This window comes from Pseudomonas sp. P129 (assembly GCF_020312195.1).
Taxonomy (GTDB): domain Bacteria; phylum Pseudomonadota; class Gammaproteobacteria; order Pseudomonadales; family Pseudomonadaceae; genus Aquipseudomonas; species Aquipseudomonas fragariae.
This window is the reverse complement of sequence record NZ_JAGPYS010000005.1, coordinates 173015-230685: the sequence shown is the minus strand read 5'-3', so window position 1 is coordinate 230685 and position 57671 is coordinate 173015. Positions and strand designations below refer to the sequence as shown.

General features: G+C 61.0%; 46 protein-coding genes, 1 pseudogene and 1 riboswitch (2 of these 48 running past the window's edge). Of the genes and pseudogenes, 15 read left to right on the top strand and 32 right to left on the bottom strand.

The features are described 5' to 3' along the window. The 4 genes in view from mutL to KBY02_RS14775 are tightly spaced (at most 2 nt apart) and all read right to left on the bottom strand, a layout consistent with a single transcriptional unit that may run on beyond the window. Positions 1-432, bottom strand: the 5' portion of a protein-coding gene (gene mutL / locus KBY02_RS14790) for a DNA mismatch repair endonuclease MutL (RefSeq protein ID WP_011266495.1). It extends 1515 nt beyond the left edge of the window; only the first 432 of its 1947 coding nucleotides appear in the window; the start codon lies at positions 430-432; the stop codon falls past the left edge of the window. After that, positions 432-1859 (bottom strand): N-acetylmuramoyl-L-alanine amidase, encoded by a 1428-nt coding sequence (locus tag KBY02_RS14785; protein ID WP_197709718.1) that lies wholly within the window; start codon positions 1857-1859, stop codon positions 432-434. The genes mutL and KBY02_RS14785 overlap by 1 nt, the downstream gene beginning before the upstream one ends. 2 nt (positions 1860-1861) lie before the next feature. Next, positions 1862-2332, bottom strand: a complete 471-nt coding sequence (gene tsaE / locus KBY02_RS14780) for a tRNA (adenosine(37)-N6)-threonylcarbamoyltransferase complex ATPase subunit type 1 TsaE (protein WP_181007073.1) — start codon at positions 2330-2332, stop codon at positions 1862-1864. Continuing rightward, positions 2320-3810 (bottom strand): NAD(P)H-hydrate dehydratase, encoded by a 1491-nt coding sequence (locus tag KBY02_RS14775; RefSeq protein WP_225650586.1) that lies wholly within the window; start codon positions 3808-3810, stop codon positions 2320-2322. Before KBY02_RS14775 ends, tsaE begins: the two co-directional genes overlap by 13 nt. 63 nt (positions 3811-3873) lie before the next feature. Between KBY02_RS14775 and queG the strand changes: the two genes are divergently transcribed. Further along, the gene (queG, locus tag KBY02_RS14770; RefSeq protein ID WP_011266491.1) at positions 3874-4962 is read left to right on the top strand and encodes a tRNA epoxyqueuosine(34) reductase QueG; all 1089 of its coding nucleotides are present in this window, start codon (positions 3874-3876) and stop codon (positions 4960-4962) included. 377 nt (positions 4963-5339) lie between these two features. Here queG and KBY02_RS14765 read toward each other — a convergent pair whose 3' ends face one another. Together KBY02_RS14765 and orn are read right to left on the bottom strand one after the other, a co-directional pair. Next, on the bottom strand, positions 5340-5951 hold the full coding sequence (locus KBY02_RS14765) for a trimeric intracellular cation channel family protein (protein ID WP_003393544.1): 612 nt from the start codon (positions 5949-5951) through the stop codon (positions 5340-5342). Between the two features lie 96 nt (positions 5952-6047). Continuing rightward, positions 6048-6584 carry an oligoribonuclease gene (orn, locus tag KBY02_RS14760; protein ID WP_003402903.1) on the bottom strand — a complete coding sequence of 179 codons (537 nt, stop codon included), beginning with the start codon at positions 6582-6584 and terminating at the stop codon, positions 6048-6050. 108 nt (positions 6585-6692) lie between these two features. On the opposite strand from orn, the gene rsgA reads away from it, so the two are divergent. After that, positions 6693-7724, top strand: coding sequence for a small ribosomal subunit biogenesis GTPase RsgA (gene rsgA / locus KBY02_RS14755; RefSeq protein WP_003366295.1), 1032 nt, complete (start codon positions 6693-6695; stop codon positions 7722-7724). A 61-nt stretch (positions 7725-7785) separates the two neighbouring features. Here the strand turns inward: rsgA and motB are convergent, their stop codons facing one another. Continuing rightward, positions 7786-8835, bottom strand: coding sequence for a flagellar motor protein MotB (gene motB / locus KBY02_RS14750; protein ID WP_225650585.1), 1050 nt, complete (start codon positions 8833-8835; stop codon positions 7786-7788). Positions 8836-8838: 3 nt separating this feature from the next. After that, a complete protein-coding gene (motA, locus tag KBY02_RS14745) occupies positions 8839-9690 on the bottom strand; it encodes a flagellar motor stator protein MotA (protein WP_003402900.1) in 852 nt (283 codons plus the stop codon). 207 nt (positions 9691-9897) lie between these two features. Here motA and KBY02_RS14740 point away from each other — a divergent pair, with 207 nt between their 5' ends. The 4 genes and pseudogenes from KBY02_RS14740 to KBY02_RS14725 all read left to right on the top strand — a co-directional run bounded on the left by KBY02_RS14740 (position 9898) and on the right by KBY02_RS14725 (position 15342). Continuing rightward, on the top strand, positions 9898-11433 hold the full coding sequence (locus tag KBY02_RS14740; RefSeq protein ID WP_024660842.1) for an HDOD domain-containing protein: 1536 nt from the start codon (positions 9898-9900) through the stop codon (positions 11431-11433). Positions 11434-11478: 45 nt separating this feature from the next. Beyond that, positions 11479-12291, top strand: a pseudogene (locus KBY02_RS14735) (rhodanese-like domain-containing protein); the annotation flags it as partial. Between the two features lie 147 nt (positions 12292-12438). Next, positions 12439-13302, top strand: coding sequence for an archaetidylserine decarboxylase (asd, locus tag KBY02_RS14730; RefSeq protein WP_024640312.1), 864 nt, complete (start codon positions 12439-12441; stop codon positions 13300-13302). Positions 13303-13557: 255 nt separating this feature from the next. Next, on the top strand, positions 13558-15342 hold the full coding sequence (locus KBY02_RS14725; protein ID WP_024660841.1) for a hypothetical protein: 1785 nt from the start codon (positions 13558-13560) through the stop codon (positions 15340-15342). A gap of 65 nt (positions 15343-15407) precedes the next feature. On the opposite strand, the gene serB is transcribed toward KBY02_RS14725, so the two are convergent. Further along, positions 15408-16622, bottom strand: a complete 1215-nt coding sequence (serB, locus tag KBY02_RS14720) for a phosphoserine phosphatase SerB (RefSeq protein ID WP_003402884.1) — start codon at positions 16620-16622, stop codon at positions 15408-15410. A gap of 130 nt (positions 16623-16752) precedes the next feature. On the opposite strand from serB, the gene KBY02_RS14715 reads away from it, so the two are divergent. Next, positions 16753-18294 carry a HAMP domain-containing protein gene (locus tag KBY02_RS14715; protein WP_003402883.1) on the top strand — a complete coding sequence of 514 codons (1542 nt, stop codon included), beginning with the start codon at positions 16753-16755 and terminating at the stop codon, positions 18292-18294. A gap of 474 nt (positions 18295-18768) precedes the next feature. Here KBY02_RS14715 and KBY02_RS14710 read toward each other — a convergent pair whose 3' ends face one another. The 11 genes from KBY02_RS14710 to KBY02_RS14660 all read right to left on the bottom strand — a co-directional run bounded on the left by KBY02_RS14710 (position 18769) and on the right by KBY02_RS14660 (position 29013). After that, complete coding sequence (locus KBY02_RS14710) at positions 18769-19464, bottom strand: membrane integrity-associated transporter subunit PqiC (RefSeq protein ID WP_024641182.1); 696 nt, start codon at positions 19462-19464, stop codon at positions 18769-18771. Positions 19465-19647: 183 nt separating this feature from the next. Next, positions 19648-21903, bottom strand: coding sequence for a DNA topoisomerase IV subunit A (gene parC, locus KBY02_RS14705; RefSeq protein ID WP_011266486.1), 2256 nt, complete (start codon positions 21901-21903; stop codon positions 19648-19650). Between the two features lie 10 nt (positions 21904-21913). After that, positions 21914-22393: a TIGR02281 family clan AA aspartic protease gene (locus tag KBY02_RS14700; RefSeq protein ID WP_161633373.1), complete on the bottom strand. Its 480-nt coding sequence runs from the start codon at positions 22391-22393 to the stop codon at positions 21914-21916. A 38-nt stretch (positions 22394-22431) separates the two neighbouring features. Next, positions 22432-23409, bottom strand: a complete 978-nt coding sequence (locus tag KBY02_RS14695; protein ID WP_003402876.1) for an esterase-like activity of phytase family protein — start codon at positions 23407-23409, stop codon at positions 22432-22434. Continuing rightward, positions 23406-25310: a DNA topoisomerase IV subunit B gene (gene parE / locus KBY02_RS14690; RefSeq protein WP_003431952.1), complete on the bottom strand. Its 1905-nt coding sequence runs from the start codon at positions 25308-25310 to the stop codon at positions 23406-23408. The genes KBY02_RS14695 and parE overlap by 4 nt, the downstream gene beginning before the upstream one ends. 76 nt (positions 25311-25386) lie before the next feature. Then, positions 25387-26004 (bottom strand): YqiA/YcfP family alpha/beta fold hydrolase, encoded by a 618-nt coding sequence (locus KBY02_RS14685; RefSeq protein WP_024641181.1) that lies wholly within the window; start codon positions 26002-26004, stop codon positions 25387-25389. 88 nt (positions 26005-26092) lie between these two features. Further along, complete coding sequence (cpdA, locus tag KBY02_RS14680) at positions 26093-26899, bottom strand: 3',5'-cyclic-AMP phosphodiesterase (protein WP_032625612.1); 807 nt, start codon at positions 26897-26899, stop codon at positions 26093-26095. A gap of 87 nt (positions 26900-26986) precedes the next feature. Then, on the bottom strand, positions 26987-27352 hold the full coding sequence (locus KBY02_RS14675; protein ID WP_096127110.1) for a hypothetical protein: 366 nt from the start codon (positions 27350-27352) through the stop codon (positions 26987-26989). Next, on the bottom strand, positions 27349-27756 hold the full coding sequence (locus KBY02_RS14670) for a hypothetical protein (protein ID WP_016567051.1): 408 nt from the start codon (positions 27754-27756) through the stop codon (positions 27349-27351). Before KBY02_RS14670 ends, KBY02_RS14675 begins: the two co-directional genes overlap by 4 nt. A 196-nt stretch (positions 27757-27952) precedes the next feature. Beyond that, the gene (locus KBY02_RS14665) at positions 27953-28405 is read right to left on the bottom strand and encodes a DUF1249 domain-containing protein (protein ID WP_024652407.1); all 453 of its coding nucleotides are present in this window, start codon (positions 28403-28405) and stop codon (positions 27953-27955) included. Next, the gene (locus KBY02_RS14660; RefSeq protein ID WP_024660513.1) at positions 28396-29013 is read right to left on the bottom strand and encodes an NUDIX domain-containing protein; all 618 of its coding nucleotides are present in this window, start codon (positions 29011-29013) and stop codon (positions 28396-28398) included. Before KBY02_RS14660 ends, KBY02_RS14665 begins: the two co-directional genes overlap by 10 nt. A gap of 207 nt (positions 29014-29220) precedes the next feature. On the opposite strand from KBY02_RS14660, the gene KBY02_RS14655 reads away from it, so the two are divergent. Then, a complete protein-coding gene (locus KBY02_RS14655) occupies positions 29221-29967 on the top strand; it encodes an RsiV family protein (RefSeq protein ID WP_003402864.1) in 747 nt (248 codons plus the stop codon). On the opposite strand, the gene cytX is transcribed toward KBY02_RS14655, so the two are convergent. Together cytX and thiC are read right to left on the bottom strand one after the other, a co-directional pair. After that, complete coding sequence (gene cytX / locus KBY02_RS14650; RefSeq protein ID WP_024660514.1) at positions 29936-31225, bottom strand: putative hydroxymethylpyrimidine transporter CytX; 1290 nt, start codon at positions 31223-31225, stop codon at positions 29936-29938. The genes KBY02_RS14655 and cytX overlap by 32 nt on opposite strands. A gap of 431 nt (positions 31226-31656) precedes the next feature. After that, the gene (gene thiC, locus KBY02_RS14645; RefSeq protein WP_024660515.1) at positions 31657-33546 is read right to left on the bottom strand and encodes a phosphomethylpyrimidine synthase ThiC; all 1890 of its coding nucleotides are present in this window, start codon (positions 33544-33546) and stop codon (positions 31657-31659) included. Positions 33547-33700: 154 nt separating this feature from the next. Further along, a riboswitch (TPP riboswitch) is annotated at positions 33701-33805 on the bottom strand. A 167-nt stretch (positions 33806-33972) separates the two neighbouring features. Between thiC and KBY02_RS14640 the strand changes: the two genes are divergently transcribed. Continuing rightward, on the top strand, positions 33973-35412 hold the full coding sequence (locus KBY02_RS14640; protein ID WP_011266478.1) for a TolC family outer membrane protein: 1440 nt from the start codon (positions 33973-33975) through the stop codon (positions 35410-35412). A gap of 226 nt (positions 35413-35638) precedes the next feature. On the opposite strand, the gene waaA is transcribed toward KBY02_RS14640, so the two are convergent. Beyond that, positions 35639-36919 (bottom strand): lipid IV(A) 3-deoxy-D-manno-octulosonic acid transferase, encoded by a 1281-nt coding sequence (gene waaA / locus KBY02_RS14635; protein WP_024660275.1) that lies wholly within the window; start codon positions 36917-36919, stop codon positions 35639-35641. A 69-nt stretch (positions 36920-36988) separates the two neighbouring features. Between waaA and KBY02_RS14630 the strand changes: the two genes are divergently transcribed. The 4 genes from KBY02_RS14630 to KBY02_RS14615 are packed head-to-tail and all read left to right on the top strand — an operon-like array spanning position 36989 to position 40350. Beyond that, entirely contained in the window at positions 36989-37321 is a 333-nt protein-coding gene (locus KBY02_RS14630) for an SMR family transporter (protein ID WP_003346798.1), read from the top strand. Positions 37322-37369: 48 nt separating this feature from the next. After that, a complete protein-coding gene (locus KBY02_RS14625; protein ID WP_003414437.1) occupies positions 37370-38545 on the top strand; it encodes an NAD(P)/FAD-dependent oxidoreductase in 1176 nt (391 codons plus the stop codon). Then, positions 38542-39357: an aldo/keto reductase gene (locus KBY02_RS14620; RefSeq protein WP_032657147.1), complete on the top strand. Its 816-nt coding sequence runs from the start codon at positions 38542-38544 to the stop codon at positions 39355-39357. Before KBY02_RS14625 ends, KBY02_RS14620 begins: the two co-directional genes overlap by 4 nt. Before the next feature lie 36 nt (positions 39358-39393). Continuing rightward, positions 39394-40350: a hypothetical protein gene (locus KBY02_RS14615; protein ID WP_003404692.1), complete on the top strand. Its 957-nt coding sequence runs from the start codon at positions 39394-39396 to the stop codon at positions 40348-40350. 113 nt (positions 40351-40463) lie between these two features. Here the strand turns inward: KBY02_RS14615 and hldE are convergent, their stop codons facing one another. Both hldE and msbA read right to left on the bottom strand, forming a co-directional pair. Next, entirely contained in the window at positions 40464-41888 is a 1425-nt protein-coding gene (gene hldE, locus KBY02_RS14610; protein WP_003404685.1) for a bifunctional D-glycero-beta-D-manno-heptose-7-phosphate kinase/D-glycero-beta-D-manno-heptose 1-phosphate adenylyltransferase HldE, read from the bottom strand. A gap of 128 nt (positions 41889-42016) precedes the next feature. Next, positions 42017-43819, bottom strand: a complete 1803-nt coding sequence (gene msbA / locus KBY02_RS14605) for a lipid A export permease/ATP-binding protein MsbA (protein ID WP_003404683.1) — start codon at positions 43817-43819, stop codon at positions 42017-42019. A 115-nt stretch (positions 43820-43934) separates the two neighbouring features. Here msbA and KBY02_RS14600 point away from each other — a divergent pair, with 115 nt between their 5' ends. Then, positions 43935-44573 (top strand): toluene tolerance protein, encoded by a 639-nt coding sequence (locus tag KBY02_RS14600; protein ID WP_024651302.1) that lies wholly within the window; start codon positions 43935-43937, stop codon positions 44571-44573. Positions 44574-44621: 48 nt separating this feature from the next. Here the strand turns inward: KBY02_RS14600 and KBY02_RS14595 are convergent, their stop codons facing one another. The 7 genes from KBY02_RS14595 to KBY02_RS14565 are packed head-to-tail and all read right to left on the bottom strand — an operon-like array spanning position 44622 to position 52746. After that, a complete protein-coding gene (locus KBY02_RS14595) occupies positions 44622-45791 on the bottom strand; it encodes a membrane protein (RefSeq protein WP_024659473.1) in 1170 nt (389 codons plus the stop codon). Then, positions 45781-46554: a glycosyltransferase family 2 protein gene (locus KBY02_RS14590; protein ID WP_024659472.1), complete on the bottom strand. Its 774-nt coding sequence runs from the start codon at positions 46552-46554 to the stop codon at positions 45781-45783. The genes KBY02_RS14595 and KBY02_RS14590 overlap by 11 nt, the downstream gene beginning before the upstream one ends. 31 nt (positions 46555-46585) lie before the next feature. Continuing rightward, positions 46586-47542 carry a glycosyltransferase gene (locus KBY02_RS14585; protein ID WP_024643004.1) on the bottom strand — a complete coding sequence of 319 codons (957 nt, stop codon included), beginning with the start codon at positions 47540-47542 and terminating at the stop codon, positions 46586-46588. A 30-nt stretch (positions 47543-47572) separates the two neighbouring features. Beyond that, positions 47573-48982, bottom strand: coding sequence for a PIG-L family deacetylase (locus KBY02_RS14580; RefSeq protein WP_103378176.1), 1410 nt, complete (start codon positions 48980-48982; stop codon positions 47573-47575). Beyond that, positions 48979-49875 (bottom strand): antimicrobial resistance protein Mig-14, encoded by an 897-nt coding sequence (locus KBY02_RS14575; RefSeq protein WP_024651305.1) that lies wholly within the window; start codon positions 49873-49875, stop codon positions 48979-48981. The genes KBY02_RS14580 and KBY02_RS14575 overlap by 4 nt, the downstream gene beginning before the upstream one ends. Next, positions 49875-51005 (bottom strand): glycosyltransferase, encoded by a 1131-nt coding sequence (locus KBY02_RS14570; RefSeq protein WP_003404662.1) that lies wholly within the window; start codon positions 51003-51005, stop codon positions 49875-49877. The genes KBY02_RS14575 and KBY02_RS14570 overlap by 1 nt, the downstream gene beginning before the upstream one ends. Beyond that, positions 50989-52746, bottom strand: coding sequence for a carbamoyltransferase (locus KBY02_RS14565; RefSeq protein WP_024651307.1), 1758 nt, complete (start codon positions 52744-52746; stop codon positions 50989-50991). Before KBY02_RS14565 ends, KBY02_RS14570 begins: the two co-directional genes overlap by 17 nt. 300 nt (positions 52747-53046) lie before the next feature. On the opposite strand from KBY02_RS14565, the gene KBY02_RS14560 reads away from it, so the two are divergent. Continuing rightward, positions 53047-57671: the 5' portion of a membrane-targeted effector domain-containing toxin gene (locus tag KBY02_RS14560; RefSeq protein ID WP_225650584.1), read on the top strand. Its footprint extends 1513 nt past the window's final position; 4625 of the gene's 6138 nt are visible here — the first part of the coding sequence; the start codon lies at positions 53047-53049; its stop codon lies beyond the right edge, outside the window.

Genomic DNA, 57671 nt, shown 5'->3' with positions numbered 1-57671 from the left:
TTCGACCTGCCATGCCTGATCGGCGTCGCGGGTGCGCGAGGTCAGGGTCAGGCGTGCCACGGAGCTGATCGAAGCCAGCGCTTCGCCGCGAAACCCCAGGCTCATGACCCGCTCGAGGTCTTCCAGGTCGCGAATCTTGCTGGTAGCGTGGCGTGCCAGCGCCAACGGCAGATCGTCCGAAGAGATGCCGCTGCCATCGTCACGCACTTTCAACAATTTGATGCCGGCCTGCTCGACGTCGACATCGATGCGCCGCGCGCCGGAATCGAGGCTGTTTTCCAGCAACTCCTTGATCACCGAAGCCGGACGCTCGACAACTTCGCCCGCCGCAATCTGGTTGGCCAGACGCGGACTGAGCAGTTCGATGCGTGCTGCGTTCAGGGCAGTCTGAGCGTTATCGGCTTCGGCGCCGTCGAGCAGGAGATCGGTCATTACTGAGTCGCCACCTCGGAACTTGGAATACGCAGATCCTGGCCGATCTTCAATTCATCGGACTTCAGATTGTTGGCGCTGCGCAAAGTGGCGATGTTCATGTCATAGCGTGCAGCAAGCATGGCCAGGGTTTCGCCGGAACGAACGACGTGGGTTCGCGGCCCCTGAGCCAGCTTGCCATTGTCACGCAGCCAGGCAATGTAGGTGCCCTGCGGCGGGTTCTGCTGGAAGAACTGCTTGACACCCGACGTGATCGAACGCGCCAGCGCCTGCTGATGCGACGCAGAACCGAGCTTGTTGGCCTCATTGGCGTTGGAGATAAAGCCGGTTTCCACCAGAATCGACGGGATATCCGGCGACTTGAGCACCATGAAGCCCGCCTGCTCGACGCGTGCCTTGTGCAGCGAGGTCACGCGGCCAATATTGCTCAATACCTTCTGGCCAACGTTCAGGCTCGAAGACAGCGAGGCGGTCATGGACAAGTCCAGCAACACCCCCGCGAGCATGCGGTCCTTGTCATCGAGGCTGACTGCGCCGGCCCCACCGATCAGGTCAGAACGGTTTTCACTGTCCGCCAGCCAGCGGGCGGTTTCGGAAGTGGCGCCACGATCAGACAGGGCGAACACCGATGCGCCGAACGCAGCGGAAGACGGCGCGGCGTCGGCGTGGATCGACACAAACAGGTCAGCGCCCTTGGAGCGGGCGATCTCGGTACGTTTGCGCAGCGGAATAAAGTAGTCGCCGGTCCGCGTCAGTTCGGCACGGTAGCCTTTCTCGGCATTCACCTGGCGCTGCAACTCCTTGGCAATCGACAGCACCACGTTTTTCTCTTTCTGACCGGCGCCGCCCGAGGCACCAGGGTCTTCCCCGCCGTGCCCGGCATCGATTACCACAACGATATCGCGCTTGCCATTCGGCACCGGAGTCAGCTTGATTTCAGGCTTGGCCGGGCTGACCGGAACTGCGGGTGCGGTGTTGGCAGCGGTGTCGGGAATCACCGGCGTGGGGTTGGCATCGGCGGCGTTGTCGTACAGGTCGACCACCAGACGGTTGCCGTATTGCTGGTTGGGCGCCAGCGTGAAGCTCTTCGGGGTCACACCCTTTTTCAGGTCGATGACCACGCGCAGGTCGGTAGGTGTGCGCTGCGCAGAACGCATGCTGCTGATCGGCGTATTGGCCGTGGGTACGTTCAAGGGTCCGCCGAGCGTCGCACCATTGATATCGATCACCAGACGGTCAGGCGAAGTCAGGGTAAACAGGCTGTGCTGAACCGGCCCCGTCAGGTCGAAGACCAGACGTGTGTTATCCGGCGCTCGCCATAAGCGGACACTTCGTACTTGCGTAGCGGCAACCGCCTCGACAGCCATGGCCATCAACAGCAGACCCACTACAGTAACCAGCGCGCGCATGCGCATACCTAACCCCATATCTATTTGAATTCCAAAGCCAAAGTGGCACACCACTGTTCGCCACGCGAGCCCAGCGGGCTCAATATCACGGACCGACCTTCACCGTGCGGCTCAATGGTAATGGTCAGGTCGGGCTTTGGCAAAAAGCCTGCACCGCGTTGGGGCCATTCAATCAGACAAAGTGCATCGCCGTCGAAATAATCACGCACGCCCATGAACTCGAGTTCTTCAGGATCGACCAGCCGGTAAAGATCAAAGTGGAAGACCTTTATCGCACCGATTTCGTACGGCTCGACCAGCGTGAAAGTAGGACTCTTGACAGCCCCGGCATGCCCGAAGCCGCGAATCAATCCCCGCGAAAGCGTGGTTTTTCCAGCGCCCAGATCGCCATCCAGAAAGATGACGCCAAGGCCTTCTGTAACCTTGGCCAGGCGTGCACCAAAATCCATCATTGCCTCTTCGCCAACCACATGCAGCGTTAAATCAGACACGGTTGCAGCTCCTCCAGTAACTGACGAATGGCAGGAATAATATCGCTGGCGGCCAACCCGCGACCGTACTCGCCGACTTTCTGACCGGCGCTTGCGTGCAGCCATACCGCCAGACAGGCCGCGTCGAATGGCTTGAGATGCTGCGCCATCAACGCACCGATCAATCCGGCCAGCACGTCACCCAGTCCCGCAGTGGCCATGGCCGGATGACCGCGGTCGCACAGCGCCAGTTGCCCGTGCGCGTCGGCAATCAGGCTGCCGGAGCCCTTGAGCACACAAACCGTATCGAATTTACGCGCCAGCGCCCGCACTGCAGCGGCCCGGTCCGCCTGAACCTCCTTGATGCCCACGCCCAGCAAGCGTGCCGCCTCGCCCGGATGCGGGGTGATGACACTGCCTTTGGGCAGGCTGACCAGCCCGGCGGCCAGCATATTCAGCGCATCGGCGTCCCACACCTGCGGACGATCCGCATTGGCAGCTGCCGACAGCAGGCTGCGCCCCCAGGCCGCCTGCCCCAGCCCGGGGCCGACCACCAGCACGCTGGCTGGCTCGATCAAGCCCATCAGCTGGTTGGCCGAATGAATTGCCGCGCTCATGATTTCCGGCATGCGTGTCAGGGCGGCCGCAACGTGCTCGGGCCGTGTGACCAGCGTCAGCATGCCTGCACCGCTGCGCAGGGCGCTTTCGGCGCTGAGCAACGCTGCACCACCAAAACCGTGATCGCCACCGATGACCAGCACGCGGCCAAACATGCCTTTATGAGCGGTCCGCGGACGCGCTGCCAGATGTGGCAGGTTGTGTTTATCGAGGCGTTTCGCGCTGAACGGCGTCTGCGCCACCAGCGCCGGGTCTGCTCGCAGGTCGTCGAAAATCAGCTCACCCACCAGATCCGCCGCATCCCCCGTCAGCAACCCCAGTTTGAGGCCGATGAACGTAACGGTCACATCGGCACGCACCGCGACACCCAGCGTCTGGCCGGTATCTGCGCTCAAGCCAGACGGAATATCCACCGCCACGACGGGCAGACCACTGTCGTTGACAGCCTTGATGGCCGAGACATAGGGCTCGCGCACCTCGCCGTCGAGCCCGGTACCGAGCAAGGCATCCAGCACGACACCGGCCAGCGACTGCCCGGCCCATGCCTGAATATCAATACCGAAAGCCGCAGCATGCGCCGCCGCAGCATCACCGGTCAGTGCAGCCGGGTCGCCGACGGCCAGCACCCTGACCTGCCAGCCGGCCTTGTGCGCCATTGCAGCCACCAGATACCCGTCACCGGCGTTGTTACCACGCCCGGTCAATACGGTCAGCTCGTTGGCCTGAGGCCAGCGCCGAAGTAGCGTGTGCCACAACGCCTGCGCGGCACGCAGCATCAATTCCAGGCCGGGTGTACCGGCCGCAATCAGCCGTGCGTCGAGGTCGCGGACCTGCGCAGCGCTGTACAGCGCGTCGGGTAAATGAGGTTTAGTGTCGAACATGCGTCTATGGGCTCCGATGTCTGGCAGAATTATACGCACCTTGGCCCCGGTTTCTCTCTGCGCATGTCCGCTATTACTGCTGTACTTCCCACTTCCGATGATCTTGCCGCCCTTGCCGTTTCAATCAAGGCGTGGGGGCGTGAGCTGGGCTTTCAGGAAGTCGGGATCAGCGGCCTGGACCTGGCAGAGCACGAACAGCATCTGCAACGCTGGCTCGATGCAGGCTATCACGGGGAAATGGACTATATGGCAGCCCATGGCAGCAAACGTTCCCACCCCGATGAGCTGGTGCCGGGAACGCTGCGCGTGGTGTCGCTGCGCATGGATTATCTGCCGGGCGACACCGAGATGGCGCAACGCCTGACCGAGCCGGAAAAAGCCTACGTCTCACGCTACGCGCTGGGCCGTGATTATCACAAACTCATCCGCAAGCGCCTGCAGCAACTGGCCGAGCGTATTCAGCAGGCCATCGGGCCGTTTGGCTTTCGAGCCTTCGTGGACAGCGCGCCAGTGCTGGAAAAGGCCATCGCCGAACAGGCCGGGCTGGGCTGGATCGGCAAGAACACGCTGGTGCTCAACCGCAAGGCGGGCAGCTTCTTCTTTCTTGGCGAGCTGTTTGTCGATATTCCGCTGCCGGTGGATGCGCCCCATGCGACCGAACACTGCGGTCGTTGTACAGCATGCCTGGACATCTGCCCGACTGCGGCGTTTGTCGGGCCTTATGTGCTGGATGCGCGGCGCTGTATTTCCTACCTGACCATCGAGCTGAAGACGGCGATTCCCGAAGAGCTGCGGCCGTTGATTGGTAACCGGGTGTTCGGCTGTGACGATTGCCAGATCGTCTGCCCGTGGAACCGCTTCGCCCGGCCAACCGAGCAGAGCGACTTTCAGCCGCGCCACAATCTGGACAATGCCGGGCTGGCCGAGCTGTTCCTCTGGGATGAAGAGAAATTCCTCGGCAGCACCGAAGGCTCGCCACTGCGCCGGGCGGGTTATGAGCGCTGGCTACGCAACCTGGCCGTGGGGCTGGGCAACGCGCCCTCTACCATCCCGGTGATCGAGGCCCTGCAAGCACGGCGCGACTACCCGTCGGAACTGGTCAGAGAACATGTGGAATGGGCGCTGCAGAGACATGGCGTGGCGCCGCTTTAAAGGTACCCCCTGGATATTCCTGTGGGAGCTTGCTCGCGAAGGCGTAGTCACGATATATAGATTTTCAGCGACTGCACCGGCCTCTTCGTGAGCAAGCTCACTCCCACAGGTCCGCCGTGTTTTCAAGCCCTGTGGAACACTCCCGCAGGTCGGGGGTGTTTTCGAGCCACCTAGATGTTCTGCAGCAGCGCTGATCTTGTGGGAGCGAGCTTGCTCGCGAAGAGGCAGGGACAATCGCCGGAGATTTATGCCTCTGTCAGTCAGCCTTCGCGAGCAAGCGAAGCGTGGCCCGGCTCGCTCCTACATGGTTATGACTGAACAACATTGCCTCCCACAAGACTAGCTTGGGCATGCCGCTCGTGGCCCTCTCCCCCTCTTCAAGGCTCGTCTTTATAGACAAACTTGGGCATTTCCCAGCGGAAACGAATCGCCAGCAGGCGCAGCAGCAGGCCACCGAACAGGGTGATCAGCACCGCTTGCTCGTCCGGCAACTGCAGGTACTGGCATAGCAGAAAACACCACGCGGCCAGAAATGACACGCTGGCGTACAGCTCGCGGCGGAAGATCAGCGGGATGTCGTTGCAGAAGATGTCGCGCAGGATGCCGCCGAACACCCCGGTGATCACGCCACAGACTGACGCGATCAGCAGACCGTGCCCGGCCTCCAGCGCAGTCATACAGCCGATCAGGGTAAAAGCCACCAGTCCCAGCGCGTCGAGCACCAGAAACAGTGAGCGCAGATGACGCATCAGTGGCGCGATGAAGATCGTCACCAGGGCCGCCACACTGGTCAGGACCAGATACTCCGGATGCTTGACCCAGGTCAGCGGGTAATGACCGATCAGTACGTCGCGCACCGACCCGCCACCCAGCGCAGTGACGCAGGCGATCAGCACCACGCCGAACCAGTCCATCCCGCGTCGCCCTGCAGACAGGGCTCCCGTCATGGCTTCAGCAGTGATAGCGATCAGATAAAGCATCAGCAACATGGCGGCGACTCTGCGACAAAGGCGCGCAGTCTAACCAGCCGACCTGCGCACTGAAAGAGTGCAGCGAAGATTATTCACTGCACGCGCGAGTCTCGATCAAGGCTTGATGAAGTGCTCACGGTAGAAGCGCAGCTCGGCAATCGACTCACGGATGTCGTCGAGCGCCAGGTGGGTGCTGCCTTTCTTGAATTTCAGCTCGGGGGACCAGCGCGCAGCCAGTTCCTTGAGGGTCGAGACATCCAGATTGCGGTAGTGGAACCAGTTTTCCAGCGTCGGCATGTGGCGATACAGGAAGCGGCGATCCTGGCAGATGCTGTTGCCGCAGATCGGCGAACTGCGCTCTGGCACCCACAGTTTGATGAACTCAAGGGTCTGCGCCTCGGCTTCAGCCATGCTGACGGTACTTTCGCGCACGCGCTGGGTCAGGCCCGAACCGCCGTGCTGGCGAGTGTTCCACTCATCCATTTTCGCCAGCGTTTCGTCGCTCTGATGCACAGCGATCACCGGACCTTCGGCCAGGGTGTTCAGCTCGCTATCGGTGATGATCGTGGCCATTTCGATAATGACATCGGTATCAGGGTCCAGACCGGTCATTTCCAGATCGATCCAGATCAGGTTCTGCTTGTTCTGCATGTGTCGACTCCTCAGCGTAGGCGCGCAGTTTAGCTCACCCTGCCGTGCTAGACTCCTGCCGATCAATCGTACTGCCTAATTCATCGGTTACATCACATCGGAACACCCATGGCCAAACGCCAACTCAATCGTCGTCAGAACTGGCGCATCGAAAAAATTCAGGGCGAGCGTGCTGCCCGCGCAGCAAAACGCGAGTCCGCTACGCTTGAAACACTCGAGGGTGGCGACCTCGGCCCCGAGCAGACGGGCCTGGTGATCGCCCACTTCGGCGTGCAAGTCGAAGTGGAAGCTCAGGAAGGCGAAGTGACCGGCCAGGTCTTTCGCTGCCACCTGCGCGCCAACCTGCCTGCACTGGTGACCGGTGATCGCGTGGTATGGCGCGCCGGCAATCAGGGCATTGGCGTCATTGTCGCGCAACTGCCTCGCACCACCGAACTGCGCCGCCCGGATTCACGCGGCCAGCTCAAGCCTGTGGCGGCCAACGTCGACCTGATCGTGATCGTCTTCGCGCCGATGCCCGAGCCGCATGCCAACCTGATCGACCGCTACCTGGTGGCCGCCGAGCATGCCGGGATTCGTCCGTTGCTGCTGCTCAACAAGGCCGACCTGATCGACGAGCAGAATGCGCCCGCGCTCAATGCGCTGCTGGCGGTCTATCGCACACTGGGTTACCCGGTACTGGAAGTGTCCGCGCACCACGGTGACGGCATGCAGAGCCTGCAAAGCCAGCTTGACGGGCACATCAGCGTGTTCGTCGGCCAGTCCGGCGTCGGCAAGTCCTCGCTGGTCAACAGCCTGTTGCCGGAAACGGACACTCGGGTCGGTCCGCTGTCCGAGGTTTCCGGTCAGGGCACACACACCACGACCACCGCCCGCCTGTTTCACTTCCCGCGCGGCGGCGATCTGATCGACTCGCCGGGCATTCGTGAATTCGGCCTTGGCCACGTCAGCCGTGCCGACGTAGAGGCAGGCTTCATCGAGTTCAACGACCTGATCGGCACGTGCCGCTTTCGTGACTGCAAGCACGACCGCGAACCGGGCTGCGCCCTGCTCAAGGGGCTTGAGGACGGCCGCGTTCAGCAGCAGCGCATGAACAGCTACCGCTCGATCATTGCCAGCCTGCCGCAAGACAGTTACTGAGCACCGAACGCCGCACGCAAAAACGCCGCGATCATCGCGGCGTTTTTGTATCGGTTGCAGCTCAGTTCTGGGCCGGCTCGACCCGCAATTTGCCATCGTCAAAGATATTCAGCTTCTGCCGGATCTCGTGCGGCTGTGCGTAGGCCTGCGGGTCGGGCGGCGCCGCTGTCGAAGCCCCCGGCGCAGCGGGAGCACCTGGAGCAGCAGGCACCGCCGGTGCGGGTGCTGTCGGCGCCGCAGGCGTGGCTGGCGCACCGCCGGAGTTCTGATCGCCCTCGATGCGGTGCTGGGCCTTTTTGGTCAGCACCACGATATCGATGCGGCGATTGATCGGGTTAGTCGGGTTCTGGCGATCATACAGAGCAGACGACGCGTACCCCACCACCCTGGCCACTTGTGAATCCGGATACGTCCCGGCTACCAGCGCACGGCGTGCAGCGTTGGCACGGTTGGCCGACAATTCCCAGTTGCCGAACCCGCCACTGCCCACGAAAGGCGTTGCATCGGTGTGGCCGCTGATACTGACCTTGTTCGGCACACTTTTGATGGTGTCAGCCAGGGCCAGCAGAATGTCTTCGAAATATGGTTTGAGACGCGCGCTGCCCGAGTCGAACATCGGCCGGTTTTCCGCATCCATGATCTGGATACGCAAGCCGTCCTGAGTGATCTCGAACAGAATCTGGTCCTTGAATTTCTGCAGCTGCGGGTTTTCCTCGACCTTGTTCTGCAATTCCTGGAGCAGCATCTCCAGACGTTCCTGCTCCACCGCTTCAGCCTTGGTCTCGGCATTTTCCGCCTCAAGCGGCACGGTGTCCGGCGACGGCGTGGTCTGCACCTCGGGGTTCAGCGTCTGGTTCGGCGACATCTCCGGCGAACCGCCCAGATCGATCACGTACGGCGAACCGCTGTCCGAGAAGCCGACCGGGTCCTTGAAATAACCGGCGACCGCGAGCAACTGCTCGGGGGTGGCAGACGACATCAGCCACAGCACCAGAAAGAACGCCATCATCGCCGTCGCGAAGTCGGCAAATGCGATCTTCCAGGCACCGCCGTGATGTCCGCCACCAAAGCGCTTTACGCGCTTGATGATAATCGGCTGATTATTTTCCATGACTTAGCGACCGCGAACCGCTTGTTCCAGCTCGCTGAAGCTGGGGCGATGCAGCGGATAGAGAACCTTGCGGCCGAATTCGACAGCCAGCGAAGGCGGCATGCCGGAGGCCGAGGCCACCAGCGACGCCTTGATGCTCTCGTAGACGTTCATTTCTTCCTTGGCATCATGCGCAAGGCTGGTGGCCAGAGGACCGAAGAAACCGTAAGCCGCGAGAATACCGAAGAACGTACCGACCAGCGCCGCACCTACGTGCATGCCGATCGCTGCCTTGTCGCCCGAACCCAGCGACGCCATGGTCACCACGATACCCAGTACCGCAGCCACGATACCGAAGCCGGGCATACCGTCGGCGATACCGGTAATGGCGTGGGATGGATGCTCGAGGTCTTCTTTCATGCTCAGCAGCTCCATGTCGAACAGACCTTCCAGCTCGTGAGGAGCCATGTTGCCGGACGACATGATGCGCAGGTAATCGCAGATGTACGCAGTCATGCGCTCATCCTTGAGGACACCCGGGTATTTGGCGAAGATCGGGCTGGAGGCAGCGTCTTCGATATCCCCTTCGATCGCCATCATGCCTTCACGGCGGCTCTTGTTGAGGATTTCGTAGACCAGCCCCAGCACTTCAAGGTAATAGGCATGTGTGAAGCGCGTACCGAACATCTTCAGCGACTTCTTGAACACGTGCATGAACATGTAGCCAGGGTTGGCCTGGAGGAACGCGCCCAGTGCAGCACCGCCGATAATCAAGACCTCGTACGGTTGGAACAGCGCCATGACCTTGCCATGGGACAGCACATATCCGCCGATGACACTTGCGAGAACGACAATGATGCCGATGATTTTAGCCATAGGAAAAAATACTTTACTGAGTCGGGTTCAGGGACAGTCCGGAAGTTGTTGAATCTCTTCTTCTCCTTATCGGCCTAACTGGGCCAGACTATAGCCGGTTCTTTTGAAAAACCCATTTATGCGCCTCCATAAAAGGAGGAAAATGGCCTCAGCACCCCGTACGCTGGCGGTTTCCCAGCTCAGATAATCAGCCGCACAGGCCCTCGAATGCCGACAGTACACGCAGCACATCACCTCGTTCCGAAGACGCTGGATGCCTGGGTCAAACTGCTTGACGGCATCGCGTTGCCGGTCCCTGCCGTCAATCATGGACACGTCCGCGCCGCACTGAACGACAGTCGTCGGTCGCTGCGTGAAATTGCCGAAATGATGCAGGAAAGTCCTGCGCTGGTGCTGAGCGTGATGCGCGAGGCCAACCATCACACCCACGGTTTGACCGAGCAGGCCGAGAGCCTTGAAATTGCCATCAACCGCCTGGGTCTGGCGCGTACCGAAGTCCTGCTGGGCCGTTTACCGGCCAAGCCGTCCGAAGAAATTCCTGCGGCCTATCGCCAACTGATTCTGGTCAGCCAGCACGCCACGCAACAAGCCAACGGCCTGTTCGCCAGCCGGCTGGCGCGACTCTGGCAGGACATCCACATGGGCAGCCTGCTGTTTCTGTCGCCGCTCTGGCCGATGGCGCTGGCTTATCCGAAGCTGCTCGAAGAGCTGGAACTGCGGGTTATCCACAAGGGCCATTCCAGCGCTGCAGTGGAAAAAGAGCTGTTCGGCGTCAACCTGCTGGAACTGTGCCTGGCACTCGCCGAGTTCTGGCGCCTGCCGATCTGGGTTACGCGCGGCTATAAACTGTTGATCAACGAGCGACGCGATCTGGCCAAGGCGCTGCGTATCGCCCGCGAAGACAACAGCCCGCTGCAGCAGCAACAACTCATGGACGACGACCCCAACCTGCGCCGCTGGCTGAATCAGCCCGCCAATACCGTGTTGCTGGGCAACGGCCTGGCGCTGGCGGCACAAAATGCCTGGAACAGCCCGCACTGCCTGCGCTGGGAACGGCTGACCAGCCTGTACCTGCAACAGTCGATCAGCGAAGTACAGCAACAGGCGCACCAGAATGCAGCCAGCAGCGCACGCGTCCATGCGGAAAAAGACCTCTGGCACCCGGCCGAATCGCTGATCTGGCCGTGGGATGCACGGCGTGTAAGGCGCGACAATGAGCCTGCACCTCCGCCATCGGCTGACGCCCTGCAAATGTGGCGCAAGCAATGCGCCGAACTGCTGCAGGATCCCAGCCCGTTCATCAACGCCATGCACCTGACCACCTCGGCGCGCGACGCCTTCATCTCGTGCGGCATGGAGCGGGTCATGCTGCTGATGCTGGACAAGACCTCAACCGTGCTGCGCGTCAATCAGACTGCCGGACTGCCGAAGGACGCCGCTGCCTTGCAGCTGTTCATCAAGGAAAGCACCGTACTGCAGCGCTTGCTGACCCAGCCGACGCAGTTACGCATGACGCCCGCCAACAGTGCGCAATTTGCCGCCCTGCTGCCCCCGCCGCTGAAAACCCTGTTCAGTGGCCAGCACTGGCTGATTCGCTCGCTGAGCAACAACGGCAAAGTCATGCTGCTGGTGGTCGCCGACCAGGGCGGCGGGGCCTTGTCGGAAATTTCCGTCCAGGCATTCGGAAAAACCGCGCAATGTATTGAACGGGCACTGGGCATCTTTAGTCATCGCAAAGCCTGAGGCCTGGCGTACAATTCGCCCCTTTCCTTTCATCGGAGGCTGCAAATGTCCGCATTCACTGGCTTGTCGCTGGTCATCGAACCCAACGATCTGCTTGAGCGTCTAGACGCCCCGGAACTGATCCTCGTGGATCTGACCAGCAGCGCTCGCTACGAAGCCGGGCACATTCGCGGTGCCCGCTTCGTCGATCCGAAACGTACACAACTGGGCACGCCTCCTGCCCCCGGCCTGCTGCCCGACACGGCCGGTCTTGAGCAAGTGTTCGGCGAGCTGGGCCACAACCCTGACGCCGTCTATGTCGTCTACGATGACGAAGGCGGCGGCTGGGCCGGGCGTTTCATCTGGCTGCTGGATGTCATCGGCCACAGCCGTTATCACTATCTGGACGGTGGACTGCTGGCCTGGGAAGCGCAATTGCTGCCGCTGAGCACCGACGTGCCGCCTGCTGCCGATACTCCGGTAACGCTGACGCTGCACGATGAACCTACCGCCACGCGCGAGTACCTGCAAAGCCGTCTGGGCGCCGCCGATCTGGCGATCTGGGATGCCCGCGCGCCGACCGAGTATTCGGGCGAAAAAGTGGTCGCGGCCAAAGGCGGCCACATACCCGGCGCCGTCAACTTCGAGTGGACGGCGGGCATGGACAAGGCGCGCAACCTGCGTATTCGCCAGGACATGCCGGAGATCCTTCGCGACCTGGGCATCACGCCTGACAAGGAAATCATCACGCACTGTCAGACCCATCACCGCTCGGGCTTCACCTATCTGGTGGCCAAGGCGCTTGGCTATCCAAGGGTCAAGGCATATGCCGGCTCGTGGGGCGAATGGGGCAATCACCCGGATACACCGGTAGAACTGCCGGATGTGGCCGCCGCGCCCGTTGAGGTTGCGCAACCCGTAGAGCCTGCCCAGCCAGCCCCGGCCGAAACCGTCGAACCGGTCCGCGCCACCGAACCGGGACGGACCTCACAGAAATATTCAGGACACTCATCCTCAGGACCTTCAATGAAAGACCGCTTGTTCATCATCAGCCAGTACCTGCTGCCACACCACCTGCTGTCCCGACTGGCAGGCTGCGTTGCCGAATGCCGCGTACGCTGGTTCAAAAACGCTTTCACTGCGTGGTTTGCCCGCCGTTATCAGGTGGACATGTCGCAGGCACTGGTCGAAGACCTGACGTCCTACGAGCACTTCAACGCGTTCTTCACCCGCGCATTGAAAGCTGACGCGCGCCCGCTCGATGCCACGCCGGGCGCGATTCTCTCGCCGGCCGACGGTGCCATCAGCCAGTTGGGCCCTATCGACCACGGCCGGATCTTCCAGGCCAAGGGCCACAGTTTCAGCGTACTGGAACTGCTTGGCGGCGACCCCAAGCTGTCGGCGCCGTTCATGGGCGGCGAGTTCGCGACCGTCTACCTGTCGCCGAAGGACTATCACCGCGTTCACATGCCACTGGCCGGCACGCTGCGTGAAATGGTCTACGTACCGGGCCGCATCTTCTCGGTCAACCAGACCACCGCTGAAAACGTACCCGAGCTGTTCGCCCGTAACGAGCGAGTGGTCTGCCTGTTCGATACCGAGCGCGGACCAATGGCAGTGGTACTGGTGGGCGCGATGATCGTGGCGTCTGTCGAAACGGTATGGGCCGGACTGGTCACACCGCCCAAGCGTGAATTGAAGACGTTCAGCTACGACGAAGCGGCGCGTGCGCCGATCCACCTGGAAAAAGGTGCCGAGATGGGTCGGTTCAAGCTGGGCTCTACCGCCATCGTGCTGTTCGGTCCAGGTCAGGTGAAATGGGCCGAACAACTGACGGCCGGCTCCAAGGTTCAAATGGGCCAGGCACTGGCCGTTCCGGCACAGGCATGATCGCGACCTGAGCCTCGATGCATGAGTGCCCGATGATGGATATTGGCACTCATGCAGCATGCCGCCGGACGATAATGGCCTCCGGCCATAATTGCTGCGAACCGATGTCGATACTGGTAAAGTCGTCCGCTCGATTCTGTAGGATACTTCGCACTTTCATGGGCGTATGCTCGGCATATCGCGGGTGCGCGATAACCTCGACCCCCCTATGAAGCCATCGTCCAGGCCAGTGAGTTGTTGGAGTTTGTCTGTCACATGAGTAATTTTAGCCTCCCTCTGCTATTGCGTGCGCCCACGCCGACGCAGTCGAGCCTGACATTCAGTGAAGCCAATCCCCGCGACCTCAAGCGCTGGATCTCCAGACTGCCCAAGGCAAACCTCGGAGAAATGGCGCGCCAGCTCTATCAGGGGCTGACCGAGCTGAACCAGTTGATCACCCCGAGCGAAAACCGCCTGCAATTGCTTGAATTGCTGCGGCCCGAGGTGTACTTCGTCTGCAAGCACCTTGAACGCCACTTTCTCAATCAGGCCATTGTGCTGGACGAGCGACCACGCAAGGTGGCCAACCTCTGCCAGGCACTGCAAAACCATCTGGCGACCGGTTACAAGCAAATCATTCAGCAGGTCGCCCCGCGCTACACCCGAGACCAGGCCGGGCTGTTCAGCACCGCACTGCAACGAGCAGTGCACGGGCTCAACGGGCCGCTGATTCGCGCCAACCAGCTTTACTGTCCCGTTCAGGACGGCCTGTGGCTCGAGCTGCACCAGATTTATCAGATTGCCCGTCAGTACCAGTTGCACAACACACCGGTCGAAGAGCCCCTGGCCCATCACAGCAAAGTGCTGAGCGTGGAACAAACCTACGTGATCGCGCTGCTGATGGGCTGCTCGCGCTGCAATCAGATGCGCCAACTGAACATCGGCAAACTGGCCGATGCGCTGGAGGCCTGGAGCGCGCTGGTAAAGCTGCAGTCGCCTGCCACGCAAAGCAGCCTCTTCGCCCTGGACCCGACGGCAGACAAACCGCCGCTGTATCGCACCCTGTTCAGTGACGAACAATCACCCCGGCTGCTGGGCATCAATACCTTGGCGCTGGCGGAAGCGATCAATCAGTACCTGGCCCTGCCGGACGACCAGCGCACGCCCTCACCGCTGCTGATCCCAACCGGTATCAATACCGACCTGCTGCAACATCTGGCGGTCGCCTGGGGTGATGTGGCCGAACGCACCTTTCAACGTACGCCCGGTCAGGGCACGCTGAGATTGTGCATCGGCATGAGCGCGCTGCATTTCTATGTCGCTGGCCAGAAGTCGTTCAGCGAGCTGCTGCAATTGAACAGCGCCACCAGTGCAGCGAGCTTTTCGTTGAAGATGGCCAATGATGACGCGGACGATCCGTGGGCCTCTGCCTTCGATACTCAGCGTGGCAAGACCTCATCCGTTCTGCTGCCCTACGAAGAGATTGAATACCCGAAAAACGACGGCGACAGCGACTCGCTGTCCAACAACCAGCACACGTTTCCGACCTTCGACCTGAATATCGTCAACCACAGCCCGGGCGGTTACTGCCTGGCGTGGCAGAAGGACGTGCCTCAACAGTTGCAGGCTGGCGAACTGGTGGGCATTCAGGACGACGCAGGACAGGGCTGGAGCGTTGCCATCGTACGCTGGATCCGTCAGGTACGCAGCGGGGGCACACAGATGGGCATCGAACTGATCGCCCCGTTTGCCCAGCCGTGCGGCATGCAACTGATTCGCGAACAACAGAACAGCCAGTACCTGCGAACCCTGATGCTGCCCGAAGTACGCGCCATGGAAAAACCGCCCACCGTGCTCGCACCGCGCCTGCCTTTTCAGGAAGGCAGCATGGTGATGATCAACGTCAACGGCGAAGAACGCCGCGCTTCACTGAGCAACCGGCAGGTCAGCAGCGCCAGTTACAATCAGTTCGAGTATCAGATGTACGACGCACCGAAAGCCGCCGAGATCGAAAAGGGCAGGCCGGATCAGGAATTCGATTCCTTGTGGGGCACGCTGTAGCGATCATTGCGGCAGCCGTCGCGATTGCCCCTCGCCATCAGGAGCAGACCACGACGGCCTGAGCGTCAGCGCTTTCCCTCGCGGTCGCGCAAGCCCAGCAGATACAGCACGCCATCGAGCCCCAGCGTCGAAATGGCCTGTTTGGCCGATTGCTTGACCAATGGCTTGGCGCGAAACGCTACACCCAGCCCGGCAATCGCCAGCATCGGCAGGTCATTGGCACCGTCGCCGACCGCGATGGTCTGCTCCAGACTCAACCCTTCCTTGTGGGCCAGTTCGCGCAACAGATCGGCCTTGCGCTGCGCATTGACGATCGGCTCGACCGCTACGCCGGTCACCTTGCCGTCAACCACTTCCAGCTCATTGGCGAAGACATAATCAATGCCCAGCTTTGCTTGCAGCTGCTTGGCAAAATAGGTGAAGCCTCCCGACAGAATCGCCGTCTTGTAACCCAGCCGCTTGAGCTCGGAGAACAGTGTTTCAGCACCTTCGGTCAAACGCAGGGACGCGCCGATTTCATCCAGCACACTCACGTCGAGGCCCTTGAGCAAAGCCAGACGTTCCTTGAAGCTTTCGCTGAAATCCAGTTCGCCGCGCATGGCACGTTCGGTAATCTCGGAAACCTGCTCGCCGACGCCTGCGGCCTTGGCCAGTTCGTCGATGACTTCGGCCTCGATGAGGGTCGAGTCCATGTCGAACACCGCCAGGCGCCGGTTGCGGCGGAACAGCGAGTCCTGCTGGAACGCGATATCAACGTCGAGATCCTGGGCGACCGCGAGAAATTCGGCCTGCATGGCTTTCGGGTCGGCGGGCTCGCCGCGCACGGTGAACTCGATGCAGCCCTTGCCCTTGTCAGCCGGGGTGTCGAGCGGCATGCGACCGGACAACCGATCGATCTGATCGATATTCAGCCCGTACCTGGCAGTGATGGCGCTGACGCGCTGCAATTGCTCGGCCGTGACTTTGCGAGTCAGCAGCGTAACGATGTGGCGCGCCTTGCCCTGACCTTCGACCCAGTGTTGATAGTCGGTTTCGGACACCGCAGTGAAACGGACTTGCTGATCCAGTTCGTAGGCGGTGAACAGGATGTCCTTGAGCACCGAAGATCCCTGTACGGTATCCGGAATTTCAACCAGGATGCCGAACGACAGGGTGTCATGGATCACCGCCTGACCAATATCGAGAATGTTCACGCCACCCTGGGCGAGGACGCCGGTGATGGCTGCAGTGAGACCGGGACGGTCGACACCGGTGATGTTAATCAGGACGATTTCGCGCAAGGCGCACCCCCGCAGTGGAAAAAAAACGCATTCTAACCACATTCAGTGACCACCGGGCACAGGCAGCGCTTTGCCGCCACTGGGTCGCTCGTTATACTGCGCGACAACTTCACCGAAAGAGCCGTGCTCTGTGAACCGGCCCACGCCCGTTAAAACCGATAATTTCTTCCTGCTCATCTTTCGTGCCCTGCGTCATCGCCGTGTACCGATCGCTTTGCGCATTGCCAGCCATAACGTGATCCTGGTCGCTTTGGCGCTGGTGATCTACGCCGGAGTCATGGGCCTGCAGTTCAAGCAGGCCATGCATGAACAGGCTGATGCGCTGGGGCAGGCCCTGACCACCCAGACCGCCACCTCGGCTACCGAGCTGTTGGTGTCCAACGACATCCTCAGTCTCAACGTGCTGCTGGGCAATCTGGTCAAGAATCCGCTGGTCGCGCATGCGGCTATCTACAGTGTGGATAACCGCATCCTCGCGGAGGCCGGCCAGCGCCCGAAAAACGGGCTTCTGGGGGAAGCTCAGGGCCTGTATGAAATCAAGATCACGTTCCAGGACGTGATGGCGGGCCATCTGCGTATCAGCCTCGACATGTCGCAGTTCCAGCAGCCGCTGACCATCAGCCTGCAGAGCATGGGCATTCTGGCCGGTATCCTGCTGGCCCTGGCGCTGGCCCTGAGTCTGCGCCTTGGCCGCCACATCTCCACGCCACTGATGCAGATGCGTATCTGGCTGCGCGATATCGACCCGTACACACCCGCCACTGATCGCCAGGATGAAATCGGTGATCTGGCGCGGCAGTTGCGCACCTCGTTCGCGCCGCCGGTGCCGGAGCCAGAACCGCTGCCCGAGCCCGAGTATGACGGCGAGGAAGACGACAGCGAAGATCCGTATCTGGAGCCGGAAGAGAAGCCTGCGCCAGTGGTTTCAGCTCGTAGCAGCGAAGCAAAACCGCGCTTGCCGGCACCACCGGTGCAGCGCCGCATCGTTGCCGAGGAAGATGAAGACGACGATGAGGATCCGTTCGCCGATCTGCGCGACCACTCGGACAACTCACCAGCCGTTCGCCCGGCGGCTGCCTCGGTAGCGCCGGTCGAGCCGCACAACAGTGCAGTGCTGGCCGTGCAGCTGGGTGCACAGGATCAATTGCGTCGCCTGCCGCGTGCACGCCTTACCGAATTGCTGCAACGCTACCGCGACTGCCTCGATCAGGCCGCCTCGCTGTATGAAAGCGAGCTGCATACGCTGAATGACGGCAGCACGCTGATGCTGTTCCACAGTCACGAAAGCGGTGATGACTACCTGACCAACGCGATCTGCTGCGGCGAGCTGTTGCGCGCACTCAGTCATGCCTTGCAGATCGAGGTGGCCGATAGTGGCATCACCTTGCAACTGCAACTGGGCCTGACGCTGGGTGAAGGCTTGAGCGGTCTGAGCCAGATCGATCTGTTGCTGACCGAAACGGCGCAGGACGCACTGGCGCTGTCTCAGCACAGCCGCAACCTGCTGCTGGTCGAACGCCGCATCAACGACGATCCGTTGATCCGCCAGCGCGCCCGCATCCGCCCGATCGCCAGCCCGGAAGGTGCCTGCTGCGTAGAACGCCTGATGGAGCCCTACCCGTCGATGCTCGAGCGCCAGCTGGCGCGCATGCACGAATCCAACAAGGCCTGATCCTCTCCTCCGCTCACGCTTGAAGTGAGACGCTTGTGCCCATGCTCTGCGTGGGCATATCGCTCTGAATGCTCCGCATCCGATACTGACCAACCTGTCCCGGTGCAAACAGATGACGCAGAGCGTCATGACCGGCATTCCCACGCGGAGCGTGAGGAACGATAGGTGTCCGCAAGATCACCACCTGGCCCGGCCCCAGCGCGGGCATGCCGCACCGGGGCGTGAGGAGCGATAGGTGTCCGCAAGATCACCACCTGGCCCGGCCCCAGCGCGGGCATGCCGCACCGGGGCGTGAGGAGCGATAGGTGCCCGCAAGATCACCATCGTGCCCATGCTCCAGCGTGGGCATGCCGTTCTGGACGCTCTGCGTCCTATCCTGACTGTGCGAAGCGTCAGGAACGCCGAGGTGTGGGAACCAGAGATGAGCGCCCAACAAAAAGCCCGCATCGCTGCGGGCTTTTTGTTGGGCCAATCCTAGAAGCGGAACACTTCAAGATCGGTGCGTATGGGGGAAGCCAGCGGAATTCTTGGCTTGTCAGGCTCTTTGGCCTTGGCGACAGGCGTTTTTTTCGGCTCATCGAGCGCCTGCCAGGAAATCGGCTTGATCGCCGTGCTGACCTGATCAGCGAGGCGCTGCAACAGCATGCCCTGGGCCTTGACCTGATCGGCAGAGCTGCCAGCATGGACTTGTTCCAGGTGAACCAGTCGGCTGTCACGGACATGGCCCTTACGGTCCAGAAGACGCCATTGCGCATCCAGTACCGCAGGCTGCTTGGCCCCGGAGTCCAGACGGGTGATGGACAGCACGACCTGAACATCGGGCGTGAAACTGGCCGTCGCAGGCGCCATGACGACGCGCTGGCTGTCGAGCTTCCAGGCCAGCTGACGCAAGAGCAACTGATCTATATCCGAAGACAGGTTGCCCGCCCAGCGCCCATCGGACGAAGCGGTCAAGGTCCCGTCAGGCTGGCGTTGCAGCAGGGTTTCGCGTTGCAGATAGTCGGCCACCGAAACAGGACCCAGCAAAACTGCCAGACCACTACTCTGTTTCGGCTGACCAGGCTCACCACTATCGAGCTGATAAAGCGCGGTCGGCTGGCGCACACTGCAACCAGCCAGACCCAGAACGCCAGTCATCAGCAGGATCAAGGGAAGGCGTAGAAAATTCATCATCCCATCCAGGTGGCCGTCCAGAGACAGGCCACAGTATAAGTACTTTCAAGACCCATGCAGGCACTGAGCCACGCATGCACCCCAAGACCCCATATCATCCGTGAATATGCACCATGACTCCAGCGATTATGCATCGTACTTCATGGCAAAACGAAGAACCTTGGTGCCAGATCAATGTTTTCAGCTATTTTCCACCAATAATGCATCGACCCTCTGGAAGCCCCTTGGCAGTTTATTGCCACGTCTGCCGCGCTCCCCCTTGTAATGTTCGAGGTCTTCAGGTTTCAGCGACAGCGTTCGTTTGCCCGCCTGAAGTACCAGCGTAGCGCCTTGTCCGATCACCGCAAGATCGGTCACATACTCTTCACGACTGGCCACCCGCTCGCCCGGAATGCCAATGATCTTGTTGCCCTTGCCTTTGCCCAACTGCGGCAAATCGCTGATCTTGAACACCAGCAGGCGGCCTTCGGTGGTCACCGCCGCCAGCCAGTTCTGCTCACGATCAGGCACAGGGCGAGGCAGGATGACTTTCGCCCCGGCCGGCAGGCTCAGCAGCGCCTTGCCCGCCTTGTTCTTGGCTTGCAGGTCTTCGCCTTTGACGACAAAACCATAACCGGCATCCGACGCGATCACGTACAACGCATCATCTTCCGGCAGCAATACGCATTCGAAGGTCGCACCCGGTGGCGGTTGCAGCTTGCCCGTCAGCGGCTCGCCCTGGCCCCGCGCGGATGGCAGGGTGTGGGCGGCAACCGAATAGCTGCGCCCGGTCGAGTCGATGAACACGGCGAACTGATTGGAGCGGCCGATGGACGAGGTCTTGAAACCATCCCCGGCTTTATAAGAAAGCCCGGTCGCATCGATGTCGTGGCCCTTGGCACAGCGTACCCAGCCTTTTTCCGACAGCACGACAGTCACCGGCTCGGTGGGCATCAATTCGTTTTCAGACAGCGCCTTGGCTTCGGCACGGGCAACGATGGGCGAACGACGCTCGTCGCCATAGGTTTCAGCGTCGGCAATCAGTTCGGCACGCACCAGCTTGCGCAGCTTGGACTCACTGCTCAACAGCGCCAGAAGCTTGGCCTGCTCTTTGCGCAGGGCATCCTGTTCGCTGCGCAGCTTCATCTCTTCCAGGCGCGCCAACTGACGCAGACGGGTGTCGAGGATGTAATCGGCCTGAATTTCCGACAGATCGAAACGCGCAATCAGCTCCGCCTTCGGATGCTCGGCGGTACGGATGATGTGAATCACTTCATCGAGGTTCAGGTAAGCCGTGAGCAAACCGTCCAACAGGTGCAGACGATGCTCGACCTTGTCCAGACGGAATTGCAGACGGCGACGCACCGTACCGATGCGGAACGTCAGCCATTCGCCGAGCAGTGTCTTGAGGTTCTTGAGCTGCGGCTTGCCATCCAGACCGATGATGTTGATGTTCACCCGGTAACTGGATTCCAGCTCGGTAGTGGCGAACAGGTGCTGCATCAGCTCGTCCAGCTCAACCCGATTGGAGCGCGGGATGATCACGATACGGCAAGGGTTTTCGTGGTCCGACTCGTCGCGCAGGTCGGCAACCATCGGCAGTTTCTTGGCCTGCATCTGCGCGGCGATCTGTTCCAGCACCTTGGCACCGGAGACCTGATGCGGCAGTGCGGTGACGATAATGTCGCCATCTTCGATACGGTAAACCGCACGCATGCGCACCGAGCCACGCCCGGTCTCGTAGATTTTCAGCAGGTCGGCACGCGGCGTGATGATTTCCGCTTCGGTCGGATAGTCCGGCCCGAGAATGTGCTCGCACAGCTCCGGAACCGTAGCCTTGGGATCGTCCAGCAGACGAACGCAGGCACTGGCGACTTCGCGCAGGTTATGCGGCGGCACATCGGTCGCCATACCGACGGCAATGCCGGTGGTGCCATTGAGCAGGATGTTCGGCAGACGTGCCGGCAACACCGCGGGTTCGTCCAGCGTGCCGTCAAAGTTCGGCACCCAGTCAGCGGTGCCCTGACCCAGTTCACTGAGCAGGACTTCCGAGTAGCGCGACAGACGCGCCTCGGTGTAGCGCATGGCGGCAAAGGATTTGGGATCATCCGGCGCACCCCAGTTGCCCTGCCCGTCCACCAGCGTGTAGCGATAGCTGAACGGCTGAGCCATCAGCACCATCGCCTCGTAACAGGCCGAGTCGCCGTGCGGGTGGAACTTGCCGAGCACGTCGCCGACGGTACGCGCCGACTTCTTGTGCTTGGCGTCGGCACCCAGGCCCAGTTCGCTCATCGCGTAGATGATGCGTCGCTGAACAGGCTTCAGGCCGTCACCGATATGCGGCAAGGCACGGTCCATGATCACGTACATGGAGTAGTTGAGGTAGGCCTGTTCGGTGAAGTCCGCCAGTGATCGGCGTTCTACACCATCCAGGCTGAGGTCAAGGGAGTCGCTCATGCGGGCCTCATCATTTCGTTGACTGGCGCAGCAGCAAATTGCCGCCACGCTGTGTGAATTCGAGTTGTTTCATTGCGCTCATACCCAGCAGCACCTGTTCACCGTCCAGACCGGGTGCCACCAGGGCACGCACATTGGTCAGGACGATATCGCCCAGTTGCAAGCGGTCAAGCGTGGTTCGAAAACCCTGACTGTTACCATTGGCCGTACTGACCGTGACCGGAAAGCCACGCTTGAGCCCCAGGCGGTCAGCCATATCACCGGGTACGGCCACATCGGTCGCCCCGGTGTCGATCATGAACTCCGCTGTCCGGCCGTTGATCTGGCCTGTCGTGACGAAGTGCCCCTGTCGATTGCCTGCCAGCTGCACTTCTATATAGCCGTCACCGTGTTGCGAGGTGACCACGGCGTTGGGATTCTGCTGCCGGTCTTCCCAATCGCCGAAAAAGCGCGTCGCGAGAAACAGACCGGCCGCCCAAGCCATGATCATCAGCACCTTGCCAGCGCGCTTGCCGGGCTGCACGTCGCTCACTGCCCGGCACTCCAGCCCGCCTCAGGCGCAGCGAAACGCCAGACGATCGGGCGTTTCTCACCGTCGGCACGCACACCGAAATTATTGTCGATGCCGATCCACGCGCCCTTCTCGTCCACCACCAGTGCCTCGGTCAGCCCGTAGGGTTGATCGTAACGACGCGACGGCACCATGGCTTCCTTGGCGAACGACCAGCAACGCTCGACCTGCCCGGTTTCGAGATCACGCCGACAGATGCGATACACCGCACGTTCCAGCGTGAACAGCTTGCCGTTGTACAACGACACATCAGAAAAATCCGTCGACACCTTTTTGCTGCCCTGCTCCGGCGGCAACGCGTCCAGACCGGACTCGGACAGCAGCACGCAGCTTTGCCCGCAGGTCCACTGCTCCTTGTCGCGTTGCACCACCAGCAAGCCGCGCTTCTCGCGTTCGGCCGCCAGCCAGAGACGGTCGCCTGCCGGACTGACGGCAATCCCTTCGAAAATCGCGTTGAAACGCTGCAACATGCCCTGAGCCCGCGCCTGATCCACCAGTTCCTTCGGCAAATCCAGCCAGAACGGTTTGCCACTCACCGGAACCTTGAGCACCGTGCCATAAGCCTCGCTGACCAGATAGCGATTGCCGGCTGCATCACAGCTGACACCCTCGAAATCCAGACTACCGCCGCGTATCAGCGCGGAAAGCCCGGCCATGAAACGCAACTTCAACGGCAGATAGCTTTGTGGCGCAGGTGCGTCAATATGATGTGACTGAGCCTTCCAGGTGTCTTGCGACACATCCAGGCTGTACAGCACATCGTCGTCACGGTCGGACACGGTCCACAACTGGCCATTGCACATCGCCAGACCTGACAGATTGCCACCCGCCATGTCGTCCACCGGATGCTCGGATTGCAGCTTCAGGGCCTCGAGTGGCGCAGCGACAACCGGCGCGGCAATCAGGATCAGGGCGGCGAGCCAGGCTCGTATCAAGTCAGGACCTCGGCAAGGTTGCCCTTGGATTCGAGCCAGGACTTGCGATCACCTGCACGCTTCTTAGCCAGCAACATGTCCATCATTTCCGACGTGGCTGCGAAATCATCCAGCGTGAGCTGCACCAGGCGCCGGGTGTTCGGGTCCATGGTGGTTTCGCGCAACTGCGGCGGGTTCATTTCACCCAGGCCCTTGAATCGGGTGACCTGCGGCTTGCCACGTTTCTTTTCAGCGACCAGACGGTCAAGGATCCCGTCACGCTCGGCTTCGTCCAGCGCGTAGTAGATTTCCTTGCCGAGGTCGATCCGGTACAGCGGCGGCATGGCGACGTACACATGCCCGGCGTCAACCAACGGGCGGAAGTGCTGCACGAATAACGCACACAGCAGCGTCGCAATGTGCAGACCGTCCGAGTCGGCGTCAGCCAGGATGCAGATCTTGCCGTAACGCAACTGGCTGATATCGGCTGCGCCGGGGTCAACCCCGATGGCCACGGCAATGTTGTGGACTTCCTGACTGGCGAGCACTTCGCCGCCATCGACTTCCCAGGTGTTGAGGATTTTGCCGCGCAGCGGCAGGATCGCCTGGAACTCCTTGTCGCGAGCCTGCTTGGCGGAACCGCCGGCAGAATCACCCTCGACCAGAAACAGTTCGGAGCGTGCCGGGTCCTGTCCGGCACAGTCGGCCAGCTTGCCCGGCAATGCCGGCCCTTGGGTGATGCGCTTGCGCTCGACCTTCTTGCTCGCCTTGAGGCGCCGACCGGCGTTGTTGATCGCCAGATCGGCCAGTTGCAGGCCCAGCTCGGAGTGCGTGTTGAGCCACAGGCTGAACGCATCCTTGACCACGCCGGAGACGAACGCCGCCGCTTCACGGGACGACAGACGTTCCTTGGTCTGCCCGGAGAACTGCGGCTCCTGCATTTTCATCGACAGGACGAAGGCAATGCGTTCCCAGACGTCTTCCGGGGCCAGCTTCACACCACGCGGCAACAGGTTGCGGAACTCGCAGAACTCGCGCATGGCATCCAGCAAACCCTGGCGCAAGCCGTTCACGTGGGTGCCGCCCTGCGCGGTCGGGATCAGGTTGACGTAGCTTTCCTGAACGCTGTCACCCCCTTCGGGCAGCCACAGCAGCGCCCAGTCGACCGCTTCCTTGTTACCGGTGAAGCTGCCGCAGAACGGCTCGTCCGGCAGGCGCAGGAACTCGGTGACCGAGTCCTGCAGGTAGGAGCGCAGGCCGTCTTCGTAATGCCACTCGACTTTCTCGCCGCTGGATTTGTCTTCGAAGCTGACCAGCAGGCCCGGGCACAGAACTGCCTTGGCCTTGAGCACATGCTTGAGACGGCTGACAGAAAACTTCGGTGTATCGAAATACTTCGGATCGGGGGCGAAATAGACGCTGGTCCCGGTGTTGCGCTTGCCGACGGTGCCGACGACCGCCAGTTCGGTGGCCTTGTAGCCGTCAGCGAAGGTCATCTCATATTCGTTGCCATCACGCTTGACCCGCACCCGAACCTGAGTGGACAGCGCGTTGACCACGGAAATGCCCACGCCGTGCAGGCCGCCGGAGAACTGATAGTTCTTGTTGGAGAACTTGCCGCCTGCGTGAAGCTTGGTGAGGATCAGCTCGACGCCGGACACGCCTTCTTCCGGGTGGATGTCCACCGGCATGCCGCGGCCGTCGTCGGACACCTCGAGCGAATTGTCGGCATGAAGGATGACCTGTACCGAACGCGCATGGCCGGCCAGGGCTTCGTCGACGCTGTTGTCGATGACTTCCTGAGCCAGGTGGTTGGGCCGCGAGGTGTCGGTGTACATGCCCGGACGTTTACGAACCGGATCGAGGCCCGAGAGGACTTCGATGGCGTCTGCGTTATAAGAGCTAGCGCTGGGATTGGCCATGGGTTCTCGATATCAATCTTTCATGGAATTTCGGGGGTTCAATGTTCTTGCATTCATGTGACCGGGCATCGATCACCTACAGCGCCGACAGATCGATCTTCTGCAACAGATCGGGGGCAAATCCGGCAACGGTCAGCAGTGCTGGCATGTGCTCGGCAAAGCCCTGAAAGCTGTGGTCGCCGCCCGCCTGAATACGCAAGGCGCAGTTGCGGTAAAACTTCTCGGCACGACGATAATCGAGCGTCTCGTCACCGGTCTGCAACCACACCTGAAACTGCTGCGGATCCTGCGGCGCGGGTACCTCCAGCTCGGCCAGCGCCCGAATATGGTCTTCGGTCAACTGCCACTGCTCGCCGGTGTACAGGTTCTGTTGCACGCCGAGAAACCCGTCGAACAGCTGATGCGGATTGACTGCCGGGTTGATCAGCACCGCCTTGAGGCCGTGCCGCTGCGCCAAATGAGTCGCATAGTAGCCGCCGAGGGAGCTGCCGACCAGTAATGGCCGTCCCAGCGCCGTGATGGCCGCTTCAAGCTGGAGCATGGCCTGACGCGGATGGTGATGCAGTTCAGGGACTTGCAGACGATCAGCCAGACCCAGGGACTTCATCAGCGCGCTCAACTGACAGGCCTTTCTCGACAGGGCCGAGCTGTTCAAGCCATGGATGTATAGCAGTGAAGGTGTATCGCTCGTCACGCTGTCGCTCCCGGGTGCAAGGCAAAGCCGTGTAGTTTACAGGGACTTACGCTACAGCACCTCACCGGAAACGTATCCGCCTGCCCGATCAATAGCCGGTGCCGCCGTAATCGACCTCGAATTCCAGGCCGACCACTCGGGAAACAGCCGTTTCCAGCCGTCCATCGTCGTGCAGTCGCAGCCAGCGATAGCCCGGCGCCGTGGTGTCCACCTTGAAATCGGCACTGCCCGGGACGAACTGAATACAGGTCGAGGGCGACGCCAGCAGGCGCACACCGTTACGCATCTGGTCGAACTCCTGATGCACATGCCCCCACAGTATGGCGCGAACCTGTGCAAAACGATCGAGCACAGAAAATAACGCATCGGCATTGCGCAAGCCGATCGGCGCCATCCACTCACAACCAATAGCGACCGGGTGATGGTGCAAACAGATCAGATGATGCCGATCAGGCGCTTCGCTCAGCGACTGCTCCAGCAACTGCAATTGCGTGTCCGCGAGAAAACCCGGCACCGAACCAGGCACCGCCGAATCCAGCAGCGTCACCCGCCACTGACCGATGTCCACCACAGGGTCGAGCAGCCCATTGTGCTGCGCAACCTGCTCCATCTGCGGCAGTTCGTCGTGATTACCGGCGAACCAGCGCGCAGGCGCATCGATCCGCCCGCTGATCCGACGAAACGCTTCGTAAGACTCGACGCTGCCGTCTTGCGAGATATCGCCGCTGGCGACCACAAGATCGATGTGTGGCTGCTCGGCCAGCACTCGATCAACGACTTTTTCCAGACTGTCGCGGGTGCTCATACCCAACAACGCACCGTCCGCCTCGGCGAACAAGTGGCTGTCGGACAGCTGGACCAGCAAAACTGACGACGAAAGGGCTGCGCTCGGCAAGACCGTCTCCCAGAGAGGATTCAGCGCGATTATGTGATGCGGCAACGGGCGGGTAAACCGGGAATGTGCGTACGGACGAGCATTTGGTCACATTTGCTGATTCGCTCGGTGCTTGAGCACAATTGAAGCAATAAGTCCGGCCGAAACCATGCCTGCCAGTCCCGCACCCAAGAGATAGCTCAACACGCGCTCATAAGGCATTCCGGGCCAGAGATATCCCGCCAGCAAAAGCTCCAGGGCAACACCAAGAATCATTCCTGCCAATCCAGCCAGATGAACGATCCACGGCATGAGCCTCAAAGACAGAATACCGATGACCGCTCCGATAATGGCCATATACAGCGAGTGCTCCCCACGCAGAGTGCTGCCTGTCAGGATTATCAGTCCGACATATAGGAGAAGGCCGAAGATGAGTCCAGTGAAACCACCAATCAAAGCCCGATAGATAATCATCGCCATCTCACTGGACAATTGGTAATCATGGATTCCCGAGAGCCGCCAGCACTGAAAATCTCTTCGACATAAGAAACACAATTATTGGGGATGCCAAACCAGTGCCACGGCTTGGCGCTAAGCTCCTCAAGCTTGCGCTGCGCCGCATCGGGCTCGGTCAGAAGTATTCTTCGACGGAACAGCTCTGTTTTCGAGGATTCATTGAGATAACGCCTGTAATCAGTTTCACTCATAAAGTACGGCCGTTCGGCCAACCCGGCAATATGAAAATAAAACTCTCCCGCTTTCAACAAGGCATGCCCACAGATATTCGGGCCGTCACCGCTTACTACTACAAGCCATGTGTCGTACCAGTTGAAAGGCACAGCCCGACAATGATTCAGATGGCTCCCTAAATAGCTCATTCGTTATGCCTGTAAATGAAAGTCATGGCGAATGTAAGCCATGGAATTTCAAATTCAAGGACACGCTGCTCGCTTTGAATATATTCAGACACGACCTACATGCCTGAGGCATAAACACTGACGGCCAAAGTCATTCACAACTGAATAAATAGGTCATGAGGCCGGTCGAGATAAAAAATTCAGAATTGCGAATAGATCAGCGCACCGCCTCAAACTCATGCCCACACGCCAGGCAGTGACTCAGCCATTCGCCCAGAAACAGGTTGAGCTGGGCTTTTTCATCCGGCTGGTGCATGTCGGCATTGGGGTAGGGATAGATGCCGCGAAAGCGCCTCGCGTGTTCGGCGCCGATGACTTCGGCCATGCGTGCGTCGTGATAGACCTGTACTTCGAGCTTGGGCACCGGTAGCCAGGGCAGGCTGTGTTCCTGGCGGACTTGCAAGGTGGTGGTGTACGGGCAGTCGAGCAACACTTCGACGGCCAGTACGCCCAGCATCTGATCACCCTGGGTAACGGCGACGCGGCGTGAGCGCTGTTCGTTGCGCATGTCGGGCAACAGGCGCATCAGGCGCGCGTAGTTGGCCTCGCACGCAGCCTGCAGTCCGGCAAGATCGACACGGTAGCGCTCGCGCAATAGATTCACGACCATAAACCCCTTATCTCGGCACGATTCAGCGCCAGCCATTGCAAGGCGATGATCGTCGATGCGTTCTTGATTGTTCCGTCTTTCATCGCCTGCAATGCGTCATCGAATGACCAGACTGTTACCCGGATGTCTTCACCTTCGGCCTCCAGCCCGTGCAAGCCGCCCGCCCCTTCACTGCTGCAACGCCCCAGAAACAGGTGAACGAACTCGTCGCTGCCACCCGGCGAGGGGAAGTATTTGGTGATCGGCCACAGCGCTTCGAACTTCAGCCCAGCTTCCTCCTCCGCCTCGCGATGAGCAACTTCTTCCGGCTGCTCGTCCTTGTCGATCAGACCTGCGACCAGTTCGACCAGCCAAGGGTTGCTGGTCTTTTTCATGGCGCCTACACGAAACTGCTCGATGAGCACCACTTCGTCACGTTTGGCGTCATAAGGCAGCACGCAGACGGCGTCGTGGCGAACGAACAGTTCGCGGCTGATTTCCTTGCTCATCCCGCCGGCGAACAATTCGTGGCGCACATGCAGCTTGTCCAGCTTATAGAAGCCCTTGAAGCAGTTTTCACGCTTTATGGTTTCAAAAGCGCTTGGTGCAGATCGTGTGGTCTGGGTCATGGGTTTCTCGCTGGCCGCCGTGTTTGACATCGGGCCATCCTAACGCGCATCGGCAGTCAGATGCAGCCCCCTTGAAGATGCAGGGTAGACGGCCGGGACTTAAAACAATTCTAATCTGCCATGATCGAACCGAAGACGTTGTCTACAGTCCAACCAGCCTGCATACGTACAACGCAACCGCCTTTACTGACACTGCCAAGGATCAACATGTCGTTATTGAGGATCACTTCACTGGCTTGCCTGGCCCTGTTGCTCGGCGCCTGCCAAAGCCTCTTCACGCCCAACATGCGCACCCCGCTGCAAGTCCAGCGCGATGCTTCCGAGCTGATCAAGCCGGGCTGCACCACGGCCGACTGCCCGTTGGTGAACATCGATACCGTGCATTTCCCCGATGAGCCGCGACTGGACGCCATCGTTCAGAAGACGTTGCTGCAACTGACCGTTGCCGATAGCAGCGCATCGCCACCTGCGTCGATCAAAGCCTATCAGGAACAGTTCCTGAGTCAGGCCCAGGGTCGCAACGCCAGCTATCTGCAGGCCAAGGTACGCGAGCAGCATGACGGTATCGTAGTGGTCGAACTGTCCAGCTATCTGGAGACCGGCGGTGCCCACGGAAACCCGGGTCGGGCGTTCATCAATTATTCGCGTCAGCAGCAGAAAGTCCTGACCCTGGCAGACATGATCATCCCGGGCAAGGAAAGCGAGTTCTGGCAGAAAGCCCAACTGGCCCACCAGGGCTGGCTGGTATCGACCAAGATGAATGAAGACAGCGAGTTCATGAAGACCTGGCCGTTCAAGCGCACGCCCCACATTGCGCTGACCTACGGTGCAGTGATCCTCAAGTACTCGGTCGATACCATCGCGCCGTATTCGATGGGTCACATCGAGCTGAAAATTCCTTATCCTCAGCTCAATGGCATCCTCAAGCCGGAACTGTTCCCCGGCCGCGGTTGATCGCACCGCCGATCAGCAGTTGCAACACGCCAGCGACAATGAGCGCTGGCAGTGTTGCGCCCACTTCCGGATAAAGATTGGCCAGCAGGTGGTAGGTGCTGAGCCCGCCGAGCCACGCCAGCAGGCTCATCCAGCGCAAACCGCCCTCCGCTGCCTGACCACTGCGACCACGCAGGATGAAATGGTCAACCAGCACGACGCCGAACAGTGGCGCGAATACCGAGCCGATCAATAACAGAAAGTTCTGATACTGCGCCAGCGGTGCCAGACAGGCGATCAGCGTACAGATCACGCCAATCACCAACGCCAGATGCTCGACCTTGATGCGTGACAACAGAGCACTGGAGACTGCAGCCGAGTGAATATCGGCGAACGTATTTTCCGTCTCGTCCAGCAGAATCAGGAGCAGCGGGATACCCAGACCTGCGCCGGCCAGTGCCAGCAGCAAGGCATTGACCTCGCCGCTCGGGGCGAACGCCAGGGTGTAGGCGACGCCCAGGCTCATCAGCCAGAAGTTGCCGATGAAAAAGCCCGCAGCCGTGCTGCCGAAGACACTTTTCGCGCGTTGCCCGAAGCGTGAGTAGTCGGCAATCAGCGGCAGCCACGACAGTGGCATGGCGATGGCAATGTCGAACCCCGAGGCAAACGGCAGCGAGCCATCGCCGGAGGTTGCCCACAGCGCGGTCAGATCAGCCTTGGCCAGCAGGTTCCAGGTCAGCCATGCACACGCCGTCAAGAGTATCCACAGGCCCCACTTGCGCAGAAACCGGCGCACGAAGGTCAAGGGTCCGCTGACCGCCAGCAACGTGGCCAGTGCGCCGAAAAGCAGCGTCCAGAGCAGCGGACTGCTCCACAGGCTGCCCTCTGCAAAGGCCCGCGCGCCGAGCAGACTGGCTGCGTCGCGCATGACGATGATCTCGAACGCCCCCCAACCGATCAGTTGCAGCAGGTTCAAGACCGCTGGCAGCGACGCGCCCTTGCTGCCCAGGCTGAGCTTGAGCGCGGCCATGGACGACAGGCCGGTATCGCTGCCGATCACGCCAACGCTGGCGAGCAGCAAGACGCCCGCCAGCGTGCCGAGGAAAATTGCCAGCATCGAGCCGGACATGCCCAGCCCCGGTGCCAGCAAGGCACCGGTCTGCAACACCATCAAGCCGATGCCGAGGGAAAACCACAGGGAAAACAGATCCCGCCCGCCGAACACACGCTGGCTGGCGGGGACAGGGGTATCGGGAGAATAGGTGCCGGGTGTATTCACAGGGGTGTCTCGTGTGGGAAGTCAAGGAACCGGGTGAAGCCGCACTGCACCCTCAGAATCGGACGCAGAGCGGGCTTCTGGCCGAAGGCCGTAGGAGCGAACTTGTTCGCGAAAGGGTCGTTACATCCGCTGAAGATGTATCGCCCGGAATAAAGCTTTCGCGAACAATGCGGATCGCCGCCCCGGTCGCTCCTACGCCCTTCGGGCAGAAGCGTGCTCTGCGTCCGATGCATCGCTATGCACAAGTCCGCTTCTGATTCTGGCCGAAGGCCGTGGGAGCGAACTTGTTCGCGAAAGGGTCGTTACATCCGCTGAAGATGTATCGCCCGGAATAAAGCTTTCGCGAACAATGCGGATCGCCGCCCCGGTCGCTCCTACGCCCTTCGGGCAGAATCAAAGCGGAACTGTGTATAACGACGGGCTATCGCCCTCTACACCTTCTTGTACAGCTGACTGCCCTCCTGCTTGAAGCGCTCGGCCTGTTCGGCCAGGCCCTTGGCGACGTCGACGTCTACCGCATCGATGCGCTGATTGGCGGCGTACTCGCGGACTTCCTGAGTGATCTTCATCGAGCAGAATTTAGGCCCGCACATGGAGCAGAAATGCGCGACCTTGGCCGAGTCCTTGGGCAGGGTTTCGTCGTGGTACGAACGCGCGGTGTCCGGGTCCAGGCCGAGGTTGAACTGGTCTTCCCAGCGGAACTCGAAACGCGCCTTGCTCAACGCGTTGTCACGGATCTGCGCACCCGGATGACCTTTGGCAAGGTCCGCCGCGTGGGCCGCGATCTTGTAGGTGATGATCCCGGTTTTGACGTCATCCTTGTTCGGCAGCCCCAGATGCTCCTTGGGCGTGACGTAACACAGCATGGCGCAGCCGAACCAGCCGATCATGGCCGCGCCGATGCCCGAGGTGATGTGGTCGTAACCCGGCGCGATGTCGGTGGTCAGCGGGCCCAGGGTGTAGAACGGCGCTTCGTCGCAGCATTCCAGCTGCTTGTCCATGTTCTCCTTGATCAACTGCATCGGCACATGGCCGGGGCCTTCGATCATGGTCTGCACATCATGCTTCCAGGCAATCTTGGTCAGTTCGCCCAGCGTTTCCAGCTCACCGAACTGCGCCGCATCGTTGGCATCGGCAATCGAGCCAGGACGCAGGCCGTCGCCCAGCGAGAAGCTGACGTCGTAGGCCTTCATGATTTCGCAGATGTCTTCGAAATGGGTGTAAAGGAAGTTTTCCTTGTGGTGCGCCAGGCACCATTTGGCCATGATCGAACCGCCACGGCTGACGATACCGGTGACACGCTTGGCGGTCAGCGGCACGTAACGCAGCAGCACTCCGGCGTGGATGGTGAAGTAATCGACGCCCTGCTCGGCCTGCTCGATCAGCGTGTCGCGAAACAGCTCCCAGGTCAGGTCCTCGGCTGCACCACCCACTTTTTCCAGCGCCTGATAGATCGGCACCGTACCGATCGGCACCGGCGAATTGCGGATAATCCACTCGCGGGTTTCGTGAATGTGCTTGCCGGTGGACAGGTCCATGACCGTGTCCGAGCCCCAGCGGATACCCCAGGTCAGCTTGGCCACCTCCTCTTCGATGGAAGAGCCCAGTGCGCTGTTGCCGATGTTGCCGTTGATCTTCACCAGGAAGTTGCGGCCGATGATCATCGGCTCAAGCTCGACGTGGTTGATGTTGGCCGGGATGATCGCGCGGCCCCGGGCAATCTCTTCACGCACGAACTCGGCAGTGATTTCCTTCGGAATGCTCGCGCCAAAGCTGTGCCCGGCATGTTGCTGGGTCAGCAGACCTGCGGCGCGGGCTTCCTGAAGCTTCATGTTCTCGCGGATGGCGACGTATTCCATCTCGGCGGTAATGATGCCCTTACGCGCATAGTGCATCTGGCTGACGTTGGCACCGGCCTTGGCCCGGCGCGGGTTGCGCACATGGGCAAAGCGCAGCGCGGTGAGTTCGGCATCGCTCAGGCGTTGCTGGCCGAAGTTGGAACTCAGGCCCGGCAGACGCTCGGTGTCATTGCGCGAGTCGATCCATGGCGAGCGCACGTCAGCCAGGCCTTTGCGCACGTCGATGATCACATTGGGGTCGGTGTAGGGCCCCGAGGTGTCATAGACCGTGACCGGGGCGTTGATCTCGCCGCCAAAGTCAGTCGGGGTGACATCCAGGGTGATTTCGCGCATCGGCACGCGGATGTCCGGGCGCGAGCCCTGAACGTAGATTTTCTGCGAACGGGTAAACGGCTGTACCGATCCGGAATCGACCTGCGCCGACTCGCTCAAATGGGCTGCGTTTTTTGCTTTTATACTCATCACGGCTCTCCAGACATCCAGTTGCGGATTTATTGTCGGAGTGACCTGACATGACGGACGGGTGCACCAGTGCTGGTGCTGAGTAGCGAAAGGAGGCGAAACTGTTCATTATTTGAACAATCGACCCCGGACGGCACTCAAGAGGACTCGCCGGGAGACGAGAAATCTTGTTCCCTACGCAGGCGCTAACCTGATCAGGTTCAACGGGATCCGGTTTAACCGATCTCAGCCTCATAGCAAGGCACCCCGACAAGAACGCGGTCAGTCTATGACGGGGTGCGGTCGCAATGCCAGCCTATTTGCACAGACCTCGATAAATGGCGTAAATCGACGATTGTTGCCAAAAGCGTCTGGCTCTACACTCCCTAGCCCGGTTTCTCTTCAACCCGAACTGTAATTATTTTCTTCATGAACAGGGAATGCCTCATGTTGCGCAAACTTTCGTTGGTCGTGGCTGTTTCGTTTGCGTCCAGCGGGTTGACCTGGGCAGCCGAATTGCCGATGCCAACGCAGACAGGGCTGTTGAGCGTTTATCAGCAGGCCGTGGACAACAACGCCGACCTCGCGGCCTCGCGCGCCGATTACGATGCGCGCAAGGAAGCCGTGCCGCAGGCCCGCGCCGGTTTGCTGCCGAACATTTCCGGCAGCGCCCAGAACAGCAGCACCCGCACCAGCATCGATCAGCCCAGAGCCGTGGCCAGCCGCAGCGGCAACCTCTACCAGGCCACGCTGAGCCAGCCGATCTTCCGCGCCGACCGCTGGTTCCAGTTGCAGGCTGCCGAAGCGAGCAACGAACAGGCGGCACTGGAGCTGTCGGCTACCGAGCAGAATCTGATCCTGCAATCGGCACAGAGCTATTTCAGCGTACTGCGTGCACAGGACAACCTGGCTTCGACCAAGGCCGAGGAAGCGGCCTTCAAGCGCCAGCTGGATCAGGCCAACGAGCGCTTCGATGTCGGCCTGTCGGACAAGACCGATGTGCTGCAGGCGCAGGCCAGCTATGACACGTCACGCGCCAGCCGACTCATTGCCCAACGTCAGGTCGAGGATGCCTTTCAGGCGCTGGTGACGCTGACCAACCGCGAATACAACTCGATCGAAGGCATCGTGCATACCCTGCCGGTGCTGGCGCCGACGCCCAACGATGCCAAGGCCTGGGTCGATACTGCCGCGCAGCAGAACCTCAACCTGCTGGCCAGCAACTACGCGGTCAATGCCGCCGAAGAAACCCTGCGCCAGCGCAAGGCCGGACACGCGCCGACGCTCGATGCCGTGGCGACCTATCAGCGTGGCGATAACGATGCACTGGGTTTCAGCAACCCCAACTACACCGGTCGCAATTACGGCGGCGACGTCGAGCAGCGCAGCATTGGCGTGCAGTTGAACATCCCGATCTACAGCGGCGGCCTGACCAGCTCGCAGGTACGCGAAGCCTATGCGCGCCTGAGCCAGAGCGAGCAGCGGCGTGAAAGCCTGCGTCGTCAGGTGGTGGAAAACACCCGCAACCTGCATCGCGCGGTGAATACCGACGTGGAGCAGGTCCAGGCCCGCAAGCAGTCGATCATTTCCAACCAGAGCGCGCTGGAAGCCACAGAAATCGGTTATCAGGTCGGCACCCGCAACATCGTCGACGTGCTGGATGCGCAACGCCAGCTGTATGCCTCGGTGCGTGACTACAACAACACGCGTTACGACTACATCCTCGACAACCTGCGCCTCAAGCAGGCAGCAGGCACTCTGAACCCGGGCGACCTGCAGGACCTGTCGCGCTACCTGAAGGCCGACTACAACCCGGACAAGGACTTCCTGCCGCCGGACCTGGCGACTGCTGCGCAGAAGAACTTCGAGCGACCTGCAAAGCGCTGAGATGGCTGGCCGCCCCGGATGCTCTGCGCCCGACTTCAAGTCATGCAGCGCGACGCAGATTTGTGACGCGGAGCGTCACCCAAGGCATTCCCACGCTGGAGCGTGAGGAACGATAGGCGTCTGGGCGAGCGTGAAGAGCGTGAAAAAAGCAAGGTGTCTGGAAGAACACTATCGTGCCCATGCTCCGCGTGGGTATGCCGTTCCGGACGCTCTGCGTCCTCCCGATTCAGCGCCTGCCCATCAACCGCCCGATCCCGTCGAGCAGGCGTTGCAGCGCGCCCTGATTGGCCTTCATCACCGCAAGCCCGGCATCAGCCATGTTGCGCGCCTGCTGCGGCTGGTCGAAAAGGCCCTGCACGGCGGTGGCCAGCGCTGCTGCATCATTGACCTCTTGCAACGCACCGGCCTTGCGCAGCAGGGCGGCGATCTCGAGGAAGTTGAACAGGTGCGGGCCGCTGAGCACCGGCATGGCCAGCGCCGCAGGCTCCAGCAGGTTGTGCCCGCCGTTGGGCACCAGGCTGCCGCCAACGAAAGCGATGTCAGCCAGCGCATAGAGAAACAGCAATTCCCCCATGGTATCGCCCACCAGCACCGAAACATCCGCTGTGACAGCCTGCGCGGTTGAGCGTCTTACCGTCGCAAAACCCTGCTGCTGACACAACGTATGCACGCTGTCGAAACGCTCGGGATGACGCGGCACCAGAATCAGCAGCGCATCGGGGTGACTGGTCAGTAACGTGCGATGAGCCGCCAGCACGCTTTCATCCTCGCCCGCATGCGTGCTGGCCGCGATCCAGACCGGCCGCTGCGTGGTCTGCCATTGTTCACGCTGCTGGGCGGCACGCTGCAGAAGTTGCGGGTCGATACTCAGGTCGAACTTGATCGAGCCGGTCACCGCCACGCACTCGGGACGTGCGCCCAGATCACGAAAGCGCTGCGCCTCAGCCTCAGTCTGCACTGCGAACCAGGCCATTTCCGCGAGCATCGGTCGCGTCAGCCCGGCAAAACGCGCGTAACCCCGCGCCGAACGCTCCGAAAGCCGGGCATTGGCGAGCACCACGGGAATCCCGCGCAGGAAACACTGATGGATGTGGTTGGGCCACAGTTCGGTTTCCATGATGATGCCCAGCCGTGGCTGCACCTGATCGAGAAAGCGAGCGGCCGCCCACGGCAGGTCGTAGGGCAGGTAGCAATGCTGAATCCGCGGCTCGCTGGCGAACAGCGCCTTGATTCGCTCCGAACCTGTGGGCGTCATGCAAGTCACAGTGATCGGCAACTGCGGATATTGCACCAGCAGCGAGCGAATCATCGGCGCGGCGGCGATGCTTTCACCCACCGACACCGCATGCACCCAGATACCGCCCCGCTGCATGACCGGCAAGCCGCGGGCAAAGCGCTCGCCAATGCGCTGGCGATACGCAGGGGCCTTGCGCGCACGCAACCAAAGGCGCAGGGCAACCAGTGGCAGGCCGAGATGAAACAGTACGGTATAAAGAGTTCTATTCATGGGCGCGGAGTTTATCAGCCCGCCATCACAAGTCGCTAGAATGCGCAGCCTGACGAAAAGGAATGCACCATGAACGCTTATTACCTGTTGGCTATCGCCGTTTGCGCGGAAGTCATCGCCACCACGTCCATGAAAGCCGTGAAGGGGTTCAGCACCCCGCTGCCCCTGGTGCTGTTGATTACCGGCTATGCGATCGCGTTCTGGATGCTGATTCTGGTGATGCGCACGATCCCGGTGGGCATCACTTACGCCATCTGGTCGGGCATGGGCATTGTCATGGTCAGCATCGCGGCGTTCTTCATCTACGGCCAGAAACTCGACCTGCCCGCGTTGTTGGGCATGGGCATGATCGTGGCGGGCGTGGCGGTCATTCAGCTGTTCTCGAAAACCGCCGGGCATTGAAAACCCGATCCTTTATAATGCTGGTACTTTTCGCTCACTGAGGTGCTCATGCCATCGGTTATTTCCACTGACGTGCTGATTGTCGGGGCTGGCGTCGCCGGTCTCTGGCTCAATGCCCGGTTGCGTCGTCAAGGGTTCTCGACAGTGCTGGTAGAAAGCGCCAGCCTGGGTGGCGGGCAAAGCCTCAAGTCTCAGGGGATCATCCACGGCGGCGCCAAGTACGCGCTGCACGGCGCGCTGTCCGGTGCCTCCGAAGCCATTGCCGACATGCCGCGCCGCTGGCGTGAAGCCCTCGATGGCAAGGGCGAGCTAGACCTGTCCGGTGTACGTCTGCTGTCCGAGGCCCATTATCTGTGGTCACCAGGAACCATCGCCGGCAACCTCACCAGTTTTTTCGCCAGCAAGGCCGTGCGCGGTCGTGTGGATCAGGTCAAGGGCGAGCAACTGCCGCCGGCCCTGCAAAACCCCAAATTCAAAGGCAAGGTCTATCGGCTTGCCGAGCTGGTGGTCGATGTCCCCAGCCTGATCGGGCGGCTTGCCGAGCTGGCCGGTGACAGCCTGCTGGCCGGTCAGCACATCGAGCCGCTCTTCGAGGGCGATGAACTGATCGGTCTGCGCGTCGATGGCCGCGATATCCATGCGCAGCGCATCGTGCTCAGTGCCGGCGGCGGCAATGCTGACCTGCTGAACGCACTGGGCGTGTCGCAACCGCAGATGCAACGCCGCCCGTTGCACATGGTGCTGGTCAAGGGGCCGACCTTGAAGCCGCTGTACGCTCATTGCCTGGGTGGCGGGCCCAAGCCACGCATCACCGTGACCACGCACCCGGCCGCGGATGGCCAGTGGGTGTGGTATCTGGGTGGCGATCTGGCCGAAGCCGATGGCGTGGCGCGCCAACCCGACGCGCAGATCGCCGTCGCCCGCAAAGAGCTTGAAGCGCTGCTGCCTTGGGTCGACCTGAGTCAGGCGCAGTGGGCGACCCTGCGTGTTGATCGTGCCGAGCCGGCTCAATCAGGACTGGTGCGCCCGGACAACGCCTTCCTCGACAGCCAGCAACGCCTGATGATCGGCTGGCCGACCAAGCTGGCGCTGGCACCGGACTTCGCCGACCGGGTCCTGTCGCAGCTGTCCAGAGACGGCATCCACCCGACCCCGCAAGCTGCGCTGAGCGATGTGCCACGGCCGCCGATGGCCATACCTGTCTGGGATGAACTGCTGCCATGAGCCTGAAAACCCTGCACGATCTGCATCGCCCGCTGGGCAGTACCGGCCTGAACGTATCACCGCTGGGGCTGGGCACCGTCAAACTGGGGCGCGACCAGGGCGTCAAATACCCCAGCGGCTTCAAGATTCCCGATGACCAGCAGGCGCAGATGCTGCTGCGCATGGCCCGCGACATGGGCATCAACCTGATCGACACGGCGCCCGCCTACGGCACCAGCGAAGAGCGCCTGGGGCCGCTGCTGCGCGGTCAGCGCCAGGACTGGGTGATCGTCAGCAAGGTTGGCGAGGAATTCGTCAACGGCCAGTCGAGCCATGACTTCAGCGCCACCCATACACGCACATCGGTCGAGCGCAGCCTGAAACGTCTTGAAACTGACTTTCTCGATCTGGTTCTGGTGCATTCGGACGGCAATGATCTGGCGATCCTCAACGATGCCGAGGTGTACCAGACGCTCGCCGACCTCAAACGCGAAGGCAAGATTCGTGGCTTCGGCTTTTCCGGCAAGACCGTCGAAGGCGGCCTGCTGGCGCTGCGTGAGGGTGACTGCGCAATGGTCACCTACAACCTCAACGAGCAGGACGAAAAGCCGGTACTGGATTACGCGCAGGCTCATGGCAAGGGCATTCTGGTGAAGAAAGCGCTGGCCAGTGGTCATGTCTGCCTGACACCCGGCACGGACCCGGTCCACGCCAGTTTCCAGCTACTGTTTGAACATCCGGCGGTTGCCAGTGCTATTGTCGGCACCATCAACCCGTTGCACCTGGCACACAACGTTGCAACTGCCGCAGCCGTGATTTGCCGTCAAGCCTGATTAAGGCGGCCGACCCCAACGCAAGAAGGAGCCGTTATGCCGCGAACACTGATCCGGAAGAATCCCAGCAACTTCAAGACCCTGCCGCTGTTTGTCGAGGCCACTCCGGAAAGCCTGAGCTACCAGAGCGTCGGCATGCCGATGAACTTCGCGCAAACCTTGCAGCGGCGGCGCAAGATCGACGTGCCGGACACCGAACGTTTCGCCACCGAGCTGGCCAATCTGGGGGTGTCCGTTCGCCTGACCGTCAGTTGGCAGAATCGCGATTACTGGGTGCTGGTCCGCCAGCGTCGTCAGGACCGCGGCGACGTCGTACTCAAGCTGATCTCGGGTTATGTCCCGGCCCATGAGCTGACACTGCCGCTGCACACCGCGATTCAGGAAGTGGCCGAAGAGTGCCTGATCGAAACACCGCAGGGCTGGCTGAGCGGGCTGTTCAAGGAGACCTGGCTGCCTGCGCCCTATGCTGCCGCGCTGCATTATCGCGAGGCCATGCCGTTTCGCCTCAGCCCCCTCTCCGGCGCCGCGAGACCGGTGCGAACCGGCAGCCTGACCCTGCTGGAGCGTCCACGGGCCTATGTGCATTTGCCCACGGCGTCCTTGCAGCTGATTTACGACATGCGCCTGGAAATCCCCAAGGAAGCGCGACCGGTCAGCCTTTTCCATGTCGACGAAGCCCTGGAAAACGATCAACTGGTCGCCCGCCTCAACCGCAGCAAGCCTGACCTGTATCTGATGCCGCTGGAGAATGGCGCGCCCCTGCCTGAGCTGTACACGCTCAAGCGCGACAAGCTGATCCCGGCCGGCACGAGAGGGCTGTACCTGGCCGAGAGTTTCGCCGCGCAGGATGGCTGGGTGGTGCGTGAAGAGCGGATTCGCTGGAAGGACTGGCTGCGTCAGCAGGGCATGGCCCCACCGGCGAAGAAGTCAGGGCTCAAACGCCTGACCGGCAAGGCCCGGGAGCTGTTGCACTCCATCAGTGGCAAGCTGTAAGCCTCAAGCCTCAAGCCTCAAGCCTCAAGCCTCAAGCCTCAAGCCTCAAGCCTTTTGATTTGATCTGCTTTGGCTTGCAGCTTGTAGCTTGCAGCTAACCCCTACCCCTACCCCTACCCCTGCCCTCGAATCTTTTCGACGATCGCGGTGGTGGAGCTGTTTTCCACCAGCCCCAGCACACGCACTTCGCCGCCGTACGCCTGAACGATATCGGCACCGACCACCTGATCGACACCATAATCACCGCCCTTGACCAGCACGTCGGGCTTGACGTGGGTCAGCAGGTTTTCCGGGGTTCCTTCCGGGAAGCTGATGACCCAGTCCACGGCTCCCAGACCTGCCAGCACCGCCATGCGCCGCTCAACGCTGTTGATCGGTCGGCCCGGCCCTTTCAGGCGGCTGACGGACGCATCGTCGTTGACGGCAACGATCAGGCGATCGCCCAGGGCGCGCGCCTGCTCCAGATAGGTCACATGACCGGCGTGGAGAATGTCGAAACAGCCGTTGGTGAAAACGATCCTTTCCTTGTGCGCGCGCGCATCGTCGACCGCCAGCAGCAGTTGCTCCAGCCCCAGCACGCCGCGCTCGGAGCCCTCTTCGCGCTGAATGGCACGGCGCAGCTCGGGGGCGCTGATGGCCGCGGTGCCCAGCTTGCCGACCACGATGCCCGCGGCCAGATTGGCCAGCGCTACCGCATGCGGCAGTTCCTCACCGGCAGCGATCGCCGCAGCCAGGGTAGAAATCACTGTATCGCCAGCGCCGGTCACATCGAACACTTCGCGGGCACGGGCCGGCAGGTGCAGCGCCTGCTGATCAGGACGCAGCAAGGTCATGCCATGTTCGCCACGGGTCACCAGCAGCGCGCCGAGATCGAGCTCCTGCATCAACTGCGCCCCCTTGGTGACCAGTTGCGCCTCATCGACACAATGACCGACGATGGCTTCGAATTCGCTGAGGTTCGGTGTGATCAGGCTGGCACCGCGATAAATCGCGAAATCCTTGCCCTTGGGGTCGGCCAGCACCGGAATGCCGCGCTTGCGGGCGGCCTGGATCAGCGCCTGATGGTTTTTCAGTGCGCCCTTGCCGTAATCCGACAGGACCAGCACCTTGATGCCATCCAGCAAGCTATAGACCTCTGCGCTCAGGGCCAGCGGGTCGGTCCTGAACGGTTCTTCGAAATCGATGCGCAACAGTTGCTGGTGGCGACTCATGACACGCAGTTTGACGATGGTCGGCTGATCGGCGATGCGCTGAAAGCGCGCCAGTACACCAGCAGCCTTGAGGCTGTTGGTCAGACTCTCGGCAGCTTCGTCATCCCCCGTCACACCGACCAGCGAAGCCGGTGCGCCCAGCGCAGCGATGTTCAAGGCCACGTTGGCAGCGCCACCCGGACGGTCCTCGATCTGATCGACCTTGACCACAGGCACTGGCGCTTCAGGGGAAATACGCGAGGTACCACCATGCCAGTATCTGTCGAGCATGACATCGCCCACCACCAGGACAGGGGCCTGATCAAAGCGCGGCATGGATAGCTTCATGGAACAACCCGTACTTGAAAAATGGACAGGGGCGGAATCTTAGCACAGGGGTTTGCAACCGACAGGCTGTTGAATCACGCCACTCAAAAGGCAGGCGGACCGCCTGGGTCCGCCCGGTGAAAGTCAGTTTAGACCGCGCCGACCGGAGCCGGCTCGTCCAGCCCCATGGCATGCAGGCGGGCGTAATAGCCGTTCTGCGCCAGCAGCTCGGTGTGCGTACCGCGTTCGACGATTTGCCCGGCGTCCATGACCAGAATCAGGTCGGCCTTTTCGATGGTCGAAAGGCGGTGGGCGATGACCAGCGTGGTACGGCCCTTCATGACGTGATCCAGCGCCGCCTGGATGTGCCGCTCGGACTCGGTGTCCAGCGCCGAGGTGGCTTCGTCGAGAATCAGCAACGGGGCGTTCTTGAGCAGCGCGCGGGCAATTGCCAGACGCTGGCGTTGACCGCCGGACAGCAGCACACCGTTTTCGCCCACCTGGGTGTCGAAACCCTGCGGCAACTGGTCGATGAATTCCTTGGCGTACGCATCAGCGGCAGCCGCTTCGATGTCGGCACGCGGCGCACCGGCCAGATCGCCGTAGGCAATGTTGTTGGCAATCGTGTCATTGAACAGCGTGACGTTCTGATTGACCTGAGCGATGTGCCTGCGCAGGTTACGCAAGCGATAATCGTTGATCTCGACGCCATCGAGCAGGATGTTGCCGATGTCGTGCCCGTAGAAACGCGGGATCAGGTTGGCCAGGGTCGACTTGCCGCTGCCGGAGCGTCCTACCAGGGCAATCATCTGCCCCGGCGCGGCGGAGAAACTGATGTCGTTCAACACCTGACGCGCAGTCTGCGGGTAGAAGAAGCTGAGGTTCTTCACCTCGAGGTGGCCGGTCACGCGCTCACGCTCGATGGTGCCGGTGTCGACTTCCTCTTCCACATCCAGCTGTTCGAAGATGCTCTCGGCACCGGCGACGCCTTTCTGGATCGTCGAACTGACTTCCGACAGCTGCCGAATCGGCTTGGGCAGCAGGCCCGCAGCGGTGATATAGGCAACCAGATCACCCGCTGTTGCCTCGCCACGCAGGAACAGCACCAGGAACATCAGCACCGCCATGGCGCTGTAGATCACCAGTTGCAGCATCGGCGTATAGATGGCGCCGGTCTTGGTCATGCGCAGCTGCTTTTGGGTGTTGCTGTTGCTGGCCTGGGCAAAGCGCGCCTGCTCGTAGGCCTCGCCACCGAAGCTGCGGACTACGCGATAGCCCTGAATGGTTTCCGAGGCAACATGCGTGACATCGCCCATCGCCACCTGGATCTTCTTGCTCTGCTTGCGGAATTTCTTGCTCGCGGTGCCGACCATCACGGCAATCAACGGCAGGATCGCGAGCATGACCAGTGTCAGCTTCCAGTTCATCATCAGCAGATAGATGAACAGGAACACCACGGTCAGGCCTTCGCGAATCACCACCTTGATAGCATCGGTGGCAGCGCCGGTCACCATCGTGACGTTGAAGGTGATGCGCGAGATCAGATGACCGGAATTGGTTGTATCGAAGTAGCGATTGGGCAACACCAGCAGCTTGTTGAACAGCTCTACCCGCAGGTCATGCACCAGCCCCAGGGAAACCTTGGCCAGGAAATAGTTGCCCAGAAAGGAGCCCAGCCCCTGCCATGCGGCAATCAGCACGATCAGCAGCGGCACGGCCTGCAATAGCTGCAACTCGCGCAGATAAGGGACATTGGGAAACAGCACCGCTTCGGGATTGGTCAGGCCGTCGACGAAATATTTCAGGATGCCGGCGAGCATCGGCTGGGTCGAGGCGAAGATCACGAAACCAATGATGCTGAGCAGGAAAATGCCCACATACGGACGCACATAAGACAACAGGCGGAAATAGATTTTCACGCTGGAGGTTGCGGACGATTCGGAGGTTGTCATGAGAATCCGTCGTGTTAAAAAGAGGCCGAATTGTATCACAGCGGTTTTCGCGGCTGCCTGCTGCGGTAACATAGGCGGCTCGCCCATTCCCTGGGGCGTAAAAACCGGAGTATCGATGCAAGCGCTTGACCACGCCCATTACCTTGAACGGGTTCAAGGTGCCGAAGTACTTGAAGCCGACGGCACGGGCGACAAGGTACTCCGTCTGCGTGACGGCTCCATGCTGAAATTGTTTCGGCGCAAACGCCTTGTCAGCTCCGCAGCCTGGTACCCCTACGCGCAGCGCTTCGCAGACAACTGTGAAACGCTGGCCAGACGCGGTATTCCCTGCCCGCGGGTACGCACAGTCTGCCGCATCGCCGAGATCGAGCGCGATGCCGTGCATTATGATCCGCTGGCAGGCTTCACCCTGCGCCAGCTGCTGGGCAGCGCGGTTGCCGACGACAAGCTGCGCATGCAACTGGGAAGCTTCATTGCCGGGTTGCACGAAAAGGGCATCTACTTTCGCTCGGCCCATCTTGGCAACGTGATCCTCACGCCGGAAGGCAGCCTCGGCCTGATTGACATCGCCGACATGAAAACCTATCGCCGCGCCTTGCGCAAAAGCCTCCGCTTGCGCAATTTCAAGCACATGCTGCGCTATCAGGAAGACCGCCAATGGCTGCTGGACAACGGCAACCCGGCCTTCCTCGATGGCTACATGAGTGCTCAGACCCTATGCGACACCTCTGAACTGGCCCAGGCTGTTCAATAGCCTGCCCCATGAAAAATGGCCGCTGTCGAAGCGGCCATTTTTTTGATGCTATTGCTGCTGCCTGAGCCGATGCGTCTGCACCACTCGCCCGAGCACCATGGTCGCCGGTAACAGCACCAGCACCCAGAGCTCGTCGGGATTGCCGACCAGCTGGCCACCGTCGAAGTTAAGCATGACCAGCGCGCACACCAGGTAAAGACCCCAGGCATCGCCGTTGCGCAAGGCGTCCCACAGCGTCATCGCCATCACGACCAGAAACATCACCAGCGAAGCCGCGCCGGTGTACAGCCCCAGCGACACGAAAATATTGTGCGGGTGCTGGATCGGTATGCCGCCCGTCAGGGTCTGGGTCGTATAGAAATCGACACCGCAGCCGAGCATCCAGCCACAGCGACGCCATTCACCGGTCATGATATCAAACAGCTCGATGCGGTAGGAATCACCCCTGGCCGTCAGCAGCGCGACCCACTGTTCATCCTTGACGAACCAGAAGGCTGCTGCCGCCACAACGCCAAGCGCCAACAAAGCCACTATCGTACGCAGAGGGAAACGGTACAGCGAATAGGCGGTGCAGACGGCAAACAGAACGGCGCAACCCACCAGTGCAGTACGCGTCTGCACTACGAAGGCGCTTATCACCAGGGTGACAAGAACGGCGCAGACAGCCTCAACCCAGCGACGCTCTCTTGCCCACAGCGGCATGGCCAACGCAAGGCTGCAGACCAGCCAGGCACTGGCGTAGATCACGTTCTCCATTCGCCCCGGCAGAATCGCCACACGCTGGCCGAATTCGAACTGCCCGGTCACCCAGCTGTGAATGCTGCTGAGCAGGATGTACAGGCATATGGCCCAGAACATGCTGCGCACGAAGACCCCGCGCCTGAAGAAGCCGTTGTCGGTAATCCCGGCCACGACAAAGACAAACAGGCTGACGTAGATGATGTGCTTGTAATACTGGAACTCCTGCGCCTGCAGCGCGGGGACCAGAAAGCAGGCCATGAACACCGCCCAGGCAATGCCCAGTGGCTTGGCAAACACGCCAGCGGCTCGGTACTTGATCAGAAAGAACAAGCCCGGCAGCGCCGTGAATGCATAAAACAGATTGTTGGTGATCTTGGCTGATGGGTTGAGGATGAAACTCAGCAGGAAGATGACGATGGCAGCGGTGAAGTACTGCTGTACTTTGCTGCCGGGTACTCTTATCGGGTCAACTGACATTATTAAGCAACCAACCTGCTACTAGGCCAGCGAGCACAGCGACGATCAGCTTGATGCGATCCCGACGTTTGCGACGCTGTTTGTCAAGCCGCTCCTGCGGCACCTCCACGTGCTCACCAAACCCGGTGTGCAACACGGCATCATTTTCCAGAATCAAAGCGTAACGGTTTTGTGCAGCGAATAATTGTGAAAGTTTCTTCTCGCCACCGTGCCCGGCATAAGGCGCATGCTGCTGGTAATCAGCCAGGCGGCGCAGCCCAGGATTGAAGGAAAACCCCTGCCATTCCGGTTTGTGCGAGCCCAACTTGTAAAACGCGATGCCTTCAACCACTTCACGCTCGTTCAGGTAAACGTAAGGGCTGTGGATACGCAGATCATGATTGTAGCTGCGCAACCAGACTTGCAAGGCCTGAGGGTCGTGTTCCAGCAGCGTCATCGACTCTTCGATGAAGTGCGGACGGTAGAAATCCCAGTCATCTTCGCAATGGAACACCCAAGACGTTTCGATCAGCGAATAGGCCGCGTCGACAGAGCGCATCTGCCCCAGCTTGGGGTTGTTGATGATGAAGCGCGTATGCGGGTGCCAGTGTTCGGGAATGCATGCCTGAACCCGGTCATCGCCGGAGTCTTCGGTAATCAGCACATGGCGTATGGGCGCAGTGTTGAAATGGTCGAACGTTTCCAGGGTGCGCTTCAACAGGTCGAATCGACCACAACTGGTGACGACCAGCGTAATGTCGCTGTTTTCGCTGAATACCATCATTCGTTCCCAATCATTGAATATTCATAATTCCTTACCATCCCAATCGTGACCGCAGGCGATCGATCCAGCTCGCCGCCGGCATGCTGCGCAGTGGCGCATGCATGGCGTCCACGATGGCTTTTCCAAGGGCATGGAATGTAAAGCGTTCCTCGACCAAAGTCTGCCCATTACAGGATATTTCACTGGCCAGTGTGACGTTATCGCGCAATTTCGCCAGCTTTTCGCGAAGTTCGGGAATGTCGCGATAGAGCACGATGTTGTGCATGTCGACAAAGCCCAGCGCGCGGTTTTCTTCAGCGCCCTGATCGAAGGCAAGCAGCACGCAGCCGCATGCCATGGCCTCGAAATTCTTGATCATGTATTCGCCCATGCCCACGTCGGCACTGACGAAAAAACGGATGCGGTTCAGGGTGTCGCAATACTCTTCGCCGGACTTGGTCCGTGTGACGAGCAGGTTCTCGACCTGGCCCAACTCGTCCAGCAACGCCTTGCGACCGCTGTAGGCGACGCTGTTGGTGCTGCCCACAAAGGCCAGTTCGATGTCACGCTCGCGTGCCTGCAACTGCAGCAGGCTCTGGTCATAGCCCTTGGGCACGAACACCGCGTCGAAGCCTTCCTGGCGCAGGCGCTCGCTGACCATGAACCCTGAACAGATCACCCGCGCCCAGGGCAGCTTGCGGTAGTGCGCGCTGAACTTGCCGGTGTATTTGCACGGAATGTAGTTCTGGTAGGCATCGTGTTCGAGGATGACCAGATTGGGAATCGTGCGGATAAACCCGACCTGACGCACTTCCTGCTTGAAACGCAGGAAAAACACGATCCGGTCATAGCGGCTGACGTCCACCTCGCGGCGGAAATAACCACGCAGGTTGCGTTGCTCCGCAGAGCTCAGCCAGCGCACTTCGCATTCACAATGTGCGGCGATGCCGTCATAGAGACGGTCCAGAATCGCACGCTGCTCTTTCTGGACCAGCAGTAGAACTTTCATGGTTTTCCTTGCAGTACTGCGCCTGCTGAATCAGAGATCACGGCTGCACCAGAACAACTCGTGTCGTCGCACCGCCTTGCGGAAGAATTCGTTTTCGCCCTCGGCTGGCCAGTGACGACCGGCCAGAACGCGCTGCAGCGCACGGCGCACACGACGCTTGAACGGCATGCGTGGCAGCAGGTCATGCATCATGCCCAGTGCCATGGCCTTGTCGCGTTGCGCGGCGACCGACAATTGAAGGCTGTACGGCACCAGCGGCAGCGTGGCATCAAAGACCGGCGGCAGGCTGATGCCGCTGTAGGCATCGCCCATCGGCCAGCGGTCGTTGTCGTGCAGGTGATTGGCATAACCGAGCACTACCTCCGGCTGCCATTCGAGCCCGAGCAGCGCTTCACGCACCGCAGCCTGGGCGCAGATGTGATCGGGATGAGGGTCGATGGCAGGATGCGGCATCACCACAACCTGCGGCCGGGCCTTGAGAATCAGCGCGCGCAGGTCGGCGAGCAGGTTATTCCAGGTCGGCTGGCCGTTGTCGCCGGGCAATGGCAGGGTATTGAACTGACGGAACAGGCGGGTATCGGTCAGATCCGCCTCGCGCGAACCAATCGGCGTGTCCGGCGCGGCCTGCATGGCGGGCAGTTGCAGGCAGAAATAGCCCAGTTGCACACACTGCGACTCGGGCACCCCGCCCCAGCGCGCCACGGCGATACTGTCCCAGGCCCGCAAGCGGCCCTTCATACGCGCAGCTTCGGCACGCTCCATGCCCATCTGCCGATAATGCTCGGCCTCGATCTCACCGGCGGTCAGCGTGATGATCCACGCCTCCTCGGCCTGGCTGTACAGCCCGAAGGCGGCCAGCTCGGCATCATCGGCGTGCGGTGCGATGACCATGACACGCTGTTTTCGCGCATCCGGTTGGCGAAACAGCCAGAGACGAGGTGTGCCGGCAAGGCGGCAGCAACGCCCGCGCAGTTTCAGCACACCTGCGGCCAACGGCTCGCCCAGGCCGGTCAGGTTCAGATAACGCACGCCGCAGACGCCGCGCTCGAATGCCTGCTGGTCGTTGAGGCCCTGACCTTGCAGCTCGACCACCGGATCGAGAAAGCGCCCGAGCCAGGTGCTTTTGACCGTCAGTGCCAATATCAGCGTTTCGTCGCCGTTCAGTTGTACTGCGGGGTCGATCAGCAACGTGCCGCCGTCAAGGCGCACGCCCGGCACTTCGCTGTCGGCAGCAAAGGTGTACTGATAATCGTCAGACGGCGAATAGAACAGATGATCGGCGAACCAGGCCTCATGGGCGACCCAGGCACACACGGCCAGCACCGGCGCCAGCCACCAGGCCACCAGCACGCCCACCGCGATCAGCAGGAGCAGTCCACCCAGCAACGCCAGTCGCTTGTTACGGCGATGGCGCTTGAGCAACTGCTGCTTGCGACTCAAATCTGGAACACCGGAACGGGGTTGCACCATCGGTCCTTGTACTCGCGGTCGGCACGACCGAAGGAAAAACGCAGCGATTTGCCCAGTGCGCGGGCGTTCTCCCAGGCGGACTGGGTATTGACGAAGCTGAGCACGCTGCCCGGACTGAAATCACGGGTTTGGGGATCGACACCGCCGTTGACGTACTCGATGCTGACCCACTGCGGCGCTTCGACGCGATACACCAGTTGAATGGCAATCGGCGCATCGTTGAGAAACACCACCGAACCGATCAGCAGCTCGCGCAACAGTTCGATGACTTCGGCCTTGTGCCGGGCGCCGGTTGCTTCGAAGCCCCAGCGCCGCTGAAACAGGTCGCAGTACATGCTCGCCAGTTCGGCGCTGCTGAACTCGCTGACAGGCCTTACCGTCCCGCCAGCCTCTTCCAGCAAGCGAAGCTCACGACGCTGGTTGTAACGAAATTTCTTGGACAGTTCTTCAGGCGTACGCGCCATCGCCAGGGATTCGGTCTGTGGCTTGAAGGTACTGATGCGGCCTTCGTTGAGCGCAGACACATAGCGGGCCCGATGCCGGACCGGCACCTCGATGTCATCGGCCACCGGCAGAATCAGCTCGGCATTCCCCAGGTCGAACAGCCCTTTCTTGCCGTGGCGTTTGAGTTCGTCCTTGGACAGCGCCAGCGAGCGGCCCCAGGTGGCAATCGCGGCCTTTACTTCACCGCCCTGCTCCCAGGCCAGATAACGCACAGCGATGCCGGAAAAGGCCGACAGGCGCGCGACCACCAGCGGATGAGTGGCGACGCTGCCGCCAAACCGCTGCCAGGCCTGCTCGTAGGCAGCCGCATCGATCTGCACCCAGCCACGCTCGCGCCAGCCCTTGAATCGATTGAGCATCAGGCCCCCGCTGTCAGGCTGGAGACTTGTGGCAGACGCCAGAAGACATTACGCACAGCGTGATCGGAAAAACGTTCGCGCAAGCGCAACAGCATGCGCTCGGCACAATCCTGACGTTGTTCGGCATCGAGACCGGCCATGTGCACAAGGCCGTGTGCCAGGCTGTGCACATCACCGAGCGGGAACAGCAGGCCAACGTCTTCGACCACTTCCTTGGCGCCGCCGCATGAGGTTGCAACCAGTGGCACACCGGCGACCATCGCTTCCAGCAGGACCATGCCGAACGGTTCGTGGTCCGAGCTCAAGGCGAACACGTCGAAGGCCTTGAAGTAGCGGCGCGCGTCAGGCACTTGCCCAAGGAACAGCACCTGCGGACCGATGCCCAGTTCCAGCGCCAGCGCCTTGAGATCTTCTTCCAGACGCCCCTTGCCGAGAATCACCAGTTGGCTGTTCTCGGGAAGATCGGGCAGCGCTTCGGCAAAACCGCGCAACAGCGTGGCCTGGTCCTTGTCGGGATGCAGACGACCGACATTGGCGACGATCCAGGCCGACGCCGACAGGCCCAGCTCTGCGCGGGCATCTTCAGCGGAAAACTGACTGCCCTGCAGTTGCTCGACATCGATCCGGTTGTACAGGGTCTGAATGCGCTCGGACGGCCACTTGGGCAGGCTGCTGCGCATGTCGTCGCGAACCGCGTCGGAAACACCAAGCAGGCTCAGGCGCTTGCGAAACAGGTTGGCGAACAGCTTGCGACTGCGTCGGTGGTAATCGCCGAACGCATGATGCACACCGATCACCGGCAGCTTCGTTGCCAGCAGGGCGATGTACACCGGCTTGAAGCGGTGCGCGATGCAAAAGCTGAACGAGCGCGTCGCGGCAATCTTGCGCAGGTCACGGATGGCGCCCAGCTTCAGGCCGCGAATGGCACTGGAGCTGTATTCCATGAACAGCACTTCGTCCGAACCGCAGTCAGCGACGACATCCGGATCGGCGGCACCGGTCAGAAACACCGTCGTCACCCGATAGCCCTTGCCGGCGAACAGGCTGGCGTATTGCCGTGCGCAGTCCAGAAACGGCCCGTCATAGCCGTGACAGAACTGCAGTACGTGACGTTCAACCGAGCGTGTCATAAGCCTCGACGCCCTCTTTAACCACCAGGATGTCTTCCATGATCAGGTACTCGAGGTCCGAGCCGAAGAACATGTTCAGCGCATCGGTCGGCGAGCAGATCATCGGCTCACCACGGCGGTTCAGCGAGGTGTTCAGGGACACGCCATTGCCGGTCAGGTTTTCCAGCGCTTTCATCATGTCGTAATAGCGCGGGTTGTATTCGCGCTTGAGCACCTGGGCACGGGAGGTGCCGTCTTCATGGACGACTTCCGGAACGCGGGTTTTCCACTCTTCGGCCACTTCGAAGGTGAAGGTCATGAACGGCGCCGGGTGATCGATCTTGATCATCTGCGGGGCGACGGTGTCGAGCATCGACGGGCAGAAAGGCCTCCAGCGCTCGCGGAACTTGATCTGATGGTTGATGCGGTCGGCCACGCCGGTGACGCTCGGGCAACCGATGATGGAGCGGCCGCCCAGCGCGCGCGGACCGAACTCCATACGCCCCTGGAACCAGGCAACCGGGTTGCCCTTGACCATGATTTCGGCAATCCGCTCCGGCGTGTTGTCGATCTGACGCCAGACCGGCTTGCTCGGGTGACGGGCACAGGCCGCAATCACATCTTCGTTGCTGTAAGCAGGGCCGAGGTAGACGTGTTCCATCTTCTCGACCGGCACACCGCGGGCGTGCGAAACATAAGCCGCAGCGCCAACCGCCGTACCGGCATCGCCGGACGCAGGCTGCACGAACAGTTCCTTGACTTCAGGACGGGCGATGATGCGCTGGTTGAGTTTGACGTTCAGCGCACAGCCACCGGCGAAAGCGATCTTGCCGGTTTCCTTGAGGATGTCACCCAGGTAGTGATCCATCATCTGCAGCGCGAGCTTTTCGAACAGCGCCTGCATGCTCGCGGCGTAGTGAATGTAGGGTTCGTCGGCCACGTCGCCAACGCGTTTCGGGCCGAGCCACTCGATCAGCTTCGGCGAGAAATAGAAGCCCTTGCCGTTCTCTTTGTAGCGACGCAGACCAATAACGTTGGCCAGCTCGGTATTGATGACCAGCTCGCCCTTCTCGAAGGTCGCCAGACGCGAAAAGTCATACTTGCTGGCATCGCCATACGGCGCCATGCCCATGACCTTGAATTCGCCGTCGAGCATCTCGAAACCGAGGAACTCGGTGATCGCGCCGTACAGGCCGCCCAGCGAGTCCGGATCGAAGAACTCCTTGATCTTGTGGATCTTGCCGTTTTCGCCATAGCCGAAGAAGGTCGTGGCGTACTCACCCTTGCCGTCGATGCCCATGATCGCCGTTTTTTCGGTGAAACCGGAGCAGTGGTAGGCGCTGGAAGCGTGGGCCAGGTGATGCTCGACCGGCTCGATCTTGATCTTTTTCGGATCGAAGCCCAGTTGCTCGAGGCACCAGACAATCTTGTTGCGGTAGCGCTTGTAACGGCGATTGCCCATCAGCAGCGCATCGAGGGCGCGATCCGGTGCGTACCAGTAACGCTTGGCGTAATGCCAGCGGGCCTTGCCGAACAGGCTGATCGGGGCGAACGGAATCGCGACCACGTCGACGTCCGAAGGCTTGATGCCTGCCTGCTCCAGACAGAACTTCGCCGACTCGTAGGGCATGCGGTTCTTTGCGTGCTTGTCACGAACGAAGCGCTCTTCTTCGGCCGCTGCTATCAGCTTGCCGTCGATGTAAAGCGCTGCGGAAGGATCATGGCTAAGGGCGCCGGACAGGCCAAGGATCGTCAATGCCACTATGTCTAGCCTCTTTAGTCTGCATGCAGGCGCAGGGCGCCCGGGAAAAGGTGTGCCCCCGCACAGCGGGCTGAGGGCAGCTAAAGGGCGGGATTATAACGTAATGACCAAGGATTGGCTCGACGCGCTGAAATGTCACTCAAGGCGGCCCGCCAGACGGTGTACGAAACGTCTCTTTCGCCGCCTCGCATATTTATCTACAGCGTTGCTGCCCGTTGCACCTGATTAATTGAGGCCTTCAGTCGCAGACCCCGAGGCCGCCGATCACACCTCAGCGCCTAGCGCAATGGAAAGCCTGTCATGACGCAAACACCACCCTCTTTGGATTTCAACCTTTCAACGCCGAGTCCTGTACCGATGACGCCCAGCGATACCTGGGCTGGCGCGTCCGCAGCGCTGAAAAGGCTCGACGAACTGCGCACCCTGCTGGCCAGGGAGCTGGACGCGCTGCCCCAGGCTGGCGAAGCCCTGCTGAGCGCCCTCGACGGCGCTGACGTGTCCGAACGCGAGTTGCAGATCTTCGGCCTGTTGCAGCAGACCGAAGACTACTGGACGGACCCGGGCGAAACCGGTGAAAGCCGCCGTGATCGCCTCTTGCCCGCCTTGCAAAGGTCCCTGCATGACGAAGCTCGCGTCAGGATTCACGAGCGCGATCTCGACAGTGGCTACCTGGCCTGCCTGCCCGACTCGCCCGACTCGCCCGATCAGGAAGGCCCGGCGCTCGCCTATTCGACGGTGCGGGTGCAGTTGCATGATGACGAACAGATTGAAATGGCCGGCGTGCTGGTGATTTCCCAGGATCAGGGGCGCACGTTATTGATGCTGCCAGGGCTCGGGATCAGCGGTTTTGCCACGCAGGCCATGATGGTCGCAACCCTTGTGCAGTGGCTCAACACGCCAACGCTGCGCGATGCGCTGCTCAGCAACGCGCAACGACAGCATCAGGAGCGTTTGACCGAGATACTCCAGGACGCCGACCTGTACCTGGAACCCTTCACGGCTGCCGACGTGCAATTGCAGCCGGTTGTTACCACGGCACCGTTCATTCACGCCTTCGACCGGTTGCTGAACAAGCAGCGCAACGACATCCGTTACGCCTGCGAACAGCCCGGCACGGCGGATCGGCTCAAGCGTCAATCGCTGATCCAGCAAGCCATCGACATGCCTGGCCTGTTCGGCCCGGCGGCCATGCTAGAGCTGCGTGAACTGACCAACAGACGACGTCAGTACGAGCGGGACTTGCCGGAGTGGATGAAGATCGCCAGCGCGGCTGATCTGCAGACCTATGCCCTGCACCTGCAACGCTACGACGCGGCGCATGCTGCGATGCTGAGTGTATTGGGCAGCGCGGCGTCGCCGGAGCGGTTTGCCGAAATGCAGTTGCGCACACGCCTGGCCAATGACCTGGGCCATGATCTGGACCCTGGGGCCTTGACCATCGACACCCGCCGCACGCTGCCAGCGACGAGCGAGACCTACCGCGTGAAGCTGCCGCTGACCGAACTGGCGCTCTATGGCCTGCATCCGGATGACGAGACAGCGGGCTCGGACTTCCTCGACCAGACGCTCATTACCCTCGATGGCCAGCCGCTGGACGCCGCCTATTCGGCCTTGAACCCGGCCTACCTTGCCAGAGTGATTGACGAACTCGATCTGCGCGCGGTGTTTGGCGATTTTCAACGCCAGGCCTATCAACAGGAACACAACCAACAGATGCTGCGCGCACTGGCGCGTGTCCGACTGACCACGCTCGGCTGGGCGGCGAAGATGCAGGGGCATATCCGGCCCGATGACTTTGCCATCGTCGCAGCGCTGACCAGCGCGGCGACGGGGACGCCTGATCCCGCGCTGCGCGTGCAGCAGATCAGGCTGAACGACCGCAACGTGATGGCCAGACTGCTGGTGTGTCGCAAGCAGGATGCTCAAGGCCGGACGCAACGGCTGATCATGTTCGCCAGCGAGGCGCCCGGGCAGCAGTATTTCAAGGCCTTCGACACCGACACCCAACTGCTGCATGAGGTGGTCGGCTGGACCGCATCGCCCGCAATGACGGCCTGGCTGCTTGATCAGGTAGAGGTCGCTGCCCGCCCGGAACTGGCTGCGCAACTGACCGCGCTGCGCGAGAAACCCCAGCCCGCAAAGGACTTCCTGCAATTCATCGATCACCCCGACTGCGAGACGGCACTGCGCCGTTTTACCGACGAGCAGACCCGCGTATTGCTCTCCGAACAGGCCCGCCATACCCCGGACTGGTACCTGCGCGCCAGCCGCGCCCAGCGTCGGGAATTACTGGCCCTTGAACGCGCCATCAATGGCGCCCTCGACAACTATCAGGCCCAGGCGCACACCGGGGTTCAGTCGTTCAAGGACTACGTACACCAGCGTGCCAGCCAGCAGCTCGGCAAACTGCTGGGCGTCCCCGCAGGCACGGTAGACCCCGATCAGATCGTGATCACCAGCGAGCGCGAAACGCAGACCTACACCGACATGCTGCTCAAAGGCTACAACGACAGCATCGACCCCTTGAGCACTTCGGCAGCTACCGACGCCACGTTCAGCGGCCCGCCGGGGATCGACCTGAGCGCGCTGTCACCCGCTGCTGTCGCAGGTTCGGTACGCGGCCAGTGGCTGGCGGACGAGTACATTGCGCTGATCAGAAACACCCTGCTGAACAGCGAAAACGATGGCTACGCCTACCGTCGCCAATACAGCGTGATGATCACCCAATTGCAGATGAAGGCGGCTGCACTGCGCAGCCTGCTGAAAGGTCATGTCGAGGCCGCGCAGTATGCCTGGCTCACGCAATCACTGGATAACGCGCACCTGAGCGACCCGGCCTCACGCGAGCGATATCCCCTTTACCCCCTGCAAATACATGTGGATAAACCCCTGATCGCCTCGGGACTGACCGATGTCGATCAACTGGTTATCCCCAGCCCGCTGCTGACCCACATCGAAACCGTTCAGGGCTGCCTGGTCATCCTGCCGACACAGATCCGTCACGCCGCGCTGCTCTATACGCCGCAGGCACCTGACGGTATCGAATTCCGTCTGTTCAGCGACTTCGTGAGCTCGCTGGATAGTGACGGGATGATCGATTACTACAAGGATCGCTGCCGCATCAAGGCACGCCGGACCCTGTCGTTCTTCCTGCGGGACATGCAGAAGGGCAACGCCAACAAGCCTCCGGTCATCCCCAGGGCATTCATTGCAGACGTTGCCGATACCTGTTTCAACCGGCCGCTGGAGCGCAGGCTGCGTGACGTGGAAGAAACCACCACCGGCCGTAACGACATGCTGACGAAGCTGATCCGGGTCAGTGTCGAAATCGTTGCCACGGCCCTGACCCTGCCCTTCCCGCCGGCAAGCTTTGCGGTGGGCAGCCTGATTTCATTGCATGACAGCGGGCAGGCACTGGCAGCGCTGAGCGCAGGCGACCGGGAGCGCGCCACGAACTACATGCTGTCGGCGCTGCTCAACGGCCTCGGTGCAGGCAGCGATTTGCTGGTGGGTCTGAAAGGACTTGGCGGCGCGTTGCACCAGCTTGAGAACAGTCAGCATTCGACCCCGGTACTGCGCTCGTTCCAGCGCCAGCCTTCCCTGCCGCGTTACGAGGATCTGTACCCGGTAGAGCTGCAAGAGCAAGTATTTCTGCTCGGCAAGCCCAACGTTCATGGGCATGCTGCGATTTTCCAGGCGTCCCATGTCGCCTCGGCACCGCCGCTGGCAACCGGCCAGTTCGCTGCGCGCGAGATCGGAGGCGCCTGGCAGCCGCTGCTCCCGTTGCCCCCGACTGCACAGCGCGCGCCATCAGGTTTGCGCATCGATCTGGCCGTCGACATCTCTCTGGAGAACGTGCCACGTATCGCCGAGGGTCACGCAAAAGGCGTGCATGCGATCAATGGAAAATACTATATCCAGCTCTCAGACCAGGCCTTTGAGGTTCAGTACGACGCCTACTGGCAGTACTGGCAGATCATCGACCCGGCCAATCCGTTCGCCTTCTTCGGCAAACAGCCGGTTCGCCTGAATGATCAGGGCCAGTGGCTGCTTGTCGAACGGCAGCGCCTGCGCGGCGGCGGGCTGGACACTCCGGGCACTTATCGACCGCTACCTGAGCAAGCCAGCGCAAGCTCAAGCTCGCTGAATACCTTGAGCGACTATGAGATGCCGAGCGGCATGCGCGCGCACCTGGACATCGTCATCAACAAGGAAGTCTTCGACCCGACCGGCGCAGGCCTGGACGTCTATTTCGAAACGTATTTCACCGAGGTGCGCCAGACCTTCACGGCGCGTCGGGAACAACTCTATCAGGACGCCCAGGCCTTTTTTGCCCGATTCACGCCTCCACCCAGGCCGACCCTGCCCGCCTATGGCCTGCCCGGCAGCGTCGACACGCTCATCAAGCACATCTTCAGTCACAGTAACGGACTGGTGTTCAGCGAAGCCCCGAAATCGGTGGCCAGCAAGCGTCTGCTGCTGCTCAACATGCCCTTGCTCGCAGAGCAGCGTGTCGAGGTGCTGTACATCGAGCACCTGCTGACCGACAAACACCTGCGCAAGCTGGCCAGGTATCGCCAACTGGGCAAAAAGAGTCGCTCCGGCTCTCATGAACTCAAGTATTACCTGCAAGAGACCAATCGCGGCGCCCTGAACAACGCCAGCAGCGAATTCGATTACTACCACCTGATCAAGGCAGCCCACCGTTACGGGATCGAGGTGCGCCCGTTCAGTTCGTCGATCAGCTATCCGTTTCTCGGCCATACAGTGCTGAGCGCTGCCGATGACCCGGCAGCCGCCATGAAAATGAGCAACTTCTTCGGGCACAGGCTCATCAACCACGACATTGAGCCGGCCTCTGCCAGGCGTTGGGTAGCGCTGCTCGACCAGAAGCTGGCCACGACGCACGATCAAGTGCCCGGCAT

Coding starts and splice junctions, on each gene's coding strand:
- KBY02_RS14785 (WP_197709718.1), bottom strand. CDS start 1,859: ATGGGGTTAGGTATGCGCATGCGCGCGCTGGTTACTGTAGTGGGTCTG.
- KBY02_RS14775 (WP_225650586.1), bottom strand. CDS start 3,810: ATGTTCGACACTAAACCTCATTTACCCGACGCGCTGTACAGCGCTGCG.
- queG (WP_011266491.1), top strand. CDS start 3,874: ATGTCCGCTATTACTGCTGTACTTCCCACTTCCGATGATCTTGCCGCC.
- KBY02_RS14765 (WP_003393544.1), bottom strand. CDS start 5,951: ATGTTGCTGATGCTTTATCTGATCGCTATCACTGCTGAAGCCATGACG.
- orn (WP_003402903.1), bottom strand. CDS start 6,584: ATGCAGAACAAGCAGAACCTGATCTGGATCGATCTGGAAATGACCGGT.
- rsgA (WP_003366295.1), top strand. CDS start 6,693: ATGGCCAAACGCCAACTCAATCGTCGTCAGAACTGGCGCATCGAAAAA.
- motB (WP_225650585.1), bottom strand. CDS start 8,835: ATGGAAAATAATCAGCCGATTATCATCAAGCGCGTAAAGCGCTTTGGT.
- motA (WP_003402900.1), bottom strand. CDS start 9,690: ATGGCTAAAATCATCGGCATCATTGTCGTTCTCGCAAGTGTCATCGGC.
- KBY02_RS14740 (WP_024660842.1), top strand. CDS start 9,898: ATGCCGACAGTACACGCAGCACATCACCTCGTTCCGAAGACGCTGGAT.
- asd (WP_024640312.1), top strand. CDS start 12,439: ATGAAAGACCGCTTGTTCATCATCAGCCAGTACCTGCTGCCACACCAC.
- KBY02_RS14725 (WP_024660841.1), top strand. CDS start 13,558: ATGAGTAATTTTAGCCTCCCTCTGCTATTGCGTGCGCCCACGCCGACG.
- KBY02_RS14710 (WP_024641182.1), bottom strand. CDS start 19,464: ATGAATTTTCTACGCCTTCCCTTGATCCTGCTGATGACTGGCGTTCTG.
- parC (WP_011266486.1), bottom strand. CDS start 21,903: ATGAGCGACTCCCTTGACCTCAGCCTGGATGGTGTAGAACGCCGATCA.
- KBY02_RS14700 (WP_161633373.1), bottom strand. CDS start 22,393: ATGATCATGGCTTGGGCGGCCGGTCTGTTTCTCGCGACGCGCTTTTTC.
- parE (WP_003431952.1), bottom strand. CDS start 25,310: ATGGCCAATCCCAGCGCTAGCTCTTATAACGCAGACGCCATCGAAGTC.
- KBY02_RS14675 (WP_096127110.1), bottom strand. CDS start 27,352: ATGATTATCTATCGGGCTTTGATTGGTGGTTTCACTGGACTCATCTTC.
- KBY02_RS14670 (WP_016567051.1), bottom strand. CDS start 27,756: ATGAGCTATTTAGGGAGCCATCTGAATCATTGTCGGGCTGTGCCTTTC.
- KBY02_RS14665 (WP_024652407.1), bottom strand. CDS start 28,405: ATGGTCGTGAATCTATTGCGCGAGCGCTACCGTGTCGATCTTGCCGGA.
- KBY02_RS14660 (WP_024660513.1), bottom strand. CDS start 29,013: ATGACCCAGACCACACGATCTGCACCAAGCGCTTTTGAAACCATAAAG.
- KBY02_RS14655 (WP_003402864.1), top strand. CDS start 29,221: ATGTCGTTATTGAGGATCACTTCACTGGCTTGCCTGGCCCTGTTGCTC.
- thiC (WP_024660515.1), bottom strand. CDS start 33,546: ATGAGTATAAAAGCAAAAAACGCAGCCCATTTGAGCGAGTCGGCGCAG.
- KBY02_RS14640 (WP_011266478.1), top strand. CDS start 33,973: ATGTTGCGCAAACTTTCGTTGGTCGTGGCTGTTTCGTTTGCGTCCAGC.
- waaA (WP_024660275.1), bottom strand. CDS start 36,919: ATGAATAGAACTCTTTATACCGTACTGTTTCATCTCGGCCTGCCACTG.
- KBY02_RS14630 (WP_003346798.1), top strand. CDS start 36,989: ATGAACGCTTATTACCTGTTGGCTATCGCCGTTTGCGCGGAAGTCATC.
- KBY02_RS14625 (WP_003414437.1), top strand. CDS start 37,370: ATGCCATCGGTTATTTCCACTGACGTGCTGATTGTCGGGGCTGGCGTC.
- KBY02_RS14620 (WP_032657147.1), top strand. CDS start 38,542: ATGAGCCTGAAAACCCTGCACGATCTGCATCGCCCGCTGGGCAGTACC.
- KBY02_RS14615 (WP_003404692.1), top strand. CDS start 39,394: ATGCCGCGAACACTGATCCGGAAGAATCCCAGCAACTTCAAGACCCTG.
- hldE (WP_003404685.1), bottom strand. CDS start 41,888: ATGAAGCTATCCATGCCGCGCTTTGATCAGGCCCCTGTCCTGGTGGTG.
- msbA (WP_003404683.1), bottom strand. CDS start 43,819: ATGACAACCTCCGAATCGTCCGCAACCTCCAGCGTGAAAATCTATTTC.
- KBY02_RS14600 (WP_024651302.1), top strand. CDS start 43,935: ATGCAAGCGCTTGACCACGCCCATTACCTTGAACGGGTTCAAGGTGCC.
- KBY02_RS14595 (WP_024659473.1), bottom strand. CDS start 45,791: ATGTCAGTTGACCCGATAAGAGTACCCGGCAGCAAAGTACAGCAGTAC.
- KBY02_RS14590 (WP_024659472.1), bottom strand. CDS start 46,554: ATGATGGTATTCAGCGAAAACAGCGACATTACGCTGGTCGTCACCAGT.
- KBY02_RS14585 (WP_024643004.1), bottom strand. CDS start 47,542: ATGAAAGTTCTACTGCTGGTCCAGAAAGAGCAGCGTGCGATTCTGGAC.
- KBY02_RS14575 (WP_024651305.1), bottom strand. CDS start 49,875: ATGCTCAATCGATTCAAGGGCTGGCGCGAGCGTGGCTGGGTGCAGATC.
- KBY02_RS14570 (WP_003404662.1), bottom strand. CDS start 51,005: ATGACACGCTCGGTTGAACGTCACGTACTGCAGTTCTGTCACGGCTAT.